Source organism: Alphaproteobacteria bacterium SS10, assembly GCA_019192455.1.
Classification (GTDB): domain Bacteria; phylum Pseudomonadota; class Alphaproteobacteria; order TMED2; family TMED2; genus TMED2.
This window is the reverse complement of the sequence record JAHCML010000008.1, coordinates 1-55,646: the sequence shown is the minus strand read 5'-3', so window position 1 is coordinate 55,646 and position 55,646 is coordinate 1. Positions and strand designations below refer to the sequence as shown.

Sequence of the window (55,646 nt, the reverse complement as noted above, 5' to 3'; positions counted from 1 at the left end):
ATATTGGTGCCAAAGCTTTCTACCGCTTGGCATAGGGTGCGGGCATTCGAGCCCTAGATGGCAAGAGCATCTCTCCCCAAAGGTTATCGATGGCTAAAGCAAAGAAGGCCTTCTTCACCCCCGCCCGTAACCCGGGTTGGTATCGCGGCGTGCAAAATGGCGATGCGGCCAAATTGGTTGGCGAGGGTACCGGCAATGGTAAGCCGCTCTATCACCTCTCAGGGCCTGTGCGCAGCGGCCTTGGCCAGGTTCTCTCAGCCTCCGGCAATTACGAATTGATCCACCGTGTTTCAGCGGCGAGCCAGGGCGCCCGCCAGGATCTCGCCCGGGTTGTGGTGGCCCATATGCTCGCCAAGCCTGGTCGGACAGACGCGCTGATGACCCGGATGAGTGATGCGATGGGTGACCTCGCCGAAACCCTCTGGGACCGGGCAGAGATGCGCGCCGATGTTGAGACACCGCTGACCGTTGAGTCCCCCGCCCTCGACAATGCGGCCAGTGAGGCTGAGGCTGAACTCGCCAGCACCATGCTGAAAGCGGATAAAGCACGGGAGCGTTTGTTCGCCGAGGGGCTGGAGAAGAATTGGCAGGGTACGGACCTGCAACCGGAGATTTATTACCTCGACCGCCTGAAACCTGCCGCCGAGGCGCTGAGCAGCTTCGCCGCCAGCATGCGCAGCGGGGGAAAGCCGGGCCCGGTTGGTGACGCGCTGATTGAGACCCTATCAACCAAACTATCCCCCGATACCCTGGTGCGCCTGGCTGATGAGCTGCCAGTGCATTACGGCGGCCCGGATAACTGGATGGACGGCCCAACCCGGGCAGAGTCTGAGGCACGGCTGAATGCCATCGACCTCACCATGCGCCATTGGGATGAGGTGAGTGGGGGTGACCGCTTCCCTGGCGGTATCTCCATCGGCAATGGCCGGGTTCGCGCCGTCCCCGCCGCCGTGGTTGAGGCGCAGGGTGTTCGGGTCAATGACCAGGCCGATTTCGACGCGGTGACCAGCAAGCCAAAAGCCGCAACGGCACCGGATGCAACGGCCCGCCGACCCGGTGGCCGCTAAGCATTGCGCGGCAACTATCATGAACACCTGACTCGGTAGTTTCATGAAGCGGGATTAGCCTCCTTCAATCGCACTGACCCCGTAATCACGGATGTGAAGGACCGCCACCATGGCGCCACCTGGAACAACACCCGGAAGCAGCACCAAAGACCCGGCCGAGCAATGGCTGGTTCCTAGCCGGCAGGCTGGCTGGTTCCGACTGGTCACAGGGCCCGAGGCTGAGCTTGGCGCCGGCACCCCTGGTCAAGCGACATACCTACAAAGTGGCCCCGATGCGCCGAAGCCCCTCGCCATCACCGATGATGCGCCGCTGGGCGAAGCCTTACAGATGGGCGACAGCACCAATCTACTCGATCACATCGCCGCACAAAGCTTGAGCGTGCGCCAAGAAGTAGCCGGGCAGGTTATCGACCACCTGTTGGATGCTGGCGCCGATGCCCGGGGCCGGTACCGTAAGCTAACCCAAGCCCGCCTGGACGCCTGGAGCCAAGAACTGACAGGCAGTGACGGCCCCAAAGTCCTGGATGACCATCTGGATCAACATCAGGCCGTGTTGCGCAGCTGGCTGCATAAGGACTTCCCAAGCGCCACCGCCCATGAACTGCAAGAGACCGCCTGGGCCGCCCGGCGTGCCCGCAGCGATCATGGCAAGGGCTTACACGCACGCCCTGATCCCAGCGGTTGGGTTGGTGTTGTGACCCGCAGCGCGGGCGAGCGGATGCTAACCGACCTCGCCATGGCGGATACGCTCGTCAAGCTTGAGCATGATCTGGACACCGTTGATCCGACCGAGGCCCGCAGCAATGCGATCCAGGGCCTCATCGATGGCCTAACCAGCCAGAACCTGGTTCGCGCCTTTGATGATATGGAGCCATTCTACGGTGAAGTGGCCGAGCATCTGGATCTTGAGCCACGCGAAGGTCAGCCGGTGATCAACGTCATCGACATGGCGCAACGGCACTGGGACGAGGTTGATCCCGCCGGCAATTATCCGGGCGGTATCGCCATCGGTAACAATGCCAAGCGTGTGGTGCCCGCCGCCGCAGTTGAGCAATACCGCGAAGAACTGGCCGAGGCCGCTATCCTCGCGCAGCGCGCCGCCGCCGAAGCCCCAGAAATGGGCCAGGTGCTTCAATTCCGGCGCCGAACCTAGCCCCAGCCGTCATCGCCAATCAGGCTCAAAGGAAGTGTTTGGCCTTGTCTTGGCCAGCCCCCATGTGCTTGTTCAAGCAACCATCCGATTTGAGCCGGTGTAATCACCCATGTTCGACAGTCTTTCCGACCGCCTTGGCGGTATCTTTGAACGCCTTGGCAAACGCGGCGCCCTGACCGAGAGCGATGTTGAGGGCGTGCTGCGCGAGGTGCGCATCGCCTTGCTTGAGGCTGATGTCGCCCTGCCTGTTGCCAAGCAGTTCATCGCCGATGTAAAGCCACGCGCCATCGGGCAAGAGGTCCTGCGCTCGGTCAAGCCAGACCAGCAGGTGATCAAGGTTGTCCATGACACGCTGGTTGAGACCCTGGGCGAGGCCACGGAAGGCCTGACGCTCGCCGCAGAACCACCGGTACCGGTGCTGATGGTTGGCCTGCAGGGCTCTGGTAAGACCACCTCCACCGGTAAGATCGCCAAGCTTCTAACCGAGAAGGACAAGAAGAAGGTGATCATGGCGTCGCTCGATACGCGGCGCCCAGCGGCACAAGAGCAGCTGCGCTTTATTGGTGAACAGCTCAATATCGACACCCTGCCAATTATTGAGGGGCAAGAGCCCGTCGCCATCGCCCAGCGCGCCCTGAAGACCGCGCGGCTTGAGGGTTATGATGTGGTGATGCTGGATAGCGCCGGCCGCCTATCCATCGATGAAGAGCTGATGGCCGAGATTAAGGCCGTCCGCGATGCCACCAACCCGGCTGAAACCCTGCTCGTTGCCGATGCCCTAACCGGTCAGGACGCGGTAAATACCGCGCAGAAGTTTGATGAGGCCGTTGGCATCAGCGGCATCATGCTGACCCGCGTTGATGGTGATGGCCGCGGCGGTGCCGCGCTGTCCATGCGTGCGGTTACCGGCAAGCCGATCAAGCTGCTTGGCGTGGGTGAGAAGTTGGACGCGATTGAACCGTTCCACCCTGAACGTGTCGCTGGCCGCATCCTTGGCATGGGCGATGTGGTCTCTCTGGTTGAGCGCGCCGCCGAGGTTATCGAGGAGGAAGACGCGGCCAAGATGGTCGCCAAGCTTGAGAAGGGTCAGTTCGACCTGCAAGACCTCGCCGACCAGCTGTTACAGATGAAGAAGCTGGGCGGTATGCAGGGGCTCATGGGCATGATGCCCGGTGCGGCCAAGATCAAGAAACAGATGGCCGAAGCTGATATCGACGATAAGCAGATCGACCGGCAGATCGCCATTGTCCGCTCCATGACACCACGGGAGCGGAAGTATCCAAAACTGCTCAACGCCTCACGCAAGCGCCGCATCGCCGCCGGTGCTGGCGTGCCCGTGCCTGACATCAATAAGCTGATCAAACAGCATCAGCAGATGCAGGGCATGATGAAAAAGATGAAGAAGATGGCCAAGAAGGGTGGTTTCCCAGGCATGCCTGGTGGAATGCCCGGTATGCCAGGCGGCAAACTGCCCAAGGGCGTCACCCAAGAGCAGATGGACGAGTTGATGAAGCAAGCCCAGGCCGGTGGTATGGGCGGCGGCAAGGGCCTCGGCAATCTGCTGGGCGGTGGCGGTATGCCACCAGGCTTCCCTGGCAAACTGCCCCCAGGCTTTGGCGGGAACTAGCTATCGACCCGATTGGTTAGGCGGCGGATGGTGGTCATCAGCATGTTGACCCAGGCACGCATAAAGTCATTCAGCTGGTCTAGGTTCTTCTCAAACGTCGACTCATCAATCGCGACGATCTCGGCATTCTCGATCACCTTCGCGTCCGCCGAACGTGGCTTGCCATCGATCAGGGCCATCTCCCCGAAGAAGCCGCCCTTGGTCAGGGTGACGAGGTGAACGGTCTCGCCGTTTACCTGCCTTTCAATGCTGACCTTGCCAGAGGCGATCAGATAGGCGGTCCGCGCCTCATCACCTTCGTGGAAGATGTAGGTACCGGCTGGGATCAGCCGACGATCTAGAATTTTGCTCATGGTCCCGTCTTCACTTTTTGTGCAGTAGAATAACGTCGCTGCCGTGGCCCGCCTTGATTTGGGTCAAGTGGAGGGTCAGCGCCTTGTCTTCACCGAACTTCTCGGTAAACGCGGCCACCATAACCTCCGCTTCGCCGCTACTCTGGCGACAGGCATATAGGCAGGCCGCAAATGCATCGAGGCGATCTTCATCACCATCGGTATGCAAGGCCTCAAACATCTCAAGCGGCTTGGATTTACCGACGAACTGATAATGGCCGATGGAACGCCATTGCTGATCGACCGTTGACCCCTCAAGTGTCGTGGCCGAGGCCAGCATGCGGGTGCCGACCTGCTTGTTCAGCCCCTCAATAATGTCCAAAGGAAATGCAGCGTAGAAGAAACGATCCATCCCTCCGTCAGAGGACATTGGGATATCAATCTCACCTTGCCCCTCAAGCCGTTCACGGTCGGCGGATAAGTCTTTCAGCACCGATATAAAGGGCCCGTCGTCGCCCTGGATTGAGACATAGACATCCTCTTTCCCACGCACGACCAGCAGCAGCGAACCAGCAAACTGTGATGAGATGGAATACAGCCGCTGCTTAATCGAATTGATGTTGAAATCAGCGGTTAAGGTGCCGACCCAAGATGGCGGGTAGCCACCCAGCATGGCCTTTACCGAGGTGACGCCCAATCCACCTTCTCGAAATTCATAGGGGCGGGTCCATGACACGCCGGGCCTCAGATAGCCTTGGTAGAACCATTCGCGACCACGCGGATCGAACCGAGCGGGCACCAGCGCCTCAATCGGCCGCCATTCCCCGTTCTTCTCAAACACCCATTCCTGGGTTCGGCCCTGCTCCCGCGACGGAACCGACATATTAATTACGATGTCATCACCACGCCGGGTGGCCCCGACGAACGAGCCCTCCTCCCGGGTGCCGTAGCTAACCCAGCTCAAAAACGGTGCATTTCGCAGTTCGGTAGCGAACAACACGGCCAGCTTGTCGAGATCGGTATAGCTAATCGCGCCGACAGCCATGTTGCTCGAAAACTTGTTCAGAATTGCCGGGGCCCGGCCAAAGGTGTTGTTCAGCTCGGCAGCCGAGGCCTCAAAGATCGTTTGGGCCTCACGCTCCTGGATCTGGCTCGCCAACTCAAAACTGCTGATCACCCATTTGACGCTCACCGTCACAAGTGAGGCCGTGATCAACAGCATAACGATCGACAGCACGGCAATTCGAATACGAATGTACCGGGGCTTCATGGCACAGCCTTAAGTTGTAGTTAACTCCCCAATAACCGCAGACTGACCCATCCTGCGCCAATTAACTAGTTGATTTCGCAATTTTTCCTAAATTCGTATGCCACAGACTTAATCTGCAACCAGGCGCTTGCGGAGTACCGAAACTGCCATAACAAGCGGGATAATCAGCGACCCAAGGATCAGGCCGAATACGCCGTTTAGGGCGGCACCTACCGCCCAGGTAACGAAGCCTTCAGCCACATGCATCGCATGGGCGGCATCATGGGCGAGGTCATGGATGGTATGGCCGATGAGGCCATAACCCAGCTCCTCCAACCCATGGGTGAAGATGGAACCACCAACCCAGAGCATGGCGGCGGTACCAATGCCGGCCAGTACCGTCATGACCCCGGGCATCGCCTTGACCAATCCACGACCAAAAGCGCGGCTGAAGCTCAGAATGCCGGTTTGGGCGAGCTTTAGGCCCACATCGTCGGCCTTAATCAGGATGATTACGCTGCCATAGACCAGGGCGGTGATACCCACCGCGACCACGGCGAGGATGATCCCCTGCATCCAAAGGCTATCCGCCTCAATCGCGGCGAGGGCAATCACCATGATCTCAGCGGACAGGATAAAGTCGGTTTTGATCGCGCTTTTAACCCGATCCTCCTCCAGATGCGCAGCATCAAGGCTGGTGGGCTTCTCGTGGTGATCGGTTTGGGGGAAGAAGACATGCAGCACCTTCTCTGCCCCCTCAAAACAGAGGTAACAGCCACCCAGCATCAGCAGCGGCGTCAGGATCCAGGGTGCAAAGACACTAAGCAGCAGAGCCGCTGGCAGCAGGATAACCAGCTTGTTAAACAGCGAGCCCCGGGCAATCTTCAGGACAATTGGTAACTCGCGTGCTGCGGGCAGGCCCTGAACGTATTTCGGTGTGACGGCGGCATCATCGACCACGACGCCGATGGCTTTGGTGCTGACCTTCGCCGCCTTGGCCGCGATATCATCAACCTGGGTCGCCGCCAACTTGGCCAGCGTCGCCACATCGTCGAGTAGCGCGATTAATCCAGTCATGGCACAAACAACCCACAAAACAGCCTGACACCGCGCAGCGACGAGCGGTGTCATTACATAACAGAGCCACAACACCTATATTCTGATCCATGAGTGCTGACACCTCCATATCGCCAGAAGGGGTTTCCCGAAGTGGCGGCTGTTGCCCCAAAAAGGCTGCGGGGCCGCCGACGCTATGGCAACGGGTGCGTGCGTTCGATTGGATGCTTTGGGGCAGTGCGGTGCTGGTTGTCGCCGGCTACATCACCTTCCTGCTAAGCCCGGAACACAGTCACGGCGCCCTACATCACTACGCCCATGGCGTGTTTGAGTTGATGAACACCCTGTGGTGGGGCCTCCTGCTCGGCATCATCTTTGTTGGCTTAATGGACCGGATGCCGAAAGAGCTCGTCATGAAGGCGATGAGCGGTAATCGCCCGGCGACCGGCATCGCCAAGGCCACCGCCGCCGGTGTGCTGTTTGACTTATGCAGTCACGGCATCCTGATGGTGGGGATGAAGCTTTATGAGCGTGGCGCCACCATCGGCCAGACCTTGGCCTTCCTACTGGCGAGCCCTTGGAACTCTATTTCCCTGACCATCATCCTGATTGCGCTGATCGGCTGGGAATGGACCCTAGCCTTCGTCATCCTGTCCGCCATTATCGGCATGATCACCGGGCTAATCGCAGACGGCCTGGTCGCCCGGGGTAAGCTGCCGGACAATCCCAACCGGGAGGGGGTCGAGATTGGCGATCACAGCCTGATGTCCGGGGTTAAAGAATGGATGGCGGGGCTTAAGCCGAGTGGCCAGGGTACAATCAATGTCATCAAAGATGGTTTTCGTGGTGGCCGCATCGTCATGCGCTGGATCTTATTCGGCGTGGTCTTGGCCAGCCTAATCCGTGCCTTTGTGCCCGCGGATGTCTTCGCAGAATGGTTTGGGCCCGGCCTAATGGGGCTGTTCCTAACCGTGATCGTCGCGACAATTGTCGAGGTCTGTTCAGAAGGCTCGGCGCCAATTGCCGCCGATATTATCAACCGGGCCGGGGCACCGGGTAATGGCTTCACCTTCCTGATGGCTGGGGTGGCAACAGACTATACTGAGATTATGAGCCTGCGCGAGACGACGGGCCGTTGGGTTTTGGCCTTTGCCCTACCCATTATCTCAGTGCCGCAAACCGTGGTCGTCGCGGCCCTGATCAATCATCTCTACACGGTTTAAAGGTTAGAGCGCGCCAACCGGCTGCGCGATCCGCCTTGGTGCCGGCGCCTGGGCGGCGGCGGCTGTTGATTTGCCGGGCGCCTGTGTGGGACTCACGGCTGCGGCGAGCTGCGTCGTCTTCTTGATCTCAAAATCCGGCACCATATCGCCAGCGCTTGGCTCATAGCGTGGGGTCATCGGCAGGATCTGCAGCGGCTCAACCTGGCCAGAGCCACGGCGGAGGCGATGCATCTCACGCGCTAGATCAGCATCACTAGCGCCCCAATGCGCCGTAATATGCGCGGTGCGGAGGCCCAGGGACTTAGCGGGCCCAAGATCGCGGCGAACGTGATCGGCAATACGAAGCGAGCTGTCCGCCTTCGCACCCTCGGCCGCCATCACGAATTGCAGCTTCTCACGCATATTAAGGCCAGCCGGAATGGCGGTCATTGGGGCCTCGGTCCCACCACCCAGTACCTGGTTCAAGCGGCGGGAATTGGCACCACCCGGTGCCTCCTGCTCAATATCCTGACCGGGATAGGTGTGGTGGACCAGATTGGTTAAACCGCTCTCACGCAAGGCATAGCGCGCGGCAGATTCCGGCAGGGCGGTCATCACCACAACTTTGCGCCCCTGCTCTTTCAACCGCTCAAGGAAGGCAACGGTTGGCCGATCAGCGGCGACCAGATCGCCAAAGGTCCGGCGCATCTGAAGGCCAAGCGGCGCAAACTTCTGCACCAAATCCTGATCCGGGAAAGCGGCGGTAAGGCCGGGATGGCTGTTCAGACCGAAAGGCAGGGCCAGCAATTCCTGATTCCGCGGATGACGCAGGCCATCGGCGAGCGTGACCTTATCAAGGCCAGACTCTCGCGCCAGCGCATCATAATAAATCTTCGTCGCGGTGTTTCGCGCCTGACCTAGCGGGATCAATGTATCACCGAGGTCAATGACCACGGTGTCAACGCCATCCAGCGCGCGCGCAGAGAAGGGCGCCGTCTCGGTCGGACGGTCCTTGGCGCGGGATCGATCAGCTGTCACTGCCATGGGCTGCTTGAACTCGACTGTTCCGGGCCGGGGCCACGGTTACGTCGATGCGACGTTGTTCAATTTCGAAAAAACTCTCAGGCGCACGGAGCGGGGGAGATCGCTTTCACCCGCGCGACTGTCCCGCTAGATACGCGCGCGAGTTGAAAGTGCCGATCAAAGATAGGAAGCCAAGTTGACGAGTCTGATATTCCGGAATCGCATGACTGGCATCAGGGCCCGCAAGCTTTGCTAATACACGGGGAAACTTGCTTTCCAGGGCCCGGCATGATTAAACCCCGCATCCTTATAGGAATAACCCAATTTAGCCGCTGACCCCCTGCGCGACACAACCGGTGTTTAACGTGTCGTCAGTCCTCTGGAGCGAGGTGGCCAAACTTGGATGTCAGCCAAGCGCGATGGCTCATCAACACCGCGCCCCCAGCCGATATCCAGACATGACAACCGACCTAACAACGTTTGACACGAGGATCCGAGATCCATGGCTACTAAAATCCGTTTGGCACGTGGTGGCACCAAGAAGCGCCCATTCTACTCAATCGTCGTTGCCGATGTTCGCGCCCCACGCGACGGCAAGTTCATTGAGAAACTGGGCACCTTCAATCCACTGCTGGCCGATGACCACGACCAGAAACTTGTTCTGAACGAAGAGCGCGCGAAACACTGGCTCGGCACTGGCGCCAAGCCAACTGAGCGTCTGCAGAAAATCTTCTCCAAGCTCGGCCTGACCGAAGCCCCTGAAATTCGTGAGCAGCCGAAGAAGTCTGCCCCGAAAGCGAAAGCCCAGGAGCGCATGAAAGAGAAGGCTGAGAAGGAAGCTGCCGCTAAGGAAGCCGCTGAAGAGGCTGCTGCTGAGGCCGCTGCCGCTGAAGCTGCACCAGCTGAAGAAGCGCCTGCAGAGGAAGCACCAGCCGAAGAGGCTGCCGCTGAAGAGGCTCCAGCTGAAGAAGCTGCTGCTGAAGAGGCACCTGCTGAAGAAGAAGCTAAAGAGGAAGAGAAGGCCTCTTAAGGCACTTCCCTTTAATCAAACATGTCGACCCAAGACCCTGACCGTCTCGCCGATGGTCGCTTGCGGATCGCCAAAATTGTTGGGGTGCACGGCGTTAAAGGCGCTGTGCGCCTCAAACTTTTTCTGGAGGATGCGGGCGAGTTGCATGCGTTTGGTCCCATTACCGATGCTGAGGGCACGGAATGGGCCATTGCGCTCGGCCATGCGCAGAAGGGACATTGGGTCGCCAGCCTTGAGGGGATTGAGGACCGGGAAACCGCCGCCGCCCTCAAAGGCACCGACTTCTATGTCCAGGCCGATGCCAGGCCAGACCTCGATGATGGTGAGTTCTATGCCACCGATCTGGTTGGCCTGACGGCGCGCGATGCCAAGGGCAAAACCCTGGGCAAAGTGGTGGCGTTTGAAGATTTTGGTGCTGGCCCGTTAATCGAAATCGCGTTCAACGGGGTGAAGCAGCCGGTGATGCTGCCCTTTACCGAGGCAGTGGTTCCAGAGATCGATAAAGCCGCCGGCCACCTAACCGTCGAGGTACCACCAGGCTATCTGGATGATGAGGGGGCGGCATGAGCGACGATCACGCACGAGATCAAGCCCAGAAACCCTGGCAAGTCACTTGCCTGACCCTGTTCCCGGAGATGTTTCCGGCCACGTTGGGACATTCCCTTGCAGGGAAAGCACTTAAGGCTGGACGTTGGGGCTTGGAAACTGTAGATATCCGCAGCTTCGCGACCGACCGGCACGGTACCGTGGACGACACGCCCTATGGGGGTGGCGCAGGTATGGTGTTGAAACCCGATGTGGTGGACCGGGCGATCGCGGAAAGTGGCCCACATCATCGGCTGATTTATATGTCGCCCCGCGGTCGATTGCTCGACCAGCCTTTGGCGCGTGAATTGGCGGATGGCGAGGGTTGCACCATTATCTGCGGCCGGTATGAGGGGCTGGACCAACGGGTCCTCGACGCCAATGCCGTGGAAGAAGTATCGATCGGCGACTATATCGTCTCAGGCGGCGAGATTGCGGCCCAAGTCCTGATCGACACGGTGGTGCGCTTACTGCCAGCGGTGATCGGCAATGCCGAGACCCATGGCGAAGAGAGTTTTACCGGCGGGTTGCTTGAATACCCGCATTATACCCGGCCAGCGGTTTGGACCGACCGGCAGGGAACCGAGCATCCGGTACCACCGGTGCTCACCTCGGGCGATCATGGTGCTGTGAAGCGCTGGCGTCTTTCCGAGGCCGAGGCTATAACCCGCCAGCGGCGGCCTGACCTTTGGTCGGTTTATCGCGGCACAGACACGGAATAAGGGTCAGGCGACCCTTGAATTGAACCAACGGCGTGAGGCCGTCGGTTTGGAAGGATGAAACGATGAACGTCATTCAAAAGATTGAAAAAGCTGAAGTTGAGCGCCTAACGGCCGAGCGCCAGATCCCGGATTTCGATCCAGGCGACACCGTTAAGGTCAATGTGAAGGTTGTCGAGGGCACCCGTGAGCGTGTCCAGGCTTATGAAGGTGTCTGCATCGCCAAAAAAGGCGAAGGCGTGAACGCTTCCTTCACCGTCCGCAAAATCTCCTATGGCGAAGGCGTTGAGCGTGTGTTCCCGCTCTACTCCCCACGGATTGACAGCATTGAGCTGATCCGTCGTGGTGATGTCCGCCGCGCCAAGCTGTACTACCTGCGCACCCGTCGCGGTAAGTCCGCTCGTATTGCCGAGCGTGTTACCGGCCACGGCATCGAGCCACGCGTCAGCAAAAAACAAGCTAAGGCACAAGCCGAAGGCTAGACGCACAGCGTCATTCGAATTTGAAAAGGGCTGCACCCAACCGGGCGCAGCCCTTTTTTCTGCGCACAACCCAGCGCTCGAACTTATGTCACTTCACTAGCCCGCCAACTTTACCACCAAGCTTTACCAGGGCCTTTAGCACCCCTTGAGGTAAGCGCTTCACCTGATCGTACCAACCGGCCATCTGGCCGAGCAGAGCGTCCAGGCCTTCCAGGCGTTTGATCACCGCCGGATCTGCCTTCCCCTCTTCTTTAATCTCACGCAAGGCTTGGTCCAGCATCGCAATGGCCGGGTCGATCTCCTTCTGCTTACGTGCCTCTGAGAGGCGCATCATCACCTGCCATGGGTCCGTCTCAGCCTCAAAGAAGTCACGACGATCACCCTTAACCGGTGTCTGGCGGATCAACTGGTAGCTCAGTAACTCTTTGACGCTGTTACTAACGTTGGAGCGGGCGAGATTTAGGTCCCGGGCAATATCCTCGGCACTCACCGGTGATGTAGCCACAAACATGTAGGCGTGGATTTGCGCCACTGAGCGGTTAACACCCCAGCGGGAGCCCATCTCACCCCAATGCAAAACAAAACGCTCAACCGCCGGTGTCATGGTCAGACCATTCGCTTATTTCTGTCTGAACAGAATATGAAGGCAGTGCGGCATCAAAACAAGCCGCTATGCGGGCAGTGCAGCCCCGCAAAGACTTGCAAGACCGGCCTCGCAGATGATTTAAAACCTCCCCATCTAAACACTGACGCATAACGGCTAACGGCAAGGCTGACGACCATGGGCGCACCCCGCACACTGTACGAGAAAATCTGGGACCACCACGTGGTGAACGAGCAAGAGGACGGCACCACCGTGCTCTATATCGACCGCCATCTCGTGCATGAGGTGACCAGCCCGCAGGCCTTTGAAGGTCTGCGCATGACCGGCCGCAAAGTGCGCCGCCCCGACGCCACCCTGGCCGTGGTTGACCACAACGTGCCGACAGAAAACCGGGCCCAGGGCATCAGCGACCCTGAAAGCCGCCTGCAGGTTGAGACGCTGGAGAAGAACACCCAAGAGTTCGGCATCCAGTATTTCGGCATCAACGATAAGCGCCAGGGCATCGTCCATATCATTGGGCCAGAGCAGGGCATGACCCAGCCCGGCATGACCATCGTCTGCGGCGACAGCCACACCTCCACCCATGGCGCGTTTGGCGCCCTGGCGTTCGGCATTGGCACCTCTGAGGTTGAGCACACCCTGGCCACCCAGACCCTGCTGATGAAGAAGTCGAAGAATATGCGGATCACCGTGGATGGTGAGCTACCGCTCGGCGTCACCGCCAAGGACATGATCCTCGCGATCATTGGTGAGATCGGCACCGCCGGCGGCACCGGCCATGTGATCGAATACGCTGGTGAGGCCGTGCGGAACCTGTCCATGGAAGGCCGCATGACCATGTGCAACATGTCGATTGAGGGCGGCGCCCGCGCTGGCCTGATCGCACCGGATGAGACCACCTTCGCCTATCTGAAGGGCCGCCCCATGGCGCCATCGGATGAGCATTGGGAAAAGGCGGTCGAGTTCTGGTCCTCCCTGCCATCTGATGAGGGCGCTACCTATGACAAAGAGGTGGTGCTGAAGGCAGAAGACATCACGCCGACCATCACCTGGGGCACCAGCCCACAGGATACCGCCCCGATTACCGAGCATGTGCCGGACCCAGAGGCCTATGATGATCCGGGCCGCCGCGATGCGGTTAAGCGTTCCCTCGACTATATGGGCCTGACCGCCGGTACCAAGCTGACTGATGTGCCGGTCGATAAGGTATTCATCGGCTCCTGCACCAATGGCCGGATTGAAGACCTGCGCGCCGTCGCCGCCGTCGCCCGTGGCCGTAAGGTTGCCGATAGCGTCTATGCCATGGTGGTGCCGGGTTCCGGCCTGGTGAAAGAGCAGGCCGAGAAAGAGGGCCTGCACAATATCCTGATCGAGGCTGGCTTTGACTGGCGTGAGCCTGGCTGTTCCATGTGCCTCGCCATGAACGCCGACAAGCTGGAGCCTGGTGAGCGTTGCGCGTCGACCTCAAACCGTAATTTTGAGGGCCGTCAGGGCCGTGGTGGACGTACCCATTTGATGAGCCCAGCCATGGCCGCCGCCGCCGCTGTCACCGGTCGCCTGACCGATATCCGCGATCTCGATGGCGCCCTAGAAAGCCTCACACCGAGCCAAGCTGCTGAGTAAATCGGTCAACACCCTTCCCAAGCGAAACGCCGGTTGCTATGCCCGACCGGCGTTTTGTTTTGTCTGAAGCTTGGGATCGATAACTGCCGTGAATAAGATTGCTGTGTTGGGGCTGGGTAAGGTTGGCCATTTGGCCGCTGCGTTGCTGGCCGATGGTGGGTTTGAGGTTACCGGTTTTGACAAGCAGGCGGGCGGGCGCGACTTCCCCTTCCCGGTTAAGGCGGTGGACCTTAGTGACCCAGCCGTTTTGAAGGCCGAGTTTGGCGCCTTCGATACCGTACTGTCCTGCATGCCTTATCAGCTGAATAAGGCGATTGCCGCCGCTGCACATGCGGCTGGCATCCACTATTTCGACCTCACTGAGGACGTCCCCACCACCCAATCCATCATTGAGCTATCTGGCACGGCCAAGGGCCTGATGGCGCCCCAATGCGGCCTGGCGCCCGGCTTTGTTGGTATTGTCGGTGCGAGCCTGATTGAGCGCTTTGACGAATGCCGGTCCTGCCGGATGCGCGTCGGCGCCCTGCCCCAGAACCCAAGCGGGCTGATGGGCTACTCCTTCAACTGGTCACCCGAGGGTGTGGTGAATGAATACCTCAATGATTGTGAGGTAATCGAGGAGGGCGAGCGCAAATGGGTCTCGGCCATGGAGTGGATTGAGAAGATCGTCATCCAAGGCACCGAGCTTGAGGCCTTCACCACCTCCGGTGGCCTCGGCACCATGTGTGAGACCTATCACGGCAAGGTCGCCAATATCGATTACAAGACCATGCGCTTCCCAGGCCATGTGCAGCTGATGAACTTCTTCTTCCATGAGCTGCTGATGCGTGAGCGTCGAGACCTGGCCGGTGAAATTCTGGTCAATGCCAAGCCACCGGTCGATGACGATGTGGTCTATGTCCATGTCGCCGCCGAGGGCACCATCAACGGTGCCCTAAGCCGCCATGAATTCGTCCGCGCCTATAAACCGCGCGAGATGGCGGGCAAACGCAGCACCGCCATCGCCTGGACCACCGCCAGCTCCGTCGTTGCGGTTATCGAGATGGTGCGCGACGGCGCTTTGAGCGGGCAGGGTTTCCTCCGCCAGGAAGACATCCCACTCGATGCCTTCCTCAAGACCCGGACAGGGGCGGCGTTTGCGGTGGATGGTTAGACTCCTAGCTATCAGGCCTGGAAAGTTTTCCTGGTCACCCACATCTTATTCGGTCACCCTAATATGTAGATGGATGGGGTTTTGTGAGAGATGGCACGCAAAAGAGCAGCCGAACAAAGCGCAGGTGACCGCGGCATGGAGATGCTGCTGGACGCCGCTGGCACCGCCGATCCCACCGGCGCCATTGATGTCATCCATGCCGGAAAATTGCTGACTGAGGGTCGCGTTGTTGATGCCGCCCTCACCGGTATTGGGGTTGTTCCCATTGCCGGGGATGCGGCCAAACTCCTCAAATACGCCAAGCATGCGCGTAAGATGCCAGGGGCGGATCATGTCGCCGATGCGGTGGATGATGTGGTCCATGCCGGTGCCAAATCCCTGCTGCGCAAGGGTGGCGTCGATGGTTGGCGTAAAGATAAGGCCGCCAAAACCGCCGCGGCCACTGGACCCAAAGCAACTGGCCCAGCCTTTGGAATGGCGCCGCACTAAAGCGTAACCGCGATCTGAGCGCTATTTCACCACGGCCAGGGCAAAGCCATCATGGCCCTTGGCGCCGATCTGTTGCATGGCCACCGCCTCAACCCGATCATCCTTGGCCAGTAGCGCGTTAAAGTCCCGCACGGCATGGGCGTTATCCTGCTCAATCTGATTGGGCGCCCCATCGGGGTCGAGCACATTGCCCGCCCGCACCACGTTATCAGTAATGATCAGGGCACCGGGGCGCGCCAACTTAATCGACCAATCGAGATAGGCGGGGTAATTCGGCTTATCCGCATCAATAAAGATCAGATCAAACGGCGGCTCGTCGGCGAGGCGAGGCAGGGTGCGCACCGCCTCCCCCTGCACACAGCGGATGCGGTCAACGACACCGGCGATCTCGAAATGCTTTTCGGACAGCTCAACCTGGTTTTGCCGTAGTTCCAGCGTGGTGACCTGCCCCCCCGGCTTCAGCCCACGAGCCAGCCAGATTGTGCTGTACCCCGCCAGGGTGCCGATCTCCAGGATCCGCTCAGCCCCCGTCAAACGGGCCATCAGCATCAAAAACCGCCCTTGCAGGGCAGAGACCTGAATATCCGGCATGCCAGCAGCTTGGCTGCTCTCAAGCACCTGATCCAGAACGGAATCTTGACCCAGGAAGGTTTCTTCCAGATAGGCATCGACGGCGGCAAACAGGGGGCTATCGCTCATGTGATCTCGCGCCGGGCGCGTTCGCTTCTATATTAAGGGGGAACCGGTAAGGGATTGGTATGGGCATAAACTGGAAGCTGATGGACGCCAAGCTGCAATGGGCCGATGAGGGTCGATTGCTGGTTGAGCTGCCGGAAGATCAGGCAGCAGAGATTGCGACCACCAAGCCGCGGGTGCCACCCGGCCAGACCCTAACCAAGGGTTTCCCGGTTCTGAGCATCGGCGACAACCCATTGGTCCGGCCACGGGATTGGCAGCTGATCCTGGGCGGTATGGTCAATAAGCGCATCCATTGGGATTGGCATGATTTCCAGGCCAGGCCGCAGGTGGAATGGCGCAACGACATTCACTGCGTTACCGGTTGGTCCCGCCTCGACAATGTCTGGCAGGGCATCTCAACCCGGGAGATCGTTAAGGCGGTGCAACCCCTGCATACCGCCAAATTCGTCACCCTGCGCAGCTATGACGGCTATGCCACCGCGCTGTCGATGAAGGACTTCCTGCATGAGGATGCGTTCCTCGCCACCCATTGGGAGGGCGCACCCCTTACGCGGGAGCATGGCGGGCCGGTTAGGCTGGTGGTGCCGCATCTCTATTTCTGGAAATCCGCCAAATGGCTGCGCCAGATCTGGTTTACGGATAAAGAGCATCGCGGCACCTGGGAGGCACGCGGCTATCACAAGCGCGGCGACCCATGGAAGCAAGAGCGGTACGAGACCGATGAGAGTGGGGTCAGCGATCCCCAAATCTATAAGTTTACGGGCCTGGGTGATTAGAGCTGGCTGACGCCCATTCTGCTATTCGCGGGCGGCGTTCAAGTCTCTTGCGGCCGCCTCTGCCACCCATCGATACGCCTGCGCAGTTTCACGGGTGAAGAGCCAATGGCTCTCCTCATGCTCCAGCTCTGCCAGGGTACCGGCCAGCGGCCCGGTGGGCGTTACCCAGCCTATCCGCTCTAAGGCGCTCCAGGCATCGAGGAGACCCTCAGATGGGTAGTAGATCTTGCGCGGCGGCTCGCCAGCTCCAGCGAGCCTGCCCTTCCGTAGGATGATCCACCGCTCCAGATTGGTCATGCTGGTGAACTGCTGCTTCAGCAGCTCCAGATCGTCCGGCGGTAGGGCCTCGACCAATTCTGGGGTCGGCCTTGGACCATAGTTACCAACCCGCTCAATAAACCGCGCGGCCTCGCCTTCAAAACTCTCCCATCGCCCCTTTGGGCCTGGAAAATAGAAAACCTCCGGCATTTGGAAACTCTGGAGGCCGGGAAACCGTGGCTGGTGCTTATAGTGCAGGACCGATTTTACAAATAGGCACTCAGTATTGGATGGGGTGAAGATCAGAAACGGCTTGCTGATTGCGGATTTAGAGCCCCGCTCAATCCGGCCCATATAGTCGGTGCAGAACTCATAGCCATGCATCGTGGCCAGCCTGTGGGCGACGATGTCATCGGCGAAATAGCCCCGCAGCCAATGCAGCGGGAAGAAGGTCGCCCAGAGAAAGATGACGGCAAGAAACCCGCGCGCAAAACGATTGGGCACGCCGAAGCTAAACAGCTGCTTCACGATATAGCCCAGAACAAGAAGGGCGATGGCCAGCTGTATGGCGATCGTCGTGATGTTGCCCGTTATCTCAACAACTGGCGTCAGCGCCTGGAACTGCTCTGCTAGGCCGATGACACCCCTGATGTTTGATGCGAAGTAGGCATAGAAGAGTGCAACCCCGCCGATCATCGCCAAAAATAGAATGCCGTTCGGCGGCGGCTGTCCTTTCGTCGCGGATTGGTCGGTCTCTGCCATTGCTATCTAGGGTATTTTGAGCGGGTGATCGTCATCAAGCCGATCAACGAGAGTGGCACTCAACCAGTCTACGATAGAAGGCAGCGCAGCAGCTATGCAGTTGGTAAATTTGCGCTTTCTTAGCCGTTATGGTTAAACCTGCGGCATCAGACGCGCGTAGAGACCGATGAAGGGCGACATACGCCGACCGGACCGCGTCTTCCCCAATGCATATTTAGACCCTGCATTGACTTAGAATTTTGGCAGCTGCTCTGCGCCACGCTTCCTGAAAAACTGATCCGCGCCCTTTGGTCGGCTCACACTCGCACGCCCGTCATCATGACCGGTTGCCGTGCGGTGTCCGGCTGAGTTTGGCGCATGCAACTTGAAAGCAAGACACTTGACCAACTCTACTGACATGACCTTTGGCAATCTTAATCTCGCTAAGCCAATCCTCCGCGCTATTGAGGCGGAGGGCTATGACAAGCCAACCCCTATTCAGGCACAGGCGATCACGCCACTGATGGATGGTGCCGATCTGGTTGGTATCGCCCAGACGGGTACCGGCAAGACCGCCGCCTTCCTACTGCCGCTGTTGAATAAGCTGAATAGCGACCAGGACAAGATCGGCCAGCGCCGGGCAAAAGCCCTGATTCTGGTCCCGACGCGCGAGTTGGCAACCCAGATCGCCGACGGCCTCAAAATCTATGGCAAGGATGTGCCGCATAAGGCCACCGTGGTGGTTGGCGGCGTTAAGCCAGGCGGCCAGATCAAGGCGCTGACCGCTGGCCTCGACATCATCATTGCGACCCCTGGCCGTCTGCTGGACCACATCAGCACTGGCGCGGTTCGCCTGGATAAAACCACGACCGTCGTTCTGGATGAGGCAGACCAGATGCTTGATCTGGGCTTCATGCCAACCATTCGGAAGATCATGGCTAAACTGCCGAACAGCCGGCAAACAGCCATGTTCTCGGCCACCATGCCGGACCAGATCCGGAAGCTGGCCAATGACTTCCTGCACCGCCCGGTTGAGGTGTCTGTGGCACCTGCCTCAAAACCCATCGAGAAGATTGAGCAATCGGTCATCCATGTGCGGCAACAGGCGAAGCGCGCGGTGCTCGTCAAACTGCTTGCCGACCGTAGTGTGGAGCGAGCCATCGTCTTCACCCGCACCAAGCACGGTGCTGACCGGGTCGTAAAGCAGCTAGACAAGGCGGGCCTGATCTCTGCCGCGATCCACGGCAATAAGAGCCAGAACAACCGGCAGCGCACGCTGAACGCCTTTAAGAAAGGCGATATCCGGATCCTAGTGGCAACCGATGTGGCCGCGCGCGGCATTGATATCGACGATGTCAGCCACGTCATTAACTACGAGCTGCCAAGCGTCTCAGAATCCTATGTGCACCGCATTGGCCGAACCGCCCGTGCGGGCCGTGATGGTGTCGCGATTGCCCTATGTGATGGCGCTGAACGCAAATACCTCCGTGACATTGAGAAGCTGACCAAGATCAAACTCCAAGTCATGGAAATGGATATTGAGGATGCCCTCGATGCCGAGCGTGCAGCCCAGGCCATGGCGGCAGAGCTAGGCGGCAAGCAAGAACGCTTTGAAGAGTTGGAAGATGAACGCCAAGGCGATCGCCAACGCCCCCATAAGCGCCGTGGCCAAGGCAAAGACGGTGGCAACCGAGGCCGGGGTGGTCACGGTAGAGGTGGTCAAGGTCGGGGCCGACAAGACCGCGACGGTGACAACCGCGGCAGTGATAACCGGCAGGGTGAAGGACGCGGCAATCGTCAGCAACGCGGCCGCAAGACCCACAACCATGATGGCCGCCAGGATCGTCGCCAAGACGGTTATCGGGATGATCGCAAGGATGGCCGCAAAGACGGTTATAGCGATAGCCGAGGTGAGAAGCGTACCGACCGGCGCAATGAGAAGCGCAGTGATAATCGGGGTGAGAACCGAAGCGAGAACCGGGGCGACAACCGCACTGCCGGGCGCAAGTCACGCCGCCATGACGACAAGCAAGGCTTCAATAAGGGCTCAAAGCCAGCCCACGGCCAAAAGCGTCGTCGCGGCAAGCCAGCCGGCGGCAAGCACAAGCACCAGGGCAAGGCGAGCAACGACAGCGGTGCCGATGCCGGCTTGATGAAAATGCTTGGGTAAGCGAGTAGGGCTTACTTGAAGTAGTTGCTCATAAAAACCCAATAGAAAAGTGCGAAAATCAACCAACCAGTCCAGTAGAGGGCGGCCTCAGCAAGGCTGCCCAAGAACAGACTGGTTGATGAGATTGCGATGATGACAAAGCCTACTAGGCCGATAAGTTCGCCGATGGTGAACCCATCACCAACCGTTGTACGCCGCCAAACCCGCATAATCGCGTAGCTGAAGGGGATCGAGCAGCCAACCCACCAGATCGTGTTGGTTGCCAGGCCAGGCAACCATCTGCCCGGTCGGTGACTGTTCGCCACGGTACTCAGTTGGTCGATGTAACCACCGGCGTGATAAGTAAACGAAAGCAAGAATAGAGCGGCGATAATCGATAAGTTGACAGTTAGAATGCGCCAGTACTGCTGGGATGCGCTCATATCATCCGTCAACTGGAGAAACCGGCGTCGAAATGCCCCTAGGCTTGAGTATGCGCGCTGGTGAGTAAGCCCTTTACCGGTTTTCTTGCGAAGCACTGCATCGGCCAACTTCTGTGCTTCACGCACCTCTTGTTCGGTTGGTGGCTTATCCAGGGCACCACTCCAAGGTCATTGCTGAAGATCAAAAAACACGCCGGAATGCCAGCCAGTACAGGAATGCTGGCACCAGCATTGTAAAAAACCATCCAATTGCTTCTGTGACGCTACCGGCGGCAACAGCCAGAATGGAAAAGTAGGTCATAACACACATGATCCGGGCAACCGCGCGGATCAACATTGTGTTCCCCTCTGTCACGAACAGCGCCCAAAATTTCGCCAATGCGTAGGACATGGCAATAGCCCCTGCGACAGTGACGAGGAACATGAGACCAGTCGAATTAGTCCATGACCCAGGGCTCTGGTTTACCAATCCGGCGGTGATGATACTTGGGCGGTCTCGGGAACCGTAAACCACCACCATCAAGAACAAGAGAATGACGTTGAAGCAGGTAAAGCTGATGAAGAAACGTGTGCGGGATCGCTTCTCTTGGCGATCTTCCATCAAAAGCTCGAGTGCCAAGTTCCGTTCCATCGGCTTCTCAAGGCTGCTTTTCGGTGGGCCGGTTAGAACGAACCCGGCACCATCTTTTGACTGCTGTGACCCAGTATGGTCGGAGGCCCTTGCCTGATCCGCCTCGTCTTTAGATGTTAAAGGTCTAGGCTTTTCAAACTTACCCGACACCATTCACCCCATATCGGCAATTGCATTGCCGTTCTCACGACCAATGCCCAGCTACATCTATTTACATATGGGCGTACGCGGAGCACATCGCAAGCTCGCAACTAGCCGCTTAAGTAAGCCGGTCGAGGCCGACCACTCTTACCCAAACCGGGCGGCTGGGGGTTGATGGCGGTTGTCTGATAGGGCTGCCGGGTCTTCGCAGCTGACATCCTCTGGCAGGACCAGCAATGGTGAACGCTGGCCCATGATGTTGATATCGGCGCCTTGAATGATACCGCCGATGCTGACCTCACCATTGCTGATGGTAATCCGGTCACCCAGCACGCTGCCACCGATGAGGGCGCTGCCTGGGAAACTGGGCAGCTCGCCCTCTTCCCGAATATGGGTCATGGCCGAGCCAACCGAGTACACGCCGATATTGAGATCGGCACCGGTCACATCGCGACCAACCCGAAGATCATCTGCCCCCACCATCACGGCGTGAGGAATGCCGGTCGCATCCAAGCTGCCGGCAACGCAGACCTCACGGCCCAGGAACATCGAACTCACCATACCCGTAGCGGCTCGAAAGCCGCTTAGGGAGACATTGCCAAGTACGTCGAGCTCACCAGTACCGGCACCACCGATATGGCCATTTAGAACCTGTACATCACCATGGATTTTAAGCCGGGCGGTATGCTCATCCACCCGGTGCAGATCAACCCCACCAAGGGGCTGGGTTAGCAGATGAATATTCGGACCGGTAACCGAGCCAAAAACTTCGAGGTCGGGGGTTCGGATCTCAATCCGCGGGCCGGTGCCAACGATGTCGCCATAGATGCGAATGGGCCCGTCATGCTCAATCATCGCGCCCGTGGTCAGTTGGCTTGCATCCAGCACCAACACATTCGCGGCAGGTTGGGTGATTGATGGCACCGTCGCTTGGGCCAGCCAAAGCGCGGGCGACCGACCGAAATTGGCGTCATCAGCCAGCGCCCCGCCTGACGGCAGGGTGGCACCAATAGCAAGGGCCGCAAGGGCGGGCCGACGCATGGTAGCGGGTGAAGACATGGCACAAACTGCTTAATACTAACGTTGTTAAGCCGACCCTGCGCCCATCATGCGAAAGCGCAAAAGATATCTGATCCGCCAGAAATTTAATCACTGTTGTCTGATCAGACCTTGTACGGCACGCCGACGCGCATCGGAACCAGATATCTTGTCGGGATAGTCTCTATTGAACGCCCTGATATCTGCGCTTGTTAACTTTATTGAGTAACACCCACCCCTAGTAGTCTGCCTTAATCTCGATCCGTAATAGGATTTAAATGTGTCGCAGGCCACCTGGTCGATTGCATAATACCTAGCGCCACGATCTCGCATTGAGTCCTGAGTTAGACACAAGACATAGCCATTCTGGAACGCCATATTCTGACCAATTGTTCTGGGAAAACCGACCATCAGAATTATTGTTGCAACACCCAATGCTACTATTAACCAGACTAATACATATTTCAGTTTCTGATCAGTAATATTAAGCTTAACAAAAGTAAAAGCGATTAGAGATACAGATAGGACAAGCAAACCAATTAAAAAAGAGATAAACCCGATCATATGGTAAATGACGATCGCATCGCCATTCAAAAATCGGCTCCTCAAAAATAGAAAATCAAACCCATAATAGATAAACATTAGCGCCATAAGGCCGCCAAATGCAGCGTAGAATGCCCCCTTCAGATTCTTTACAATTTCAGCAAGATTACTCATCAAATCGCCTTAGTCCGACGCATACTATGATGAGCAAGAATTTACAGTATAAACTTCGATAGGTCAGCGTCTTTGGCGAGTTCGCCGACGCGTTCGGTGACGAGTTCTGCATCGATGGTGATGGTCTCACCCTTGCGGTCTGAGGCTGTGTAGCTGATCTCTTCCAACAGGCGTTCCATCACCGTTTGCAGGCGGCGGGCGCCGATATTCTCAACCGAGCTATTGATCTCAACCGTTAGCTTGGCGAGGGCATCAATGGCGTCATCAGTGACGTCCAGGGTCACCCCCTCCGTGCCCATCAGCGCCACATACTGCTTAATCAGGCTGGCCTCTGGCTCGGTTAGGATCCGGCGGAAATCAGCCTCAGTCAGAGCTTTAAGCTCCACCCGGATCGGCAGGCGACCCTGAAGCTCTGGCAGCATGTCAGATGGCTTGGCGACGTGGAATGCACCGGAGGCGATGAACAGTATATGGTCGGTTTTAATCGCCCCATATTTGGTTGAGACGGTGGTGCCCTCAATCAGGGGCAGCAGGTCACGCTGCACGCCCTCGCGGCTGACATCCCCGCCCTTGTATTCTGAGCGGGCGGAGATCTTGTCGATCTCATCCAGAAAGACAATGCCGTTTTGCTCAACCGCCTCCTTCGCCTCCGTCAGCACCTTATCTTCGTCAAGAAGCTTGTCCGCCTCCTCCGCAACTAGGCCTTCATAGCTGTCGGCAACCCGCATGCGGCGCTTCTTCATCGGCTGGCCCAGGGCTTTGCCCAGCATGTCTTGCAGGTTGATCATGCCCATCTGGGCGCCGGGCATACCGGGGATATCCATGGTCGGCATACCACCACTGCCGGTATCCGCCATCTCGATCTCAATCTCCCGATCATCCAGCTCACCATTACGCAGGCGGGCGCGGAATTTGGTGCGGGTCTCCTCAGACGCGTTATCGCCAACCAGGGCATCAAGCACCCGATCCTCGGCGAGTAGCTCAGCCCGGGCGTGGACCGCCTTGCGCTGCTTATCCTTGATCATGGTGATCGCAGTTTCGATCAGGTCGCGGACGATCTGCTCCACATCCCTGCCGACATAGCCGACCTCGGTAAACTTGGTCGCCTCGATTTTGATAAATGGTGCCTCGGCCAGTTTGGCCAGGCGGCGGGCAATCTCGGTCTTGCCGCAGCCGGTCGGGCCGATCATCAGGATGTTTTTCGGCAGCACCTCTTCCCGCATCGGGCTTTCCAGCTGTTGCCGACGCCAACGATTGCGAAGCGCGATGGCGACGGCGCGCTTGGCCTCATCCTGGCCAATGATGTAGCGGTCGAGTTCGGAGACGATCTCACGGGGGCTAAAGGCGGTCATAGGATCAGGCTTCGCTGTCTAGTTCTTCAATGGTCAGATTGTGGTTGGTGTAGACGCAGATATCGCCAGCAATACCCATGGCCTTCTCCACCACCTCACGGGCTGAGAGCTCATCCCGGTCGATCAAGGCACGGGCGGCCGCCAGGGCGTAGTTACCGCCGGAGCCAATGCCGATGATCCCGTCATCGGGTTCCAGCACATCACCATTACCGGTGATCACCAGGCTGGTCTTAGCATCAGAGACAGCCATCAGCGCCTCTAACCGGCGCAGGTATCGATCTGTGCGCCAATCCTTGGCAAGCTCTACCGCCGCGCGGGTCAGCTGATTGGGGTAGGTCTCAAGTTTCGCCTCAAGCCGCTCAAACAAGGTAAAGGCATCGGCGGTCGCCCCGGCAAAGCCAGCAATCACCTGGCCCTTGCCCAGGGTGCGGACCTTACGGGCGGTGCCCTTCATCACGGTGTCACCCATGGAAACCTGGCCATCACCGCCGATCACCACCTTACCGTTTTTGCGAATGCTTAGGATGGTGGTGCCGTGCCAGGTGACGGTCCCGTGTGCGTTGTCAGTCATGCGGCTGGTCATTGTTGCGGGTCATTCAGACTCCGCTAGATGTGCGGCGAGGCGCCCAAGGTCAAGCGCTATGGTGATGAGTGCCACTCATCCACCGCAAGGATTGGCGCTCAATAATCCCTATAGCGGCTCAGAATCAGCGGTATCGATGAAGCGATTGATCAGCTCGACCGTCTCATCGCAGGCCTCCCGCCATTTCGGCAGCAGATCACGATTGAAGCTGATCTCGGCCTGGATTTCCTCACTCACCTGAATGCGGGCCTGACATTGGTTTGGGGCACCCGGGATCGGCAGGCGCAGACAGGTCATCCAGGCAAGCTTGGTGTTGAGAGGGTCAACAGGCAGCAGCAGCTCCATCTCCTGCATCATCGGCAGGGCGCCAAATGGGCTCATCCGTGCTGGTGGTCTAGCTGCCTCCTCCTCGCTCCCGTCCTCACCGCTCACGCTCTTATAAATGCGTAGGGAGCCATCCTCGGTTGTCCCATGCTCAAACGGCGCGCGGCGCTGCTGCCCGGCCAGCTCGGCATCTAGCCCAGGCCCTGCCATCCGGGCCACATGGAGGGTGATCAAGCTGTTGAACCGCGCCTGCATCAGGGCGAAGGGGTCCTGCTCCATATTCTCCGGGAACTCGGTCAGGTCGAGGCAGGCAGGCCCCAGCCCTGGCCAGGTGGCGCGCAGGATCAGGCTGACCGTCTCCCCGCCATAATACTCCCCCGGCACCGGTAGATAGACGAAGGGAATGGCCATGCGGATTGGATCGCGCGCCTCACTACTGGCCCCGGGCCGGTTTGGATTGGCGGTGACAAGCTCGATATCGATCGCTTTGCCCCGCTCATCACAGCTGGGATTGAAGGCTTGGGCTGGCGCGGTGCTGATCGTGGATAGCGAGATCGAGATTGCGGTCACGGCAAGCAGGCCAAACAACAAGCCAGGTCGAATTGATCGAGACATCGCCATAATCTGCGCCCTTCCCATTCTAAGGCCTGGCACGCGGTTAAGGCTAAATCGCCTATCTGGTCGCCAGGGTGCCTGGCCGCTGCACTGGCCCATGGGGCGTTAGCGTGCGCATACAGCTTAAGGCCGGGTCATGGTCGCCGGTTTCGGCGGCAACGGCAAGGCCCAGCAGATTACCGCTGGCATCCACCAACACGCCACCCGCCTGCCCAGGCACCGTGCCCAACATGGCGCCGCGACCAATCGCGAGGTCGACCTGATAAAGCGCGCTGCCATCCACCGCCGCATCAGGGCAGAAACCACTGATGATCCCACGGCTGATCTGCGGCTCAAAACCCTGCCGATCCACCTGGCCCGTAACGGCATAGATCATATCGCCAATCGCCGGGGCCTCAGTGGCGACGGGTAAGCCCTTGGGCATCTTCGCAGCTTGGCCCATGGCGCCGACCAGGGCCCAATCGCCCGGAACCGCCATGACCTGGCCCAATGATTGTTGACCAGCACTGTCCATCAAGGTCACCGGCGCCCCTATCTTTGGATCGGCGGGTAAGTGACTGACCACCACCGACTGACCAGCAAGCGAGCCCATGGCCATCGCCAGACGCGGTGCAATGCCATCATCCACCAACATCGTCGCCGCCAACAGCGCCACCGCATGCTCCTCAACCGGGCCTTTCAGAAGCGGCTGAGAGATTGCCCGAACGGCGGGTTCACTGGACCTAAGCGGCGCAACGGCCACCGGGGCGCGGGGTTGTGGTGTTGGTGGGCTGGGAACAAAGCTACCCGTGACGCGCACATCCTCGGCAATCATGTGACGACGAAGGTCGAGGGCAAACTCATGCATTGAGTTGGCAAAGGCATCCGCCGCCAGAATGACCCAGCCTTCCTTAGCTGCATCCGCCAGCAACGCGGTGGCCTCAACTTCCTCCGAGAAGATGGCCTGGCCATTCGGATCGAACGCTTCCCACTGAACCCGGATATAGGCTTGGCCCGTCTCGCCACCCTCAGACCCGACGAGGGAGAAGAAATCGCTCTCACGGCAAGCATCGACCTTCAGCTCATTGATCTCAGCGCCCACCAAGATCAGCTGACCAGTAGGCCGTTGATCCTCATCGCGGCGCACTTGGAAACCAGCATCCCGAATGGCACCGGTGGCACCATCCTGCCACCAGGCGGTCGAGGTGCGGCTGCGCGGTAAATCCCGAACGAACAGATTGCTGTAGGGGCCCATACACTCAATATCAAACCGATAGCCACCAATCTGGCGGGAGGCGGGCAGAGCCAGATCAACATAGTTTAGACGGATATTGGGGGGTTGGTTGCCTGATACTGGCCAAGGCTGCAGCCCACCAGCCTGTGCAGTCGGTGCAACCTCGGGCACTTCAATTGCTGCGCAGGCCGCGAGCAGGGCAAAGGGCAGCGCGACCAATACCGCCCGACCACATCGCCCGATTGTCTGCCTGAACATCGTCATGCCCACCCCATTATCAGCATTAGCTGATATGCCAAACCGCAAGATACGGCATAGGGGTATGTTTGGCGAGTCTTCGCCTGCAGGGCCGTAATGCTTGAGTTGTCCTTGACTTAACACCCTAGCCATGGCCTCTGCTAGTCTCCTGAAAACACGGATATGGGCGTGAGCAATAATGGCAGGCGAGCGGAGCAAGAAGAAGGCAGCAGCGGCGGGTACCGACCCGGCGGCGCGGACTGCTGAAGTTAAGCGCGAGACCAAGGAAACCAAGATCCTAGTCTCGGTGAACCTGGATGGTAGCGGCAAGGCCGACAACCACACTGGCATTGGGTTCTTTGACCACATGCTGGACCAGCTGGCCCGCCATAGCCTGATCGATATCGCAGTCAATTGTGATGGTGATCTGCATATCGATGCCCACCACACGGTTGAGGATGTGGGCTGGGCCCTCGGTGCTGCGATAAATGAAGCGCTCGGCTCCCGCGCCGGTATTAACCGGTTTGGCAATGCCTTCACCCCCATGGATGAGGCGCTGACCCGCTGCTCAATCGATCTATCACAGCGGCCATTCCTGGTGTTCCGCAGCCGGTTTACAGCGCCAATGCTAGGCACCATGGCAACCGAGCTGGTGCGTGAGTTCTTCCAGGCCTTCGCCCAAGCATCAGGCATGACCCTGCACATCCACACCCTTTATGGCAGCAACAACCACCACATCGCCGAGAGCTGCTTTAAAGCAGTGGCCCGCGCGATGAAGGAAGCGGTGGCCCATGACCCGCGTCAGGCCGGTATGGTGCCATCAACCAAGGGCACACTCTCACCCGCCGCGGTTTCCAGCCGCGCCAGCCGCAGCAAGAATTAAAGCGCCCAGCCAATCATGGACGCCATTGTGAGCGACACCGCGCAACACAGCAGCACGACCGCCATGACCGTGGTGGTGGTGGATTACGGATCGGGCAATCTCCGCTCGGTCGCGAAGGCTGTTGAGAAGGCTGCCGGCGATGTTGGGCATACTGCGCGCATTGACGTCACCGCCGATCCAAAGGCTGTTGCCCAGGCGGACCGCATCGTTCTACCCGGCCAGGGCGCCTTTGCCGATTGCCGGGCTGGCCTCGCCGCCGTGCCGGGCCTGATCGATGCGCTTCGTGAGCATGTGGAACAGCATGAGCGGCCGCTATTCGGCATTTGTGTCGGCATGCAGCTCTTCGCCGATGAGGGGCATGAGCATGGCAAACACCCAGGCTTTAGCTGGGTTGGCGGTACGGTCGACCCAATCACTGAGATTGCAGGCGCCGCCGTTAACGGGCTGAAGATCCCGCATATGGGTTGGAACGCCCTATCGCTTGATCAAGCGGATCACCCGGTTCTGGCCGGGGTTGATGCCGGTGATCACGTCTATTTTGCCCATTCCTATGCCTTCCAGGCGGCTGATCATGGCCATTTGCTGGCCCATGCTGATTACGGCGTGCCCTTGACCGCCATGGTTGGGCGCGATCATATCGTCGGCACCCAATTCCACCCTGAGAAGAGCCAAGCCGCCGGCCTGCGCCTTCTCGCCAATTTCCTTACCTGGCGCCCCTAAGCCAGCGCCTTAGAACCACACCCCATAGCCATCCCCATGACCGTCACCACCAAATCCACCATCACGGCCGAAGAGCTTGAAGAGTTCGGCGCCGGTGATTTACCCGATATCTGTGAGGCTGCCGAGGCCTCAATCCTCGATGGCGGCGGGTTTGGCTGGCTGGTCCCGCCAGAGCGGGATGTGTTTGAGCGGTTCTGGCGCGGTGTTCTGGTGGTGCCAGAGCGGCATTTATTTGTCGGCCGGGCCGATGGCGTTATCGCCGGGTCAGCCCAGCTAATCCGCGCGCCCAAGAACAATGAAGCCCAAGCCATGGTGGGCAATGTCACCGGCATGTTCGTGGCGCCCTGGGCCCGTAGCCTTGGCGTCGCGCGGCGTTTGCTGGATGAGATTATCCGCTCAGCGCGCGATGACTATAACCTCAAGGTTCTGAACCTCGATGTCCGTGAAACCCAGGCGGCGGCGATAAGGCTTTATGAGGGAATGGGCTTTGTCCAATGGGGCCGTCATCCCGCCTATGCCCATATCAATGGCCGTCCGGTTGCTGGCCGTTCCTACTATATCGATCTAACCAACAGCGCCGATGCCGGCGATAAGAAGCAAGAAGGCGCGTAAAGCCGTGATCCTCTACCCCGCTATCGACCTTAAAGACGGTGAATGTGTCCGCCTGCTGCGCGGCGACATGGCCAATGTCACCGTCTACAACACCGACCCTGCCGCCCAGGCGAAAGAGTTTCAGGATGATGGCTTTGAATGGATCCATCTGGTTGACCTGAACGGTGCCATTGAGGGCAAGGCGGTTAATGCCGACTGTGTTCAGGCCGTGCTCTCCAGTGTCGATATCCCGGTTCAGCTGGGTGGCGGCATCCGTGACATGGCGGCGATTGAGCAGTGGATCACTGCCGGTGTCAGCCGGGTCATTCTGGGCACCGTCGCTCTGCGTGAGCCAGAGCTGGTGAAACAAGCCTGTAAGGAATTCCCGGGACAAGTTGCCGTTGGCATCGATGCCCGCGATGGCAAGGTCGCCGTTTCTGGTTGGGTCGAAACCTCTGAGGTTAAGGCCCTTGACCTTGCTCTCAAGTTTGAGGACAGCGGTGTCGCCGCCATCGTCTACACTGATATCAATCGGGATGGCGCGATGAAGGGTTTGAACATTGATGCGACGGCCGATCTGGCCTTTGCGCTAACCACCCCGGTTATCGCGTCGGGTGGGGTATCATCGTTGGATGATCTACGCGCACTTAAGGCTGAGTCACAGACCGGCATCGAAGGCGTGATCAGCGGCAAGGCACTCTATGATGGTCGTATCGATCCCAAGATGGCCCTGCGCATTTTGAGTGAGGAGCGTCGCCGGGCATGACCGCGACCGCGCTTACCGATCAACCAAACTCTGCCCTTAAGGCCCGGATCATCCCCTGCTTGGATGTGAAGGATGGCCGCGTGGTCAAGGGCGTTAACTTCGTTGATTTGATTGATGCTGGCGATCCCGTTGAACAGGCGAAGGTCTATGACGCCGCCGGTGCTGACGAGCTTTGTTTCCTCGACATCACCGCCTCATCGGACAATCGGGGCATTATCCTCGATGTGGTGTCACGCACGGCAGACGCCGTCTTCATGCCGATCACTGTTGGTGGTGGTGTGCGGGTCGTAGAGGATATCCGCAAGCTGCTGCTCGCTGGTGCGGATAAGGTCTCGATCAATACCGCCGCCGTGCATCGCCCCGAATTCGTCGCCGAGGCGGCCGAGAAGTTTGGCAATCAGTGCATTGTTGTGGCGGTGGATGCCAAGGCCGTGGCACCAGGCCCAGATGGCGCGCCGCGCTGGGAGGTCTTCACCCATGGTGGCCGTAACCCGACCGGTATTGATGCCGTGGAATGGGCCGCCAAGATGGCCGAGCTTGGCGCCGGTGAAATCCTGCTAACCTCCATGGATCGTGACGGCACTAAGCAGGGCTTTGATGTCGCCCTAACCCGCGCTGTTGCCGATGCGGTGCCGGTTCCCGTTATCGCGTCCGGCGGTGTTGGCACCTTGGAGCATATGGTGGATGGGGTACGTGACGGCGGCGCCAGCGCGGTGCTAGCCGCTTCGATCTTCCACTTTGGCACCTACTCGATTGGCGAGGCCAAGCAGCATATGGCCGATGCCGGCCTGCCCATTCGCCTGCGCTAGATAGACAGTACGACCATGACCAATTCCGCGTTTCTCGACGACCTTTTCCAAGTACTGGAACAACGCCGCCAGGCTGATCCAGAGGCCAGTTATACCGCCCGCCTGCATGCCAAGGGCAAGGCCAAGATCGCCCAGAAAGTGGGGGAGGAAGCGGTGGAAACCGTGATCGAGGCCATGCGCGGCGATAATGAGAAGCTGGCCGAGGAGAGTGCCGATCTGCTCTATCACCTGCTGGTTCTATGGCAGGCCTGCGATTTGGCGCCATCGGAAGTCTATGACGTGCTGGCGGCCCGCTTTAAGCCCGACACTACAGAAGCAGAGGGGACCAGCTGATGTCCGCTTATGATGAGAACAACATCTTCGCCAAGATCCTGCGCGCTGAAATCCCCTGCGATAAGGTTTTTGAGGATGATCACGTCCTGGCATTCCGGGATATCAACCCGGTAGCACCCACCCACATCTTGGTCATCCCCAAGGGCGCCTATGTATCCATGGATGACTTCTCAGCCAATGCGTCAGCTGAGGAGCAGGCCGCATTCATCGCGGCCATCGGCCATGTGGCGCGCGAAGATGGCGTGGCACAGGGCGGTTACCGCGTGCTGGCCAATATTGGTGAGAATGGGCGCCAAGAGGTGCCGCATCTGCATATGCATGTGATTGGTGGCCGTGATGTGGGCCCAATGATCCAGCGGCCTAAGACCGACTAACAGTAAGGTATAGATCTATTGCTCTTCACTGAGCAGCATGCGCCGCATGGCGGTGCCCAGATCGCCATCATCCTCAAACATTGCCGCCATTTCCGCGTTTGAGAGCTCACGCTCTTCCCGCATCACCTTGCGCAGGGTGCGGGTGAAGACACGGCGCTTCTTTGCGAGGATGGGATCGAGCACACCCTCGCGCCCTTGGACGGTCGTCGCCATGATAGCCGGATCCACGCCCTGAGCAGGGTTGGGGCCAGATGGCTTCTTATCGCTAGATTTCCGGGTTTTACGGCCGGGCATACGCTTGGAACTCGCCTCAACAGGACTACCCCTGTTGTCTCTAGCCCCGCCAGCCCTGGCAAGAGGGTTTTTCGTCACGATCCCCATAAAGCCTCAACTCCCCAAAAGAGAGGCTAACGGGCCGCAATCTGTGACGATATCGCGGCCCGCTACCTATTAACCTTACTAGCCCATCGGCGATGGTGGCCGACGGTTTGCAACCGGTGCTGGTGTGTCCGGCGTCGGTGCATCTGGCGTTGGCGTCGTCAGCTCAAAGGCCTCAGGCGCCGCGGCTTTTGGTGCCGCACCATCATCAAACAGGTTGGCGTTGACCGGCGTGGTACCCTCTGGGCGGCCCATTAGGCGACCAACCATGCCCCGAATTGGCTGGGTGGCACGACCAACGGTGCTTTGAACCACGGCGACCAGACCGCCGCCATGCAGCAGCTTGTCAGCCAGGACGTGGCCCAACATGTGGTTGGTGTCTTTCCAGTGATTGAACATGCCGTTCTGGATGCCAAAACGAACATCCTCAGACAGCATCCGATCAGTTTGATACATGCCGGCAACCATCGCGGCACGACGTGCCATCTTTTGGTTGTGCTCCATCTGCTCTTTCAACACACGGTCCTGATCAACCTCGCCACGGGCAAGCGCCACGTGATAGGCGCGCTGGGCGGTCATTTGCACCAGCTTCAGCAGGTTTGGGCGTCCCGTCTTGGCAGCGATAGCCGAGGCCGCGCCAACATTACTGGTCAGGCGAGCCATCGCCTGTGCGTTACCTGCATTAGCTGGGGAAAGGCCGGTACCCATACGACGCAGCTGACGACCGGCGCGATTAACAGCACCATTCGTGCCGCCAGCAGGAACCGGGCCGCCACTGATTTCAGAGCCGCCAACACGAGCCACCTGGCGCCAAATCTCTTCCATCATCCAGCCATTATTCTGGATGACCGACATCGGGTCGATTGAGTTAGCGTCTAGTTCAATGAGATCGGCATTCGCGATCATAAGTGGGTTGCTCCCATCCATCTAAAGTGATGGGCGGCATCAACCCCGCGGTCGCGTGACGACATTCATCCCTTAACTAGTCCCCGATGAATGATCGTCTGGTAGTCGAAACGATCGAGGGGCATTTCCGCCCTCTGTACACTCAAAGTAGTCAATCAGGACGAAAGCACCAAGGACTGTTGAACAAGATTTCTGGGCGACACCGGATAGCAATATCAGAAAATACTGATACTCTGTTACCGTCATAATCACGGCCCTGTCGGAAAGCCCAGAAAGCAATGGTTTCGCGCGTTCGAACGATAGCCTTTAACGGCGTTGAAGTGTTGGGCGTTGATGTGCAAGCACAGCTGAGCCAGGGCCTGCCTGCCTTCACCATTGTTGGTTTACCGGACAAAGCGGTTGCCGAGAGTCGCGAACGGGTGCGCGCCGCCCTTCATGCCATGGGCCTCGCCCTGCCGCCGAAGCGGATCACAATCAACCTGGCACCCGCAGATTTGCTGAAAGAGGGCAGCCATTTCGACCTGCCAATTGCGCTCGCTTTGCTCTCGGCAATGGAAGTTATCGGGGCCGAGGATTTGTCCGGTGTCACGGCCCTCGGTGAGCTGGGCCTGGATGGCAGCCTGGCGGCCGTTGCGGGCGTCTTACCCGCCGCGGTCGATGCCTTGGCCGAGGAACAGACCCTAATCTGCCCGGAGCTTTGCGGCGCTGAGGCGGCCTGGGCCGGGGATTTACCAATTTTGGCGCCACCCAACTTGATTGCCCTGATCAACCATTTCCGCGGGCATCAGATCCTGGCGCCACCTTCAGCACCGGTTGAACCCGCACCCCAACTACATGCCGACCTGCGCGACGTTCGCGGCCAGGAGACAGCGCGGCGAGCGCTGGAGATCGCCGCCGCTGGCGGGCACAACCTGCTGATGTATGGGCCGCCCGGCTCTGGCAAGTCGATGCTGGCCGCCAGATTACCTGGTATTTTGCCGCCCCTGACACCGCAGGAGGCGTTGGAAGTCTCCATGGTGCACTCGATCGCGGGCGAGTTGGAGGGCGGGAAGCTGCTGCGGCAGCGGCCCTATCGCGACCCACACCACTCGGCGAGCCAGGCAGCCTTGGTTGGTGGCGGCCATCGGACGAAACCGGGGGAAATCTCCCTCGCACATGGTGGTGTGCTGTTCTTAGATGAGCTGCCAGAGTTTCAGCGCGCCGCGATTGAGGCGTTACGTCAACCGATGGAGACGGGCCGCGCTGTGGTGGCGAGGGCCAATCACCATGTAACCTACCCCGCACGGTTTCAGCTGGTTGCCGCCATGAACCCCTGTCGTTGTGGCCAATTGGGCGGCCCGGGCATGTGTAGCAAAGCACCGCGATGCGCCCAGGACTACCAAGCTCGCATCTCTGGTCCGGTTTTTGATCGCATTGATCTGCATGTCGAAGTCCCTGCCCTGACACCGCAAGAGTTGGGCGGTAAGGCGACCGGCGAAAGCAGTGAAACCGTCGCCAACCGAGTGACAGAGGCCCGCGCCTTCCAAGCGACCCGCAGCGAGCAACAAGGCCCCGATGGTCGCATCATCACCAATGCCGAGCTTGGCGGTGAGGCCTTGGACAAGGCAGCAGCTCTAGGCCAAGAGGCGCATGATCTATTGTTATCAGCAGCGGATCGAATGGGGTTGAGCGCGCGGGGATATCACCGGGTAATCCGGGTGGCCCGAACTATTGCCGATTTGGAAGCAGCCGAGAGCATCACCCGTACACATGTGGCCGAGGCGCTAAGCTACCGGCGCATGACCGCGCAGTATGTCGGCGCCTAGATACTGGTTTTTACAAGGGCAGTTTGAGTTCGTCACCGAGGGCCGTGCAATACTCAACCCATTCACCATACTCAGCGGATGCTGAAGGGTCGTGCAGCTTGGGCTGCCAATAAGCCTGCGCTTCGGTTTTTACCTTGGCGACATAGTCTGAAACGTCCGCCAAACCCTCACGATGGGCTTGCTTAAACGCTGCTTCCTCAAAGGCCTTACTGGCATCTGCGAAGAACTTGACCATGTCCAGGTTCTGCTGCTCCGGCGTTGCAGCTTTGACCACCACATCTGTAACGACATGGCATTGGACAAGACTTTTGGACAACGCCTGCTGCGCATTGGCAGGGGGGATCGCCACAACCAAGAGGCCTAAAACCAACGATACCCGGAGCCAATTAAGCATTAATCGTCCTCAGGTGGTTGGAAGCGATCAGGCTTCGGCGGTTCGGTTGTACCCTTACCCTCAACCAGTTCATTCATATGGCGCAGACGCTCGGTCAGCATCTTGAACCAGGCGCGCATGAAGTCGTCCAGCTCTTCAATCTTGGTCTTCAGGGCTGGCTCGGTGACCACTACCAACTCCACAGTCTTGTCGGCGGCGATCGCGTCAGCTGAACGTGGCTCGTGATCGATCAGCGCTAACTCACCAAACAACTGGCCACGGCCTAGAGTCGCCAAATGCACAGTTTCACCATCGCGGCGACGCTGGATATGAACCCGGCCTGCGCGGATCAGATAGGCGGCATAAGCAGGGTCGCCTTCACGAAAGATGAAGTCGTCCTGATAGAAGGTCTTGCGATCCAGAATACTGTTCATGTGCGGGACGCCTGGGCGGGCAGGGGCAAAGTTGGGTAACGGTAATACCGTTGCAGGCACACCCTTTCATCTGATTGGGCTTTTGGCAAGGTCATGCCGGGGCATTAGCTTTCTGTTAGCCTCAATTAGGTCAGAATTTCCTTTGCTCTGTTGCCCTCACTCAGCGACCATGGTGCCTGATTATGCGCTATGGGATGGCTGCGCGGTCGATTTCTGCTCTGTGTCGGTGTGAGTACCGTCGCTATCCCCCGATGGCTGACTTTTTGTTATTCGATGCATGAGCCGCTGTAATGCACTGGGCCTTTCTTCCAAGCCGTATGCGCTCCGCCACAATTGTGTTGGCGTTGGTGGCGACGTTCTGCGGCGTGGCCATCCAGCAGCTGATCCAATCTAATCAACAATCGACAATTGATGAGGCGGTGTTACGCCTCGACGCCACCGCGCGTGTTGTGACTGAGCATTTGGATCAGAGTTTCCGCGCGGTCAATGTGGTGATCAACTCCGCCTTTGCTGACCACAACCGCCTGATGTCTGGTGAGATTGAGGCGCTGCATCTGCATACCGATGAGCTGGGCTCCGACGATTTCCTAACCGGCTTTACTCACCATGTTGAGCCTGTGCTTGCGGCATCTATCGCATCGCTACCGCAATTCGACACCTACATCATTGCTGGCAAGAACGGCCGGGTTGTTAGCAGCAGCAAAGAGGCGCTGATTGATATCAATATCAGTGACCGGTCCTATTTTGAGGCCGTGCGGGATGACCCCAACCGCGCTTTTCTGTCGGAACCTGTGGTGGCGCGTGGCACTGGTGCCAAGGTGGTGCCGCTATCCTGGGCGATCCTAGATGAAAACCGGGAGTTTGCTGGCGCCATTGCGATCAACTTCGCGCCCGATTTCTTCTCCCGAACGGCAGAGCAGTTGGTCGATGGCTACCCCAGCGCCACCATCCAACTGGCCTATAGTAGCGGCCTGGTCTTCGCGGCCAGCAACATGCCAAGCCAGGGCACAGAGGCACCGCAAAGCGTTGATAGCGCCGATGAACTGATCCGGGTCCAGCGGGCCAGTAGTCTTCTGCCCCTACAGATTATCGCAACCCAACCAACAGCGGTTGTGCTTGGCGCCACACGCAGTTGGATAACCTTGGTCTGGATTGGTTATGCCGTCGTTCTGCTTGGCATCACGGCGATCCTTTTGACCATGGGACGCGCCTTAACCCTCGCCCACCAGGCGGAGGAGTTGGCGAATTATACTGAGCGTACCAAGTCACAATTCCTGGCCATGGTTAGCCATGAGATCCGTACCCCGCTTACCGGCCTGCAAGGGATCGCGGACCTGTTGCTTCAGGAACGGCTAACCAAACGCCAGCGCGATTATGTGAAATCCATGGCCAGCGCCAGCCGGTCGATGCATGCGATCATCGATGATGTCCTGGATGTTGAGAAGCTGGAGCGCGGTCAGCTTGAGCTTCGACCCAAGCCGCATGATCTGGGCAGTTTGGTGGCTGAGGTTGAGGATCTATACCGTAACCGGGCCGCCGATAATGGCATCCAGCTGGGCCGTAAGGTGCCGGACGGCGTTCCAATTGTGATGATTGATGGCCTGCGCCTGACCCAGATCATTCGTAACTTTGTCAGCAACGCGGTGAAGTTCACCAAAGACGGCAGAATCACCATTGATGTGAAATACACCCCGCCACCGGAGGGGATGGAGGCGGGCACACTTAGGGTTGCAGTTACCGATACCGGTGTCGGCATCCCAATTGCCGATCAACCCCGGGTTTTTGAGCGGTTTAGCCAGTTCCACGAGATCAAAGATCGCGGCGCCGAGGGCACCGGCCTTGGACTTGCCATCTGTAAACTACTGGCCGAAGCCATGGGTGGTGAGGTCGGGTTCCGCAGTACCCCCGGGCAAGGCACCACCTTCTGGGTGCGTCTGCCAGCCACTGCGGCTGAGAGTGCAGAGGCGAAAACCAGTGAGGCCAGTACCACCAGCCAGCCATCGCCCCGTGACCTGTCACCGGCAGAAATGGTGGCAATCCAAACCACCCCATCAGAGCGACGGCGTATTTTGGTGGTCGATGATGTCGAGCTGAACCGCCAGGTGGTGCAGGATTATCTGCGTCGTCAGGGCCATTCGGTGACCACCGCCGCGAACGGGACGCGGGCCCTGGACGCCATGACCGCCCTCGATTTCGACGCAGTTCTGATCGATCTAAACCTGCCAGATATGAATGGGTGGGAGCTAGCAGAGGCGATCCGAAACCAGGGGGGCCGGGTGGCCGAAACCCCACTGTTAGCCTTCAGCGCGGCAAACACCGCCGACATTCAAGAGCGGATGGCTGAGTTCGACTTCATTGCCCATATCGGCAAACCAATTCGATGGCCCTTATTAATGCGCCATCTGGCGGCACTGCCGCGTCGCGACCTTGGCTCAACGGCTGCCCGACCAGCACCAACGCCGCGGGCCATACAAGCCCCAGGCGATGCAGAGGCAAAGCCAAGCACCAGCGGTCAGCCAGTTGGTCTAGGGGTGTCGAAAACTGCCAGCACCATGTCCAGTGATGAGCTCAAAGCCGTCTGGTCGAAGGCGTTAAGCGGTCTGGTCCTGTCTGCCAACCAACGGCAAGAGCTGATCGACAACCTCGGTGAGAAGGCTGTAGCCCGCCTGACCAAGAACTTTCTCGACGCCATGGCGCCGTTTGAGAGTGCGATTGAGAGTGGGGATGCGGCCGCCGACAATCAAATCTGGCGCCAGGCCTGCCATGACATGAAGGGCATGGCCGGGTCCATGGGGGCGGATCAGCTAAGCCGACTCAGCGGAATTTTGACCCGTCATGGCTGGCCAAGCAGCGATGAAAAAGAAATTGTGGATTATCTGGAGGACCTGAAAGGCACGGTTTCCGCCACAAAAATGGCGCTGCAACCCTCCCATGAGGCTCATGCAGTCGAATAGTTGATACACTATCGCGGTGCTTTCTTAGCTTGCGCGTATGTTGCGACCATCCAATCAGCGAGAAGGCCGCCACATGTTGCCCACACAACCAACCAACATTCTTGATCACGCCGCACCAAAGCCAGTTATCCCTGGTGCTGCCATGGACACCATGCTGCTGCTTAGCCTGCAGCCAAATGGCACCGATGGCCGGGCGAATGACAAGAAATGGCTGTGGTTGGTCGAGCTGCGGGTTTCCATGGGCATCATCTCCCAATGCCATAGCGTTGGTTTCGCGATTGCCATGGCCGATGATCCTGGCCTGATCGTCACCGTCGACACCCCAATTGACGGCGTGATGGAAAGCTTCCTGAACCAGCCAACCGGCTTTGTTGCTTGGAACAAGAACTTCGCCAGCATTGAGAGCGGGGCCCTTGATGGCCTAACCGCTGGCTTCATGATCAATGGCACGAAGAAGCTGAATGGTGAGCCTGGCATGCCAGCGATCCCACAGATGACCCTGCCACCGGCTGATATTTCTGAGCGCTCCGTTTTCGCGGCCGCTGCCGATGGCCTGAAATGCCCTGGCCTTGGCTCAATCAGCCTACGCCGCGCGCTGGAATCCGAACTGGCCTTCCTTACCGAGCGTCGGGCACAAGAGCTGATCGCCCGCGAAGAGACCATTGAGCCCGTCGTGCTCGGCGCTAATGACAACCTCTCACAGCCTGGCATTGAGCCTGCAATCTGTGACGAGCCACCGGTCTTTGAAGACCGAAAAATCGGCGCCGCTTAAGCGGTCAGCCTACCCCGCCAACCGGGCATCAATCGCATCCCAGAGCAGCGCCTCAATGCGGATGCCATCGAGGGCATTGATCTCTTGAATGCCGGTGGGTGAGGTGACGTTGATCTCGGTCAGATAGTCACCGATCACATCAATCCCGACAAAGATCAGCCCCTGCTCACGCAGGGTGGGGCCGATCAAATGGCAGATTTCCTGCTCTCTTGCCGTAAGGCCGGTTTTCGCCGCACTGCCGCCAGCGTGGAAGTTGGCGCGCGCCTCCCCATCCTCTGGCATACGGCTTACGGCACCGACCGGCTCGCCCTCGATCAGGATGATCCGTTTATCCCCCTGCTTAATCTCAGGCAGGTAGCGTTGGCAGATCACTGGCTCTCGGCTTGCGGCCTCAAACATCTCAATCAATGAGCCAAGGTTCTCATCACCTGGTGGCAGGTGGAAAACCCCAGCACCACCATTGCCGAAGATTGGCTTGATGATGATGTCCTTATGCTTCTCGCGGAACGCCCGGATAGCGGCGGCATCGCGGGTGATCAGCGTGGGTGGCAGCAGGCCCGGGAAATGGGTTGCAAACAGCTTCTCTGGTGCGTTGCGGACCGAGGCGGGGTCGTTCACCACCAAGGTCTGATCGGCCACATGCTCAAGGAAGTGGGTGGCGGTGATATAGGCCATGTCAAAGGGCGGATCCTGCCGCATCAGCACCACATCGGTGCTGGCGATATCCAGCTCCTCCGCGGGGCCGAACCGATAATACCCATCGGCCTTATCATTACTCTCGGGTCGCCATACCTCCATCGGATGGGCGGTGGCCGATACCTTGCCATCCTCAAACCGCAGCGCCGTCGGCAGGTAGTGGTAGAGCTTGTAGCCACGGGATTGGGCCTCAAGCGCCATCATGTAGCTGCTATCGGCATTGATATCGATGCCGTCCATGGGATCCATCTGGATCGCAACGGTGCGGGTCATGGGAATGTCCTGGGTTTCGTCGGTTTGTTCGCTTAGGCGTGACGCTAGCGCTAATTCAGCTTACGGCGCAACTCATCGGCGAGGCTCGCTGCCTCAGCGCCAGCCCGTTTATCGGGATCGGCGGTCGCCGCATCGCTTAACGCCTGGATGGCCCCCTGCAATTTGCCGAGGCGGATATTCAGCATCGCCGCCTCTCGCATCAGGTCCGGATCGCGCGGGCTTAACAGGCGCATCTGCTCAACACAGCGAAGGGCGCCATCATCATCCTCTGCATTCAACAGCCGTATCTTTACGTTGTTTCGGAGGCGTAACAGAACCGAGCGTCGACTGACCAGGGACTGATGTTCGGGCTGCAGCTCCGCATCCGGTCCACGATGGGCCTTAAGCAACAGCCGCAATTCACCAACCTGCCGCTCACTCATCCCGTCAAAGGGATCGATGATCGTTTCTTCCCGACCAACCACGAAAGACAGCAGGAAGTGACCAGGGAAGTTGAGGCCAGACATGGTCCAGCCCAGCCGATCGGCCAGCACCATGCTGATCAGGCCAATCGCCACCGGCAGGCCACGGCGGCGCTCAATCACGCTGAAGATATTGGCATTCTGGAGCGCATCATAGGTTTCGTCATCACCGCGATACCCCTCTTCCTCGACCATCACCTGGCGGATGGCGGCAAGGCGGGTCGCGAGATCGGCCTTCTCGGCATCATCGCGCAGGATGTGTCGGACTGAGGTCGCCATCTGATCAAAATGGCGCTCATACGGGTCCAGCGGCACAGGCTCGCTGACATCCGGAAGGTCCATCAAGGCAAAGGCACCGGCAACGGCCAGGAGATCGATATCCCGGTCCTGGCACTTGCCAGCGTTACGCAGCACGGCCTCAGCCCGGGCGAGGTCCATGGTAAGCGCCTATTCGATTGAGGAGGTCTGCGGTGATGCCTGCGGGCTCAACGGCTCAACCGCCACGCCCTCACGAGGGCCGGTTGGGCCAGCTGGTGCAGCAGACGGTGCGGCATCAGTAGTCAACGTGCCAGTTGGGGTCGCACTACCTGGTGGCACCTCATCGATAAGCCGCACATAGGAGACCACCCGGCGCACGCTGTCGATGTTGCGCGCATGGCCAATCACGCGATCTAGCTCACCCTGGCTGCGGGCAATGCCCATCAGGTAGATCACACCGCCAACGGTATCGACGGAGTAGTTCACCGCGCTGACTTCGCGGTCGAAGGTCAGGATCGACCGCAGCTCACCGGCGATGCGCACATCCCGGGCAAAACCACGAATGCCTTCGCTCTCGCTGAGCTGCACTTCATTGATCACTTCATGAACGCCATCGACCTGCCAGGCCAGACGCACAGCATCCACGCGCTTGTCCGGATCCTCAATGCTGCCGGTGATCAGCACCCGACCCTCAACAACCGTGAGGTCCAGGGCCTGGAACATTGCCTCATTATGGCGGAACCAGCGTTCGGAGATCTGGGTTTGAATGACGGCATCATCGATTGCGGCACCAACGGTGCGCTCTTGGGCGGCGGCGATCCCAACGGACGCGCCAGCCCCAATCGCAGCCCCAACAGGGGTGCAGGCGGTGCCACCAAGGCCAATTGCGGCCAAACCAATCATTGCGAAGGCGAAACGAGGTGTTGTCATTGCCAATATCCTTCCCGGGATGGGCCGCTGTTCGCCCCCGTACAGCAGCCAATCAAGCCAATCCCCCTAGAGCAAGGCGCGCCATCAAGCCATTCCGGCCGCCCATGCGTTGACGACATGGTGCGGGCGTCGGCCCGGCGCCACCAGAACCATATCAAACCGAATGATTTCTGCGCTGCGGTGTGACCGGGATGCCATGTTTTGCTGGCTTAAGAACCAGTTTGCTGCCCGCTCAATCCGTCCCCGCGCCTGGGGGCTGATCGCCATGGCAGCATCCTCAAGGTTCTGCCGCGCCTTCACCTCAACGAAGGCGAGGACCCGGCCACGCCGGACCACGAGATCAAGCTCACCCACCGGGGTTTTGAAGCGCTGGGCCAAGACCCGATAGCCCTTAAGCCGCAGATACCAGGCGGCAAGGCGTTCGGCCCGCGCCCCCTTTTGATAGGCCTTGCGCCTATCCCTAACCATCGACCCCTAAACCATCGCGCAGTGCCAGGGCACGGGCATAGACTGCCCGCCGCTCCAACCCATGGGCGCCGCTGACCAGTCGAACAGCGTCTTTCACTGAGTATTGGGCCATCGCGTCACGTAGAGCCGCGTCGATATCGGTCTGATCCGCTGTCATGGCCTTATCCGCCGGGCCGATTACCAGGACGCACTCGCCTCTGAGGGTTAACCCACCATTGGCCGCCCGCTCTGCCAGATCTGGCAGGGTGCCACGCACCGCCTCTTCGTGCCGTTTGGTCAGTTCCCGGGTCAGGGTGGCCGGTCGGGGGCCAAACACATCCACCGCATCGGCCAAAACTGACGTCATGCGCTTGGCGGTTTCAAACACCACCAGGCTGGCCGATGCATCACGCCATTCGGAGAATGCCCGTTTACGCCCCGCAGAACGTGGGGGTGGGAACCCAATGAAGATGAAGCGATCGGTTGGCAGTGCCGAGAGCTGCAGGGCGGTAAGAACCGAGCTGGCGCCAGGGGCCGTTGTCACCGGCAAACCAGCCTCAACCACCTCACGAACCAGCTTGTATCCAGGGTCGGAGACCAGTGGCGTTCCCGCATCCGAAATCATCGCAATCGTTGCACCGTTTCGGAGCCGGTCTAAAACTTTGGGCCGTTGTTCCGCCGCATTATGGTCGTGATAGGCCCAAAGCGCGCCGTCCCGCACCTTATCCAGGCCGTAATGCTGCAGCAGCTTGGCACTGACCCGCGTATCCTCACAAAGGATCGGGTCAGCCGCCGCCAGGACATGCAGCGCCTGAATTGTGATGTCGCTTAACCGGCCAATCGGCGTCGCCACCAGATGCAATCCGGGCGGTACCGGCTGCCGTGGCACAGAGAAGGCGCCGAGGTCTAAAACGGCGGCGTTACCGGTTTCAGAAGCGGAATTGCTGGGATTCATTTCTGGGATTCTGGGTCACAGTGGGCTAACGGATATCATCGACAACAAACCAGGCGGCCTTGGGCCAGGTCGCAGATCAGTGTAGACGAGAGCCATGGCAAGTGACACGGCAGTTTCTCCCGCTCCCTATTCAATGTTTCAGCGTAGCGTGATGGGCGCGCCCTTTGGGCGGCTGATGGCAGCGCTTGCGGTGCTGGTACTGATCAGCGCCTGCGCAGGCCCGGCTGGCCCACGCCCAGCGGGACAAGAGTTCAGCCAGCAGGGTCAACGACCAGGCGGCGCAACCCGCGTTGCCGGCCCCGTGAACAACCCGCAAGCCCAATCACAGCCAGCGCCCGATAGCGTGTTTGGTGCCACCACCGACCCACAAACCCGCCCGCGCACCCGGCCCGTTAAGGTTGGCCTGCTGCTGCCGCTAACCGGCCGTGGTTCAGATGTTGGCCAGGCCCTGTTCAATGCAGCGCAGCTGGCGATGTTTGAGCTGGCGGATGACAACTTCGTTTTGATCCCACGGGATACCAAGGGCACGCCCGAAGGCGCGCAGCTGGCGATCCAATCCCTGCTCGCTGAGAATGTTGAGCTGGTGCTTGGCCCCCTATTCAGTGGCTCTGTCGGCGCGGTTAAGCCGTTTGCCGAGGATGCCGGGGTCAATCTGATTGGCTTCACCACTGATTGGCGGCTGGCCAGCCAGGCCAATCGTGGTCGCCTTGGTCTTGAGGGCGGCTCTGGCGCCTATGTCATGGGCATCCTGCCGTTCAGCCAGGTGGACCGGGTGATCGCCTATGCCGCAGCCCAGGGCCTGCAGCGCCTTGGCATCTTGGCGCCCGAAACCCTTTACGCTGATGCGGTGGTGACCGGTGCCTTGGAGAGCGCCGCGCGCTATCAGGTCGATGTGACCAAGGTCAGCCGCTACCCGGATGATGTGGAAGATTTGCGCCCGGTGGTGCAGAGTTTCACCGATTTCGAAGAACGCGAAGCGGCCCTGGAGCAGGTGAAGGCTGAGCTTGAAAAGCGGACCGATACCGCCTCTCGCCAGGCCCTGCGTCAGCTGCAAAACGCCGATACCTATGGTGATGCCCCCTTTGACGCCGCCCTGATCGTTGAGGGCGGGGCACGGATGAGCATTATCGGCCCGTTGCTGCCGTTCTACGATGTTGATCCACGGATCGTGCAGTTGATGGGCACCGGCCTCTGGGATGATCCGGCCCTGTTGCGGGAACCAACCTTAGAGGGGGCGTGGTTCGCCTCACCCGCCGTGAGCCAGCGGGAAGCGTTTGAGACCAGCTATCGCCAGAATTTCGGTAGCCGCCCACCACGCATCGCGACCATCGCCTATGACGCGTTGGCACTCGCCGCCGTTTTGGCGCGCCGTGACGTTGATTTCTTTTCCGATGAGAAAGAGATCCGCGATGCCGCCTGGACCAGCCGGATCTATCGCAGCGATGTGCTGACCAACCCCAACGGGTTCGCTGGTACCGATGGCATCTTCCGCTTCCGCCCCGATGGTTTGGTAGAGCGTGGCCTCGCCATCATTGAAATCGGTCCCGAGGGCTTCACCGTGCTTGATGAAGCCCCCGATACCTTTGTTGAGCCAGCCTCTTAAGCCAACCCGTTAGTCCAAGTGCCTAGTGATTGTGGTCACTCTGGTCGTCATGATCATCGCCATGGTCATGATGATCATGCTTATGGGCACCGGCCTGGACACCCTCAACCATCACCACAACCTCAACCGTGCCTGCCTGCTCAAATGTCAGAGTCATAGGGAAGGTTTCGCCCTCAACCAGCGGTGCGGTTAGGCCCAGCAGCATGATGTGCAGGCCGCCGGGTTTTAGGGTCACGGTCTCACCCGCTGGCAGTTCGATACCGCCCGCAACTTCCCGCATCCGCATGACACCGGCGGTAAGCTCATGGGTGTGCAGTTCAACCTTCTTTGCCCGCGGTGACGTTGCGGCGACCAGGCGATCGGCCTCGCCTTCATTGGTGATTTCGAGATAGGCAGCACCGGCCTTGATCGCTGGGCTGGCAGAGGCCCGGGCGAAGGGGTGATCGATGGTCAGATCACCCACCTCATGGAAATGCGCATCGGCTGCCTGGGGCAGGGTTGGCATAACCGCCAGCACCATCACGGCACCGAGCAGGGCAGCATAGAAATGTGAGATCATCTTCATTGGGTATTACTCCAAAAACTTGAGGGAAACTGCGCCGCTTAGAACGCGTATTGATAGCCGATGGTGAGGAAGAAATCGGTTTCCATCTGTGGGCCGTTTAGGTCTTGATAAACCGGCATGCCAACCTCCAGGCCGATGCGATGACCACGCAGCACACCCTTCTGACCAACCAGATTGAGGCCGAGACTCAGATCCAGGCGATCACCGCCGTGGAAGTCTGTATTGGCGGTCTGAACTGGTGCCACGATGTTTGTGTCGATCCCGTCGATTTCATCCTGGGTCATACCGGTGAGGCGTAGCGAACCACTGATCCATGGCATGGGTGAGTAGCTCGCCCAGGCGGTCAGCTGGTGCTTATCACCGAGGGCATAATCCTCATCATTCCGACCAAGGCGGAGCTCGGAGGACCATTGCGCACCCCAACCAAAATCCGAATGGCGACCGGTATAGGTCACGCCAGGCAGTGCATCGAAAGTGCCGGAGCCAAGCTGCATCGGGTAGGGCAGGCGGACGGTTGGGCGCATCCCCATGGGCGTTAGGATGTCATCCGTCTCATCGATTGAGCCGGTGGGCAGGCTGAGGCCAGCATTGAGGTGGAAATGGTGGGTGCCATCATCATAAAGGGCGATGAGGCCGCTGACCTTGGTATCGCCAAGGCCGCTGCTCTCGGTGGTGAACTCACCAAGGCGGGTGGTGCCCATGCCACCCTGGAAGGTGATGTGGTCCATCTCCTTATCGATATACATGCCCATGACCATCAAGGTCAGCCAATCGGTGGGCGCGTACATGCCGCCCAGCATGTGCATCTGCATGGTCATCTCAGTGGGAACGACGCGCAGGGTTGGTGGCTGACCGGGATTGCCGAAGAAACGGTTCGGGACCGTGGTGACAATCTCTTCTGGTGAGACGTCATCGGTGCCGATCTGGTTCCCCTCCATGTCCATATACATGTAGCGGTAGGAGATCATCCATTCGCCCGCACCATGCATATGATCGCCCATCACCCCAATGGGGGCGTGGCCATCGGCGCGGATGGGACCGTCACCACCATGATGGTGATGGCCATGATGATCACCGTGATCGTCGTTGAGGTTACCGGCGAGCTGAAGACCAGGCCCATTGGCCAACGGCTTAAGCTCAGCGGGGAGTGCTGGCGTCGTGCCAGCAAGAAGGAAGGCAGCGGTTAAGGCCGCTTTTGAGAGGTGACGCATGTTTCTAGCCCTTTCATGCGCAAAGGAAGTCGCACTTCACAACGACCAAACAGGCGTGAGCCGGGGCGCTGAAAAGCAATCAATCAGAATGGATTGGAAGGGCTAGACCGGCGGGGCGCGCGGTTGTCCGGGGCGCTTTTTAACGCTGAGCCAGATAAGATCAGCAGCGGCAATATCAGTGCGATCAGCCGTCGTTATGGGTTGATCGATAACCACATCAGCGGGCGTCAAGGCCGGCGCTGAGATGATTGAGAACGCACAATCAGCACCGCCAGCATGGGCTGGCTGCTCTGGCGTCTCGTGATCCAACTCAACCTGATTACCCTCGGCATCGATGGTGATGACCTGTTCGCCATCGGCGGTACAGATCACCATGGTGAGGTAGGTTGAGCCATCGGCAGCCCGGGCCAAGCTAGGCATATAACCAGCGGGCACAAATCCCGCCACCAGCACAGACAAGGCCAGCCATAGGCCGATCAACCGACGGCGAAGCGCGGTCGGTTCCGTATTGCGGTGATGGGATACCCGGTTACTCATGGCCGGGGTTATGACGGCTTCACATCAAAAGGCCAAGGTTAATCAATCAGCTGCGGCCAATTGCTTCTGATGCCAGCTAGCCGCTGACTGCACGATGGTGGTCAGGTCCGATTGGGTTGGCGCCCACTTCAGCAGCGACTTAGCCGCGCTCGGATCAGCGACGAGTGCGGGGGAATCCCCCTCACGCCGAGGTCCAATCTGATGCGGCACCGGGCGGCCCAACGCTTCCGCCACCGCATCAACGACTTGCTTCACCGAGTAGCCCTGGCCGCTGCCCAGGTTGAGGGCAGCGGATTGGCCGCCACTCAGCAGATGCTCAATCGCCGCTAGATGGGCGGTGGCAAGGTCACTGACATGCACGTAATCACGAACCGCCGTGCCATCGGGGGTCGCGTAATCGGTGCCATTAATCTGGAACATCGGCGCTGCCCCTAGGGCGGCCAGAATGGCGCGCGGGATGACATGGGTTTCCGGATCATGCGCTTCCCCTAGCTGGCCATCGGCATCGGCACCCGCAGCATTGAAATAGCGCAGCGCCATGTAGCTTAAGGCGCCGGCCTTATCGGCCGCCTCAAGCTGCTCTTCCACCGCCAGTTTGGAGGCGCCATAGGGGTTGATGGGCTGCTTAACATGATGTTCGTCAAGGCGCTCGACCATCGGCTCGCCATACACCGCGCAGGAGGAGGAGAAGACGATATGCTTCACCCCTGCCGCCTGCATTGCCTTTAGCAGGGTGGCCGAGCCACCGAAATTGACCTCATGGAACAGGGCGGGCTGGCGAACGGAGTGGCCCACCTCAATCAAGGCGGCGAAATGCATGACCGCCTCGATCTGATGATCGGCCATCGCTTGGTTCAACGCCGCCTCATCCCGGATATCAGCCTCAATCAGCGGGGCGTCGAGCGCGGCCCAGGCATGGCCATTGATCAGGCTGTCATACAGCACCGGCTCATGCCCGGCGGCGGCGAGCGCCTTTGCGGTGTGGCTGCCGATATAGCCGGCACCGCCGGTCACCAGGATACGCGCCATGATTAGACCCCATCCCCATGATCAACGGTCAGCATAAGCTTGCCGTGAAAATCGCCTGTCTCCATCAGCGCATGGGCCTTAGCTGCCTCTGCCAATGGGAAGGTTTGAAAGATCACTGGTTCCAACCGGCCTAGCGCCACATTCAACCACATGGCCTGGAGCAACTCCGCCGCGATGGCGCCCTTCTCCTCAGCGCTACGCGGGCGAAGCATTGAACCGGTAAGGCGCAGACGCTTGGCCATAATGGATAGGATATTCACCTCTGCCTGGGCACCTCGAAGGCTGGCAATCGACACATGCCGCCCGCCCGGCTTCAGGCATTTCAGATTGCGGGGCAGGTAGTCGCCGCCGACCATATCCAGCACCACATCGACCCCCTGCTGATCGGTGACGGCCATCACCTCATCAACGAAATCCTGGGTCTTGTAGTTGATGGCATGTGCGGCACCCAAACCGGTGCACAGTGTCGCCTTTTCGTCTGTCCCAACGGTGACGATGGTACGGGCTCCCACCTCACGCGCCATTTGAATGGCCGTGGTACCAATGCCGCTGGATCCACCATGGATCAGGGCAACCTCACCCGGCTGCAAACCGGCATCAATGAACAGATTGGCCCAGACGGTGAACATCGTCTCCGGCCAAGCAGCGGCGTGTTCCCAGGACATATCCTCGGGCACGGGCAGGGCATGGCGGGCATCAACGGCCACATATCCGGCATAGCCACCACCATGGCAAAGCGCCGTGACACGGTCGCCCAGCTCATATCGGGTGACCCCCTCACCAATGGCGGCGACGGTGCCCGCCGCCTCCAGGCCCAACAGATCGCTGGCATCAGCCGGTGGGTTGTAGTGGCCCTGCCGCTGCAGCACATCGGGCCGGTTGACCCCTGCCGCCATCACCTTAATCAGGATCTCCCCCAACTTCGGGGCGGGCACGGGGCGTTCACCGGGGACCAGATTATCTGGGCCGCCCGGTGCCGTAAGCTCGACCACCGGCATGGTGTTTGGCAAAGTGTCGGGCGCGGCGTCCGCTGCCATGGATGAAAACCTCGCTTGATAACCAGCAGCCCTCACATAGCTGATAGGGTGCCCGCTGGCCAAGCCCAGGACACTTTTAGTTCTAGTGAGAGATCGCGATGACCCCGCCACTTGATGATAGCCCCGCCAATGAGAATGAGCGGCCCGCCCTGAATGTGCTGGGCGAACCGCTGGGTGAGTGCAGCACCGACCCGATGACCGGCTTCTTCCGGGATGGCTGCTGCAATACCGGGCCAATGGATCATGGGGTGCACACGGTCTGCGCCGTGATGACTGAGGATTTCCTCGATTTCACCCGCGCCGTTGGCAATGACCTCAGCACCCCACGGCCGGAGTTTGCGTTCCCCGGTTTACGGCCTGGTGACCGCTGGTGCCTTTGCGCGGCCCGCTGGTTGCAGGCGCATGAGGCGGGCATGGCGCCAAAGGTTCATTTGGCCGCTACCCATGCCAAGACGTTAGAGATTGTTCCGCTCGATGCGCTGAAGGCCCACGCCGTCGATCTTACGTGATTACCGAATCCTGCGGCTTTCCGCATGGGCTGCGTCAGCTGCATACAAACTATGCCGCGATGCACTAAAAAATCGACGCCCGCCCCCTTGACCACTTGGTCAATTTTTATGACTAATGGGCTGCCTCACATGCGGGATCGGCCCTAAAAGGCAATTGATTGGGCTGTTTCGCAAGGTCTGTTTGGGAAGGACCGTACCTCGTGAAAAAGCTCCGTATTGATACTGTCATTCGCATGTGCCGTCGCCTTGAGCGTCTGTTCGGCGACCGAATTCAAAGTCATCTCGCGGCCCTCGGCTATGATGATGTGCCCGCAGCGGCCGTCAGCCTGCTGCCCCTACTTGAAGGTGATGGCGTCCGCCCAGTTTCCCTGGCGGCCAAGCTTAAAATCTCCAAACAAGCGGTTCAGCAAAGCCTGAAACCCCTGGAAATCTCCAAATATGTTGAGACGGTGCCAGACCCAACCGATGGTCGCGGCAAGCTGGTCAAACTGACCGCCAGCGGTGAGAAGCTTCTGAAGACCATGCATAAGGTTAAGCAGTCGGTTCAGGATGAGCTGCGCGACCAGCTGGGCAAGAAAACCTTCCGTAAGATGGAAGAGAGTCTGATGGAAATCGAGCTAGTGCTCGACCCAGGTGCCGATCAGTAAGCCCAAGGCCAGTTTATGTTCTACCGGCCTGGTGAGCAGGACCCGAAGGCCGATCTAGGCCTATCCCACAACCCGTTTAAGGCGCTGGTGCAGCCACGGCCCATTGGTTGGATTTCCAGCCGCAGCGCCGATGGTCGGGACAACCTTGCCCCCTATAGCTTCTTCAACGCGCTGTCTGATGCGCCGCCCTTGGTTATGTTCTCAGCCAATGGGTCACCACATTCTATCCGCAACGCGCGTGAGACCGGCTTCTTCGCTGTAAACATGGTCAGCAAGACCCTGTTCCATGCGATGAATGAGACCGCGACCAGCGATGACGTTGATGAGTTTGAGCGGGCAGGCTTGGATAAGGCCGAGTGTGAGACGATCCCTGTCTCCCGCGTCGCCATCGCGCCCGCAACCTTCGAATGCAAGGTTGAACGGATCGTCGAGCTACCCGGCAAGGCCAACACAATGGCCATCGGCGAGGTTATCGGCATCCATATCGATGATCAGATCATAAAGGACGGCAAGGTGAGCAATTGGTTCGCCCTCGCCCGCCTCGGCTATATGGATTACACAGCCGTTCAGGACGTGTTTTCCAAGAGCCGCCCCGGTTAAGCCTAACCAGCCCGCATTTGGTGTTTTCGCCCAGCCTCGCTACCACAAAGGCGTGGCGTCGAGCCCCCACCTCTTCTAACCCGACGCCGCACTGGATAGCGCTGACCCCAGCCTATCCCACCGCCAGGATATTTTGGCCAATAGGGAATAAGAATAGTGGCAGCGAAACCAACAGCTTACGATCCCTCCCGCTTTGAGGCTGAGATTGCAGCCGCCCGCGCCACGAAAGGCACGGAAGAGAGCGCCGGCATCGCCGCAAGGGCCCTGGATCTCACCACCCTGGATGATGATAAGCGCCGGATGAGCGCCGCCGCCCGCGCCCATATGAAAGAGTTCCTGGCCACCGCCACCGACACACAGGGTCTTGGCGGCAATGATGTGGCCGCAGTTTGCGTGTTCCCCGATTTTGTCCGCCAAGCCTTTGAGGGCATGCGGCACAGCTCTGGTGGTGTGGCCACCGTGGTGAACTTCCCAGCCGGTAAAGACGGCACCGGCAAAATCGAACAAGAGACCGCCCAGGCGGTTCGCGATGGCGCCCGTGAGATTGATGTGGTCATCGATTTCGATAGCTTCAAAGCGGGTGATGAGCAATCAAGCTATGACGCCGTTGCCGCCGCCCGTAAGGCAGCACCAGATGCGACGATTAAGGTGATCCTTGAGACCAACCAGCTGCAAGACCCAGATATGATCTACCGGGCGTCACGCCAAGCGATTGCCGCTGGCGGCGATATGCTGAAGACATCAACCGGTAAGAATGATGGCGATGTCACGCTTGAGCATGCGGCCGCCATGTTGGCCGCGATCAAGGATAGCGGTGAGGATATCGGCCTGAAGATTTCCAAGGGCGTCTCAAAGAACGATCAAGCTGCGCAGTTCATCGCGCTCGCCGACAACGTGATGGGTGATGGCTGGGCTAGCAATAACGAGAACTTCCGTTTTGGTGCCTCTGGCCTGCGCAATGACCTCGCCGCCGTGCTGAACCCACCAAAGCCTGGTGATGCGCCAGCCCCTGCGGTAAAACCGGGCGCCAGCGACTACTGATCTCGATCCAATAATCGGTTAGAAGATGGGCATGATGAATTCAGCCCCCGAAAACCCACGCCTTGCCGCCGCCCGCGCCACCCTTAGTCTTGAGGACGAAGTGGTGGCCGAACGCCTGCGCGCCCTCGACCAGATCGCGACGGAGAATGTCCGCGCCGGTAAGGGCGGACCGTTTGCAGCCGAGCTGCTGATCCATGACGTCACCGAGAATGATCTGATCACCCTCGCCGGGCCAAGCGGGAACGCTGTCCTGTCCAAGGGTATTGCCAGCGCCCATGCGGAAGCGGAAACCCTGACGCCAGAGGCCGCAGACAAGGCGCTGGACTATCTGCGCGCCCATCGATCCCATGAGCTGCATCTGATCCAACTCTCCTCCGCTGAGAGTTGCCCTGCCTGCCGGGCGAAACAGATGGTGTTCATGTATGACCTCCACGCCCGTGGCTGGCCAACGGATGGGGTTCTGCAAGTTGCCTTCGGCGCCTCGTACGAGGAAACCGCCGAGATCGCCGGGTTCAATGACAAGCCCTACCATGACGATATGGCCCGCGAGGGTGGGCCACAAATGATCAGCCTGCAGCGCTGCGCCATGGATGAGCTGCCGGATATTGTGCGTGATGCGGTGCCCCACGACCAGCCCTTCGCTGCTGTATTGGACCCACAACCAAATGGTGAGCTGGCACTGTGCGTTTGTGATGAGCCAACCGGCGATGACCCCTTGCTGACCATGGAGGTGCAGGCCCTGCAAGCGAGCGCCATGATGCGCCAGGCGGAGGGCTATGACGAGCCATGGAACCTGGGCAAGGATGGCCCGGCGATATTACTGACCACCGCCCATGAGCCCGGCGCCCTGATGATGACCGATGGGCAATGGGCCGGCATCAGCACAATCCTATTTATCAATGAGCCACCACGGACCCCGCCGGAAACCCGCGCCATGGGGAATTTCGAACTGATGAAATTGGCCGGTGCTGCCTACAATGTCGAAGGCAGCCCGTTGCGGGTTCGGCATATGGCAACGGGGACGTTTGACCTGACAAATCAGGCACAGCATGTCTGGCGGGATGAGATCGTCAGCAGCGACCCAACCCGGCTATACAATGGCCTTGACCAACGGGCGGAGCATGCCGGTTAAGTCGACAGCGCTCTTGGCTTAAATCCCGTTCGCCTGCTCAAAACCAGTCAGCACATTCACCACATTCACCCCAACCTCATCGATGGCGTAGCCGCCCTCCATGACAAACAGCACAGGGCGGTTGATACCGGCGAGCGCCTCCCCAATACGTGGGAAGCAGTCGGTGCCCAGGGTGAATTGTGAGATCGGATCCTTCTCAAACGTATCCACGCCGAGGGAGACAACCAACGCATCCGGGGCGAAGACATCAACCTCATCCAGCACCTCTTGCAAGGCCACTGACCATCGGTCCCAACCGGTGCCCCAGGGCAGCGGGTAGTTGAAGTTATGGCCCCGTCCGGCGGCCTGCCCACGTTCATCGACATGGCCTAGGAAGAACGGAAACTCATGACGCGGATCAGCGTGGATTGAGAGGAACTGAACATCCGGCCGGTTATAGAAAATCGACTGGGTGCCATTGCCGTGGTGGTAGTCCACATCAATGATCGACACCCGGGCGCAGCCGCCATCCAGGAGATGCTGGGCCGCAATCGCCGCATTGTTCAGGAAGCAGTAGCCGCCATAAACATCGGCATGGGCATGGTGGCCAGGGGGACGGCAGAGGGAAAACACCGCCTTCTCACCCCGGATCAGCCAGGCAGCGCCGGTGAGTGCAGTATTCGCGCTGGATCGGACAGCACGCCATGTGCCCGGTGTAATCGGCGTCCCAGCGTCGAATGAGAAATAAGAGAGCTTACCGTCAATGCTCTCAGGTTCCCGTGGGTTAAGGCCGCGCACCTGCCAACACAGTGGCAGGGCGTCATTCTCGCGCCCCTCAGCTGCCCAGAGATCCCAGGCCACCGCCAGAAAATCGACAAGGCCCGGATCATGGATGCGGCGGATCGGGTCGAGGCCCATATCGATAGGGGCCTCAATATCACCCAGCTTCATCTCCCGGACCCGTTCAATAATCATGCGGGCCCGTTCGGGTCGCTCAAACGGGCGGACAAGCTGGCCATCGGTCAGCTCGCTGCGGCCATTCTGGAACTCATGATCCTCTGAAAAGATGGTCAGCATTGGGAAACCAGTTTTGGAAATTCACTTGGGCGTCGCGCGGGTGTCATGCGAAAAAGCAGCTTCATGAGTTTCACGCGTCAATCACCGGCCAACCCTAGACCCCGCGATGGGCGCTGGCCACCGGCAAATCAACTGTCGGGGCAAGGGCTGATATCGCGGCGTGCATTTACCTCGTCGGCCCTAGCGGCGGGTATTGCCATGGGCTGGTCGCAACCGGTGCGCGCGGCGACCCAATCGGTGACCCTGTTTGCCGCCGCCAGCCTGGGTGAGGCGATGAAAGAGATTACCCTTGCGCTAGGTAATCAACACCCGGAACTACAGCTTCGGCTGTCCTTGGCAGCATCATCAACCCTGGCCCGGCAAATTCTGGCGGGGGCACCGGCGGATTTGTTTATCAGCGCCGACCAAGCCTGGATGGATCACCTGGCAGCTCATGATCTGATTGAGCCGGACAGCCGCACCAACCTGCTGGGCAATCGGCTGGTTCTGATCGGCACACCGGCCATGGTTGAGCGATATCGGGAGGCAAAGGCCGTTGGCTGGGATGCCCCGCTGCGCTTGCTACTCGACGAGGGGGAGCGGCTGGCCGTCGGTGACCCGAACCATGTGCCGGCAGGGCGCTATGCCAAGGCAGCGCTTAAGACGCTGGGGCTCTGGGATTATGCGGAACCTAGACTTGCCCCGGCCCAGGATGTGCGGGGGGCGGTCGCCTTGGTGGCACGGGGTGCAGCACCGCTCGGCATTGCCTATGCCACGGATGCCAAGGGCCGATCCGGTATCGAAATAATCGACGAGATACCAGCGAGTAGCTACCCCACCATCCGCTACCCCATGGCCCACACAACTGGCGGGCCAGCCAGCAACGATGCCGTGGGTAAGGTCACGGCCTTCCTGGAGGGCGAGACAGCCTGGTCCGTTTTCGCGGGTTTCGGGTTTGAGCAACCAACATCCGAGGGGGACGAGTGATGGAGCTGGATGCCGCCGCCTGGGAGGCCTTGATCTTAAGCCTGCGCATTGCCGGGGTAGCAGTGCTGTGGAGCCTGCCCCTCGCCTTTGTTCTGGCCTTGCCACTTGCCAGCCATCGCATCTCTGGCTTCTGGCGCATTCTATTGGATGGGCTGGTCCACCTTCCCTTAATCCTGCCGCCGGTGGTGATTGGCTATCTATTGCTGATCAGCCTGGGCGGACAGTCACCGCTGGGCCAGTGGCTGGAAGATAGTTTTGGTCTGCGCTTTATCTTCTCTTTGACC

At 59.3% G+C, this 55,646-nt stretch carries 61 protein-coding genes; 31 read left to right on the top strand and 30 right to left on the bottom strand.

The window, feature by feature from the left end:
* Positions 1-89: 89 nt before the first annotated feature.
* The 3 genes from KI792_13420 to ffh all read left to right on the top strand — a co-directional run bounded on the left by KI792_13420 (position 90) and on the right by ffh (position 3,847).
* The gene (locus KI792_13420; GenBank protein ID MBV6634020.1) at positions 90-1,067 is read left to right on the top strand and encodes a hypothetical protein; all 978 of its coding nucleotides are present in this window, start codon (positions 90-92) and stop codon (positions 1,065-1,067) included.
* 109 nt (positions 1,068-1,176) lie between these two features.
* Positions 1,177-2,220 (top strand): hypothetical protein, encoded by a 1,044-nt coding sequence (locus tag KI792_13415; protein MBV6634019.1) that lies wholly within the window; start codon positions 1,177-1,179, stop codon positions 2,218-2,220.
* A 109-nt stretch (positions 2,221-2,329) separates the two neighbouring features.
* On the top strand, positions 2,330-3,847 hold the full coding sequence (gene ffh, locus KI792_13410) for a signal recognition particle protein (protein MBV6634018.1): 1,518 nt from the start codon (positions 2,330-2,332) through the stop codon (positions 3,845-3,847).
* On the opposite strand, the gene KI792_13405 is transcribed toward ffh, so the two are convergent.
* The 3 genes from KI792_13405 to KI792_13395 all read right to left on the bottom strand — a co-directional run bounded on the left by KI792_13405 (position 3,844) and on the right by KI792_13395 (position 6,505).
* Positions 3,844-4,200 carry a cyclic nucleotide-binding domain-containing protein gene (locus KI792_13405; GenBank protein MBV6634017.1) on the bottom strand — a complete coding sequence of 119 codons (357 nt, stop codon included), beginning with the start codon at positions 4,198-4,200 and terminating at the stop codon, positions 3,844-3,846. The genes ffh and KI792_13405 overlap by 4 nt on opposite strands.
* A gap of 10 nt (positions 4,201-4,210) precedes the next feature.
* On the bottom strand, positions 4,211-5,449 hold the full coding sequence (locus KI792_13400; protein MBV6634016.1) for a hypothetical protein: 1,239 nt from the start codon (positions 5,447-5,449) through the stop codon (positions 4,211-4,213).
* 108 nt (positions 5,450-5,557) lie between these two features.
* Positions 5,558-6,505 (bottom strand): DUF808 domain-containing protein, encoded by a 948-nt coding sequence (locus KI792_13395; GenBank protein ID MBV6634015.1) that lies wholly within the window; start codon positions 6,503-6,505, stop codon positions 5,558-5,560.
* A gap of 89 nt (positions 6,506-6,594) precedes the next feature.
* Between KI792_13395 and KI792_13390 the strand changes: the two genes are divergently transcribed.
* Positions 6,595-7,707, top strand: a complete 1,113-nt coding sequence (locus KI792_13390; GenBank protein ID MBV6634014.1) for a permease — start codon at positions 6,595-6,597, stop codon at positions 7,705-7,707.
* A gap of 3 nt (positions 7,708-7,710) precedes the next feature.
* On the opposite strand, the gene KI792_13385 is transcribed toward KI792_13390, so the two are convergent.
* The gene (locus KI792_13385; protein MBV6634013.1) at positions 7,711-8,730 is read right to left on the bottom strand and encodes an HAD family hydrolase; all 1,020 of its coding nucleotides are present in this window, start codon (positions 8,728-8,730) and stop codon (positions 7,711-7,713) included.
* 481 nt (positions 8,731-9,211) lie between these two features.
* Between KI792_13385 and rpsP the strand changes: the two genes are divergently transcribed.
* From rpsP to rplS, 4 genes are all read left to right on the top strand, one after another.
* Positions 9,212-9,739 (top strand): 30S ribosomal protein S16, encoded by a 528-nt coding sequence (rpsP, locus tag KI792_13380; GenBank protein ID MBV6634012.1) that lies wholly within the window; start codon positions 9,212-9,214, stop codon positions 9,737-9,739.
* Between the two features lie 21 nt (positions 9,740-9,760).
* Positions 9,761-10,306 (top strand): 16S rRNA processing protein RimM, encoded by a 546-nt coding sequence (rimM, locus tag KI792_13375; GenBank protein MBV6634011.1) that lies wholly within the window; start codon positions 9,761-9,763, stop codon positions 10,304-10,306.
* The gene (trmD, locus tag KI792_13370; protein ID MBV6634010.1) at positions 10,303-11,046 is read left to right on the top strand and encodes a tRNA (guanosine(37)-N1)-methyltransferase TrmD; all 744 of its coding nucleotides are present in this window, start codon (positions 10,303-10,305) and stop codon (positions 11,044-11,046) included. Before rimM ends, trmD begins: the two co-directional genes overlap by 4 nt.
* Before the next feature lie 71 nt (positions 11,047-11,117).
* Positions 11,118-11,525: a 50S ribosomal protein L19 gene (gene rplS / locus KI792_13365; GenBank protein ID MBV6634009.1), complete on the top strand. Its 408-nt coding sequence runs from the start codon at positions 11,118-11,120 to the stop codon at positions 11,523-11,525.
* 88 nt (positions 11,526-11,613) lie between these two features.
* Here rplS and KI792_13360 read toward each other — a convergent pair whose 3' ends face one another.
* Positions 11,614-12,129, bottom strand: coding sequence for a MarR family transcriptional regulator (locus KI792_13360; GenBank protein ID MBV6634008.1), 516 nt, complete (start codon positions 12,127-12,129; stop codon positions 11,614-11,616).
* A 177-nt stretch (positions 12,130-12,306) separates the two neighbouring features.
* Here KI792_13360 and leuC point away from each other — a divergent pair, with 177 nt between their 5' ends.
* The 3 genes from leuC (at position 12,307) to KI792_13345 (ending at position 15,394) form a co-directional block, all read left to right on the top strand.
* The gene (gene leuC / locus KI792_13355) at positions 12,307-13,752 is read left to right on the top strand and encodes a 3-isopropylmalate dehydratase large subunit (GenBank protein ID MBV6634007.1); all 1,446 of its coding nucleotides are present in this window, start codon (positions 12,307-12,309) and stop codon (positions 13,750-13,752) included.
* Positions 13,753-13,840: 88 nt separating this feature from the next.
* Positions 13,841-14,905, top strand: coding sequence for a saccharopine dehydrogenase NADP-binding domain-containing protein (locus tag KI792_13350; GenBank protein MBV6634006.1), 1,065 nt, complete (start codon positions 13,841-13,843; stop codon positions 14,903-14,905).
* Positions 14,906-14,995: 90 nt separating this feature from the next.
* Positions 14,996-15,394, top strand: a complete 399-nt coding sequence (locus tag KI792_13345) for a hypothetical protein (GenBank protein ID MBV6634005.1) — start codon at positions 14,996-14,998, stop codon at positions 15,392-15,394.
* A gap of 21 nt (positions 15,395-15,415) precedes the next feature.
* On the opposite strand, the gene KI792_13340 is transcribed toward KI792_13345, so the two are convergent.
* Entirely contained in the window at positions 15,416-16,093 is a 678-nt protein-coding gene (locus tag KI792_13340) for an O-methyltransferase (GenBank protein MBV6634004.1), read from the bottom strand.
* Positions 16,094-16,152: 59 nt separating this feature from the next.
* Here KI792_13340 and KI792_13335 point away from each other — a divergent pair, with 59 nt between their 5' ends.
* The gene (locus KI792_13335) at positions 16,153-16,869 is read left to right on the top strand and encodes a sulfite oxidase-like oxidoreductase (GenBank protein MBV6634003.1); all 717 of its coding nucleotides are present in this window, start codon (positions 16,153-16,155) and stop codon (positions 16,867-16,869) included.
* Between the two features lie 21 nt (positions 16,870-16,890).
* Here the strand turns inward: KI792_13335 and KI792_13330 are convergent, their stop codons facing one another.
* Complete coding sequence (locus KI792_13330) at positions 16,891-17,889, bottom strand: hypothetical protein (protein MBV6634002.1); 999 nt, start codon at positions 17,887-17,889, stop codon at positions 16,891-16,893.
* A gap of 397 nt (positions 17,890-18,286) precedes the next feature.
* Between KI792_13330 and KI792_13325 the strand changes: the two genes are divergently transcribed.
* Positions 18,287-20,038 carry a DEAD/DEAH box helicase gene (locus KI792_13325; protein ID MBV6634001.1) on the top strand — a complete coding sequence of 584 codons (1,752 nt, stop codon included), beginning with the start codon at positions 18,287-18,289 and terminating at the stop codon, positions 20,036-20,038.
* 11 nt (positions 20,039-20,049) lie between these two features.
* Here KI792_13325 and KI792_13320 read toward each other — a convergent pair whose 3' ends face one another.
* From KI792_13320 to KI792_13285, 8 genes are all read right to left on the bottom strand, one after another.
* On the bottom strand, positions 20,050-20,586 hold the full coding sequence (locus KI792_13320) for a hypothetical protein (protein MBV6634000.1): 537 nt from the start codon (positions 20,584-20,586) through the stop codon (positions 20,050-20,052).
* Between the two features lie 55 nt (positions 20,587-20,641).
* A complete protein-coding gene (locus KI792_13315) occupies positions 20,642-21,241 on the bottom strand; it encodes a hypothetical protein (protein ID MBV6633999.1) in 600 nt (199 codons plus the stop codon).
* A 138-nt stretch (positions 21,242-21,379) separates the two neighbouring features.
* Positions 21,380-22,291 (bottom strand): hypothetical protein, encoded by a 912-nt coding sequence (locus KI792_13310; protein ID MBV6633998.1) that lies wholly within the window; start codon positions 22,289-22,291, stop codon positions 21,380-21,382.
* Positions 22,292-22,381: 90 nt separating this feature from the next.
* The gene (locus KI792_13305) at positions 22,382-22,987 is read right to left on the bottom strand and encodes a hypothetical protein (GenBank protein MBV6633997.1); all 606 of its coding nucleotides are present in this window, start codon (positions 22,985-22,987) and stop codon (positions 22,382-22,384) included.
* Between the two features lie 41 nt (positions 22,988-23,028).
* The gene (gene hslU / locus KI792_13300) at positions 23,029-24,339 is read right to left on the bottom strand and encodes an ATP-dependent protease ATPase subunit HslU (protein ID MBV6633996.1); all 1,311 of its coding nucleotides are present in this window, start codon (positions 24,337-24,339) and stop codon (positions 23,029-23,031) included.
* Positions 24,340-24,343: 4 nt separating this feature from the next.
* Complete coding sequence (gene hslV / locus KI792_13295; GenBank protein ID MBV6633995.1) at positions 24,344-24,910, bottom strand: ATP-dependent protease subunit HslV; 567 nt, start codon at positions 24,908-24,910, stop codon at positions 24,344-24,346.
* Positions 24,911-25,030: 120 nt separating this feature from the next.
* Positions 25,031-25,867 (bottom strand): hypothetical protein, encoded by an 837-nt coding sequence (locus KI792_13290; protein MBV6633994.1) that lies wholly within the window; start codon positions 25,865-25,867, stop codon positions 25,031-25,033.
* A gap of 52 nt (positions 25,868-25,919) precedes the next feature.
* The gene (locus KI792_13285; protein ID MBV6633993.1) at positions 25,920-27,338 is read right to left on the bottom strand and encodes a trypsin-like peptidase domain-containing protein; all 1,419 of its coding nucleotides are present in this window, start codon (positions 27,336-27,338) and stop codon (positions 25,920-25,922) included.
* A 172-nt stretch (positions 27,339-27,510) separates the two neighbouring features.
* Between KI792_13285 and hisB the strand changes: the two genes are divergently transcribed.
* The 7 genes from hisB to KI792_13250 all read left to right on the top strand — a co-directional run bounded on the left by hisB (position 27,511) and on the right by KI792_13250 (position 31,787).
* Entirely contained in the window at positions 27,511-28,194 is a 684-nt protein-coding gene (gene hisB / locus KI792_13280) for an imidazoleglycerol-phosphate dehydratase HisB (GenBank protein MBV6633992.1), read from the top strand.
* Between the two features lie 63 nt (positions 28,195-28,257).
* Positions 28,258-28,914 (top strand): imidazole glycerol phosphate synthase subunit HisH, encoded by a 657-nt coding sequence (gene hisH / locus KI792_13275; protein MBV6633991.1) that lies wholly within the window; start codon positions 28,258-28,260, stop codon positions 28,912-28,914.
* Positions 28,915-28,950: 36 nt separating this feature from the next.
* Complete coding sequence (locus KI792_13270) at positions 28,951-29,526, top strand: GNAT family N-acetyltransferase (protein ID MBV6633990.1); 576 nt, start codon at positions 28,951-28,953, stop codon at positions 29,524-29,526.
* A gap of 4 nt (positions 29,527-29,530) precedes the next feature.
* The gene (hisA, locus tag KI792_13265; GenBank protein ID MBV6633989.1) at positions 29,531-30,271 is read left to right on the top strand and encodes a 1-(5-phosphoribosyl)-5-[(5-phosphoribosylamino)methylideneamino]imidazole-4-carboxamide isomerase; all 741 of its coding nucleotides are present in this window, start codon (positions 29,531-29,533) and stop codon (positions 30,269-30,271) included.
* A complete protein-coding gene (gene hisF, locus KI792_13260) occupies positions 30,268-31,080 on the top strand; it encodes an imidazole glycerol phosphate synthase subunit HisF (protein MBV6633988.1) in 813 nt (270 codons plus the stop codon). Before hisA ends, hisF begins: the two co-directional genes overlap by 4 nt.
* A gap of 15 nt (positions 31,081-31,095) precedes the next feature.
* Entirely contained in the window at positions 31,096-31,413 is a 318-nt protein-coding gene (locus KI792_13255) for a phosphoribosyl-ATP diphosphatase (GenBank protein MBV6633987.1), read from the top strand.
* Entirely contained in the window at positions 31,413-31,787 is a 375-nt protein-coding gene (locus tag KI792_13250; protein MBV6633986.1) for a histidine triad nucleotide-binding protein, read from the top strand. Before KI792_13255 ends, KI792_13250 begins: the two co-directional genes overlap by 1 nt.
* A 15-nt stretch (positions 31,788-31,802) precedes the next feature.
* Here KI792_13250 and KI792_13245 read toward each other — a convergent pair whose 3' ends face one another.
* On the bottom strand, positions 31,803-32,000 hold the full coding sequence (locus tag KI792_13245) for a hypothetical protein (GenBank protein ID MBV6633985.1): 198 nt from the start codon (positions 31,998-32,000) through the stop codon (positions 31,803-31,805).
* 246 nt (positions 32,001-32,246) lie between these two features.
* Positions 32,247-33,071, bottom strand: coding sequence for a hypothetical protein (locus tag KI792_13240; GenBank protein ID MBV6633984.1), 825 nt, complete (start codon positions 33,069-33,071; stop codon positions 32,247-32,249).
* 278 nt (positions 33,072-33,349) lie between these two features.
* On the opposite strand from KI792_13240, the gene KI792_13235 reads away from it, so the two are divergent.
* Positions 33,350-34,876 (top strand): YifB family Mg chelatase-like AAA ATPase, encoded by a 1,527-nt coding sequence (locus KI792_13235; GenBank protein MBV6633983.1) that lies wholly within the window; start codon positions 33,350-33,352, stop codon positions 34,874-34,876.
* 10 nt (positions 34,877-34,886) lie between these two features.
* Here KI792_13235 and KI792_13230 read toward each other — a convergent pair whose 3' ends face one another.
* Both KI792_13230 and KI792_13225 read right to left on the bottom strand, forming a co-directional pair.
* Entirely contained in the window at positions 34,887-35,270 is a 384-nt protein-coding gene (locus KI792_13230; protein ID MBV6633982.1) for a hypothetical protein, read from the bottom strand.
* A complete protein-coding gene (locus KI792_13225) occupies positions 35,270-35,683 on the bottom strand; it encodes a cyclic nucleotide-binding domain-containing protein (GenBank protein MBV6633981.1) in 414 nt (137 codons plus the stop codon). Before KI792_13225 ends, KI792_13230 begins: the two co-directional genes overlap by 1 nt.
* 317 nt (positions 35,684-36,000) lie before the next feature.
* Between KI792_13225 and KI792_13220 the strand changes: the two genes are divergently transcribed.
* A complete protein-coding gene (locus KI792_13220; GenBank protein MBV6633980.1) occupies positions 36,001-38,637 on the top strand; it encodes a response regulator in 2,637 nt (878 codons plus the stop codon).
* A gap of 73 nt (positions 38,638-38,710) precedes the next feature.
* Complete coding sequence (locus tag KI792_13215) at positions 38,711-39,409, top strand: hypothetical protein (protein ID MBV6633979.1); 699 nt, start codon at positions 38,711-38,713, stop codon at positions 39,407-39,409.
* Between the two features lie 9 nt (positions 39,410-39,418).
* Here the strand turns inward: KI792_13215 and gshB are convergent, their stop codons facing one another.
* From gshB to rsmI, 5 genes are all read right to left on the bottom strand, one after another.
* Positions 39,419-40,378 (bottom strand): glutathione synthase, encoded by a 960-nt coding sequence (gene gshB, locus KI792_13210; GenBank protein MBV6633978.1) that lies wholly within the window; start codon positions 40,376-40,378, stop codon positions 39,419-39,421.
* Between the two features lie 50 nt (positions 40,379-40,428).
* Positions 40,429-41,277 carry a tetratricopeptide repeat protein gene (locus KI792_13205; GenBank protein ID MBV6633977.1) on the bottom strand — a complete coding sequence of 283 codons (849 nt, stop codon included), beginning with the start codon at positions 41,275-41,277 and terminating at the stop codon, positions 40,429-40,431.
* Positions 41,278-41,286: 9 nt separating this feature from the next.
* Complete coding sequence (locus KI792_13200) at positions 41,287-42,027, bottom strand: BON domain-containing protein (GenBank protein MBV6633976.1); 741 nt, start codon at positions 42,025-42,027, stop codon at positions 41,287-41,289.
* 84 nt (positions 42,028-42,111) lie between these two features.
* The gene (locus KI792_13195) at positions 42,112-42,495 is read right to left on the bottom strand and encodes a YraN family protein (GenBank protein ID MBV6633975.1); all 384 of its coding nucleotides are present in this window, start codon (positions 42,493-42,495) and stop codon (positions 42,112-42,114) included.
* On the bottom strand, positions 42,488-43,429 hold the full coding sequence (gene rsmI, locus KI792_13190; protein MBV6633974.1) for a 16S rRNA (cytidine(1402)-2'-O)-methyltransferase: 942 nt from the start codon (positions 43,427-43,429) through the stop codon (positions 42,488-42,490). Before rsmI ends, KI792_13195 begins: the two co-directional genes overlap by 8 nt.
* A gap of 175 nt (positions 43,430-43,604) precedes the next feature.
* Between rsmI and KI792_13185 the strand changes: the two genes are divergently transcribed.
* Positions 43,605-45,032 (top strand): penicillin-binding protein activator, encoded by a 1,428-nt coding sequence (locus tag KI792_13185; protein ID MBV6633973.1) that lies wholly within the window; start codon positions 43,605-43,607, stop codon positions 45,030-45,032.
* Between the two features lie 22 nt (positions 45,033-45,054).
* Here the strand turns inward: KI792_13185 and KI792_13180 are convergent, their stop codons facing one another.
* The 5 genes from KI792_13180 to KI792_13160 form a co-directional block, all read right to left on the bottom strand.
* Positions 45,055-45,591 (bottom strand): copper chaperone PCu(A)C, encoded by a 537-nt coding sequence (locus tag KI792_13180; GenBank protein ID MBV6633972.1) that lies wholly within the window; start codon positions 45,589-45,591, stop codon positions 45,055-45,057.
* A gap of 44 nt (positions 45,592-45,635) precedes the next feature.
* Entirely contained in the window at positions 45,636-46,808 is a 1,173-nt protein-coding gene (locus KI792_13175; GenBank protein MBV6633971.1) for a transporter, read from the bottom strand.
* 102 nt (positions 46,809-46,910) lie between these two features.
* Positions 46,911-47,345: a DUF2946 family protein gene (locus tag KI792_13170; protein ID MBV6633970.1), complete on the bottom strand. Its 435-nt coding sequence runs from the start codon at positions 47,343-47,345 to the stop codon at positions 46,911-46,913.
* Positions 47,346-47,387: 42 nt separating this feature from the next.
* Positions 47,388-48,374, bottom strand: coding sequence for a UDP-glucose 4-epimerase GalE (gene galE / locus KI792_13165; GenBank protein MBV6633969.1), 987 nt, complete (start codon positions 48,372-48,374; stop codon positions 47,388-47,390).
* Positions 48,375-48,376: 2 nt separating this feature from the next.
* Entirely contained in the window at positions 48,377-49,411 is a 1,035-nt protein-coding gene (locus KI792_13160) for an NAD(P)H-quinone oxidoreductase (protein MBV6633968.1), read from the bottom strand.
* A gap of 98 nt (positions 49,412-49,509) precedes the next feature.
* On the opposite strand from KI792_13160, the gene KI792_13155 reads away from it, so the two are divergent.
* The 5 genes from KI792_13155 (at position 49,510) to KI792_13135 (ending at position 53,340) form a co-directional block, all read left to right on the top strand.
* Positions 49,510-49,920, top strand: a complete 411-nt coding sequence (locus KI792_13155) for a DUF2237 domain-containing protein (protein MBV6633967.1) — start codon at positions 49,510-49,512, stop codon at positions 49,918-49,920.
* Between the two features lie 200 nt (positions 49,921-50,120).
* Positions 50,121-50,567: a winged helix-turn-helix transcriptional regulator gene (locus tag KI792_13150; protein ID MBV6633966.1), complete on the top strand. Its 447-nt coding sequence runs from the start codon at positions 50,121-50,123 to the stop codon at positions 50,565-50,567.
* 15 nt (positions 50,568-50,582) lie between these two features.
* Entirely contained in the window at positions 50,583-51,167 is a 585-nt protein-coding gene (locus KI792_13145) for a flavin reductase family protein (protein ID MBV6633965.1), read from the top strand.
* Between the two features lie 156 nt (positions 51,168-51,323).
* The gene (gene deoC, locus KI792_13140) at positions 51,324-52,208 is read left to right on the top strand and encodes a deoxyribose-phosphate aldolase (protein ID MBV6633964.1); all 885 of its coding nucleotides are present in this window, start codon (positions 51,324-51,326) and stop codon (positions 52,206-52,208) included.
* A 31-nt stretch (positions 52,209-52,239) separates the two neighbouring features.
* Positions 52,240-53,340: a hypothetical protein gene (locus KI792_13135; GenBank protein ID MBV6633963.1), complete on the top strand. Its 1,101-nt coding sequence runs from the start codon at positions 52,240-52,242 to the stop codon at positions 53,338-53,340.
* 18 nt (positions 53,341-53,358) lie between these two features.
* On the opposite strand, the gene KI792_13130 is transcribed toward KI792_13135, so the two are convergent.
* Entirely contained in the window at positions 53,359-54,396 is a 1,038-nt protein-coding gene (locus KI792_13130; protein ID MBV6633962.1) for a histone deacetylase family protein, read from the bottom strand.
* Positions 54,397-54,594: 198 nt separating this feature from the next.
* On the opposite strand from KI792_13130, the gene modA reads away from it, so the two are divergent.
* Positions 54,595-55,362: a molybdate ABC transporter substrate-binding protein gene (modA, locus tag KI792_13125; GenBank protein ID MBV6633961.1), complete on the top strand. Its 768-nt coding sequence runs from the start codon at positions 54,595-54,597 to the stop codon at positions 55,360-55,362.
* The coding region (locus KI792_13120; protein ID MBV6633960.1) for a molybdate ABC transporter permease subunit at positions 55,362-55,646 on the top strand (285 nt) is incomplete at its 3' end. The genes modA and KI792_13120, both read left to right, overlap by 1 nt.

Excerpts from the sequence above, each read along its gene's own strand:
- KI792_13420 (MBV6634020.1), top strand. The coding sequence starts at position 90 with ATGGCTAAAGCAAAGAAGGCCTTCTTCACCCCCGCCCGTAACCCGGGT.
- KI792_13415 (MBV6634019.1), top strand. The coding sequence starts at position 1,177 with ATGGCGCCACCTGGAACAACACCCGGAAGCAGCACCAAAGACCCGGCC.
- ffh (MBV6634018.1), top strand. The coding sequence starts at position 2,330 with ATGTTCGACAGTCTTTCCGACCGCCTTGGCGGTATCTTTGAACGCCTT.
- KI792_13405 (MBV6634017.1), bottom strand. The coding sequence starts at position 4,200 with ATGAGCAAAATTCTAGATCGTCGGCTGATCCCAGCCGGTACCTACATC.
- KI792_13400 (MBV6634016.1), bottom strand. The coding sequence starts at position 5,449 with ATGAAGCCCCGGTACATTCGTATTCGAATTGCCGTGCTGTCGATCGTT.
- KI792_13395 (MBV6634015.1), bottom strand. The coding sequence starts at position 6,505 with ATGACTGGATTAATCGCGCTACTCGACGATGTGGCGACGCTGGCCAAG.
- KI792_13390 (MBV6634014.1), top strand. The coding sequence starts at position 6,595 with ATGAGTGCTGACACCTCCATATCGCCAGAAGGGGTTTCCCGAAGTGGC.
- KI792_13385 (MBV6634013.1), bottom strand. The coding sequence starts at position 8,730 with ATGGCAGTGACAGCTGATCGATCCCGCGCCAAGGACCGTCCGACCGAG.
- rpsP (MBV6634012.1), top strand. The coding sequence starts at position 9,212 with ATGGCTACTAAAATCCGTTTGGCACGTGGTGGCACCAAGAAGCGCCCA.
- rimM (MBV6634011.1), top strand. The coding sequence starts at position 9,761 with ATGTCGACCCAAGACCCTGACCGTCTCGCCGATGGTCGCTTGCGGATC.
- trmD (MBV6634010.1), top strand. The coding sequence starts at position 10,303 with ATGAGCGACGATCACGCACGAGATCAAGCCCAGAAACCCTGGCAAGTC.
- KI792_13360 (MBV6634008.1), bottom strand. The coding sequence starts at position 12,129 with ATGACACCGGCGGTTGAGCGTTTTGTTTTGCATTGGGGTGAGATGGGC.
- leuC (MBV6634007.1), top strand. The coding sequence starts at position 12,307 with ATGGGCGCACCCCGCACACTGTACGAGAAAATCTGGGACCACCACGTG.
- KI792_13345 (MBV6634005.1), top strand. The coding sequence starts at position 14,996 with ATGGCACGCAAAAGAGCAGCCGAACAAAGCGCAGGTGACCGCGGCATG.
- KI792_13340 (MBV6634004.1), bottom strand. The coding sequence starts at position 16,093 with ATGAGCGATAGCCCCCTGTTTGCCGCCGTCGATGCCTATCTGGAAGAA.
- KI792_13335 (MBV6634003.1), top strand. The coding sequence starts at position 16,153 with ATGGGCATAAACTGGAAGCTGATGGACGCCAAGCTGCAATGGGCCGAT.
- KI792_13330 (MBV6634002.1), bottom strand. The coding sequence starts at position 17,889 with ATGGCAGAGACCGACCAATCCGCGACGAAAGGACAGCCGCCGCCGAAC.
- KI792_13325 (MBV6634001.1), top strand. The coding sequence starts at position 18,287 with ATGACCTTTGGCAATCTTAATCTCGCTAAGCCAATCCTCCGCGCTATT.
- KI792_13310 (MBV6633998.1), bottom strand. The coding sequence starts at position 22,291 with ATGTCTTCACCCGCTACCATGCGTCGGCCCGCCCTTGCGGCCCTTGCT.
- KI792_13305 (MBV6633997.1), bottom strand. The coding sequence starts at position 22,987 with ATGAGTAATCTTGCTGAAATTGTAAAGAATCTGAAGGGGGCATTCTAC.
- hslU (MBV6633996.1), bottom strand. The coding sequence starts at position 24,339 with ATGACCGCCTTTAGCCCCCGTGAGATCGTCTCCGAACTCGACCGCTAC.
- hslV (MBV6633995.1), bottom strand. The coding sequence starts at position 24,910 with ATGACTGACAACGCACACGGGACCGTCACCTGGCACGGCACCACCATC.
- KI792_13290 (MBV6633994.1), bottom strand. The coding sequence starts at position 25,867 with ATGGCGATGTCTCGATCAATTCGACCTGGCTTGTTGTTTGGCCTGCTT.
- KI792_13285 (MBV6633993.1), bottom strand. The coding sequence starts at position 27,338 with ATGACGATGTTCAGGCAGACAATCGGGCGATGTGGTCGGGCGGTATTG.
- hisB (MBV6633992.1), top strand. The coding sequence starts at position 27,511 with ATGGCAGGCGAGCGGAGCAAGAAGAAGGCAGCAGCGGCGGGTACCGAC.
- hisH (MBV6633991.1), top strand. The coding sequence starts at position 28,258 with ATGACCGTGGTGGTGGTGGATTACGGATCGGGCAATCTCCGCTCGGTC.
- KI792_13270 (MBV6633990.1), top strand. The coding sequence starts at position 28,951 with ATGACCGTCACCACCAAATCCACCATCACGGCCGAAGAGCTTGAAGAG.
- hisF (MBV6633988.1), top strand. The coding sequence starts at position 30,268 with ATGACCGCGACCGCGCTTACCGATCAACCAAACTCTGCCCTTAAGGCC.
- KI792_13255 (MBV6633987.1), top strand. The coding sequence starts at position 31,096 with ATGACCAATTCCGCGTTTCTCGACGACCTTTTCCAAGTACTGGAACAA.
- KI792_13250 (MBV6633986.1), top strand. The coding sequence starts at position 31,413 with ATGTCCGCTTATGATGAGAACAACATCTTCGCCAAGATCCTGCGCGCT.
- KI792_13245 (MBV6633985.1), bottom strand. The coding sequence starts at position 32,000 with ATGGCGACGACCGTCCAAGGGCGCGAGGGTGTGCTCGATCCCATCCTC.
- KI792_13240 (MBV6633984.1), bottom strand. The coding sequence starts at position 33,071 with ATGATCGCGAATGCCGATCTCATTGAACTAGACGCTAACTCAATCGAC.
- KI792_13235 (MBV6633983.1), top strand. The coding sequence starts at position 33,350 with ATGGTTTCGCGCGTTCGAACGATAGCCTTTAACGGCGTTGAAGTGTTG.
- KI792_13230 (MBV6633982.1), bottom strand. The coding sequence starts at position 35,270 with ATGCTTAATTGGCTCCGGGTATCGTTGGTTTTAGGCCTCTTGGTTGTG.
- KI792_13225 (MBV6633981.1), bottom strand. The coding sequence starts at position 35,683 with ATGAACAGTATTCTGGATCGCAAGACCTTCTATCAGGACGACTTCATC.
- KI792_13220 (MBV6633980.1), top strand. The coding sequence starts at position 36,001 with ATGCGCTCCGCCACAATTGTGTTGGCGTTGGTGGCGACGTTCTGCGGC.
- KI792_13215 (MBV6633979.1), top strand. The coding sequence starts at position 38,711 with ATGTTGCCCACACAACCAACCAACATTCTTGATCACGCCGCACCAAAG.
- gshB (MBV6633978.1), bottom strand. The coding sequence starts at position 40,378 with ATGACCCGCACCGTTGCGATCCAGATGGATCCCATGGACGGCATCGAT.
- KI792_13205 (MBV6633977.1), bottom strand. The coding sequence starts at position 41,277 with ATGGACCTCGCCCGGGCTGAGGCCGTGCTGCGTAACGCTGGCAAGTGC.
- KI792_13200 (MBV6633976.1), bottom strand. The coding sequence starts at position 42,027 with ATGACAACACCTCGTTTCGCCTTCGCAATGATTGGTTTGGCCGCAATT.
- KI792_13195 (MBV6633975.1), bottom strand. The coding sequence starts at position 42,495 with ATGGTTAGGGATAGGCGCAAGGCCTATCAAAAGGGGGCGCGGGCCGAA.
- rsmI (MBV6633974.1), bottom strand. The coding sequence starts at position 43,429 with ATGAATCCCAGCAATTCCGCTTCTGAAACCGGTAACGCCGCCGTTTTA.
- KI792_13185 (MBV6633973.1), top strand. The coding sequence starts at position 43,605 with ATGGCAGCGCTTGCGGTGCTGGTACTGATCAGCGCCTGCGCAGGCCCG.
- KI792_13180 (MBV6633972.1), bottom strand. The coding sequence starts at position 45,591 with ATGATCTCACATTTCTATGCTGCCCTGCTCGGTGCCGTGATGGTGCTG.
- KI792_13175 (MBV6633971.1), bottom strand. The coding sequence starts at position 46,808 with ATGCGTCACCTCTCAAAAGCGGCCTTAACCGCTGCCTTCCTTCTTGCT.
- KI792_13170 (MBV6633970.1), bottom strand. The coding sequence starts at position 47,345 with ATGAGTAACCGGGTATCCCATCACCGCAATACGGAACCGACCGCGCTT.
- galE (MBV6633969.1), bottom strand. The coding sequence starts at position 48,374 with ATGGCGCGTATCCTGGTGACCGGCGGTGCCGGCTATATCGGCAGCCAC.
- KI792_13160 (MBV6633968.1), bottom strand. The coding sequence starts at position 49,411 with ATGGCAGCGGACGCCGCGCCCGACACTTTGCCAAACACCATGCCGGTG.
- KI792_13155 (MBV6633967.1), top strand. The coding sequence starts at position 49,510 with ATGACCCCGCCACTTGATGATAGCCCCGCCAATGAGAATGAGCGGCCC.
- KI792_13145 (MBV6633965.1), top strand. The coding sequence starts at position 50,583 with ATGTTCTACCGGCCTGGTGAGCAGGACCCGAAGGCCGATCTAGGCCTA.
- KI792_13135 (MBV6633963.1), top strand. The coding sequence starts at position 52,240 with ATGATGAATTCAGCCCCCGAAAACCCACGCCTTGCCGCCGCCCGCGCC.
- KI792_13130 (MBV6633962.1), bottom strand. The coding sequence starts at position 54,396 with ATGCTGACCATCTTTTCAGAGGATCATGAGTTCCAGAATGGCCGCAGC.
- modA (MBV6633961.1), top strand. The coding sequence starts at position 54,595 with ATGGGCTGGTCGCAACCGGTGCGCGCGGCGACCCAATCGGTGACCCTG.